Genomic DNA, 56,759 nt, shown 5'->3' with positions numbered 1-56,759 from the left:
GTGTGAGCGTTTTTGAGCGCGGCGAGAGCAAAGTTATCCCAAACAAAGAGGGTAAAAATACAACTCCATCAGTTGTTGCTTTCACAGACAAGGGTGAAATTCTAGTAGGTGACGTTGCAAAACGTCAAGCAGTTACAAACCCTGAAAAAACGATATATTCTATCAAACGTATCATGGGTTTGATGAGCAATGAAAAAAATGCTGAAGAGGCAAAAAGCCGCTTGCCATATCACGTCGTGGATAGAAACGGCGCTTGTGCGGTTGAGATCGCTGGTAAGGTTTACACTCCACAAGAAATTTCAGCAAAAATTCTTATCAAACTAAAAGAAGATGCTGAAGCATATCTTGGAGAGAAGGTAACAGATGCGGTTATTACTGTGCCAGCTTACTTTAATGATAGCCAAAGAAAAGCTACAAAAGAGGCTGGAACGATCGCAGGGCTAAACGTACTTCGTATCATCAACGAGCCAACAGCTGCAGCACTTGCTTATGGTCTTGATAAAAAAGAGGCTGAGAAAATTTTAGTTTACGACCTAGGTGGTGGTACATTTGACGTTACAGTGCTAGAGACTGGTGATAATATCGTTGAAGTTTTGGCAACTGGCGGTAACGCATTCTTGGGCGGCGATGACTTTGATAACAAGATAATCGACTGGCTAGTAAGCGAGTTTAAAAACGAAAATGGTATCGATCTAAAAGGCGATATTATGGCACTTCAACGCTTAAAAGAAGCTGCTGAAAATGCTAAAAAAGAGTTAAGCTCAGCTCAAGAGACTGAGATAAATTTACCATTTATCACAGCTGATGCAACTGGTCCAAAACACCTTGTCAAAAAGCTAACTCGTGCTAAATTTGAGGGCATGATCGACTCACTTGTGGGCGAGACTATCACTAAGATAAACGAGGTAACAAAAGACGCTGGTTTAAATAAAAGCGACATCAAAGAGGTCGTAATGGTCGGTGGTTCAACTCGTGTGCCACTAGTTCAAGAAGAGGTTAAAAAAGCATTTGGTAAAGAGCTAAATAAGAGCGTAAATCCAGATGAGGTCGTAGCTATCGGTGCTGCTATACAAGGTGCTGTTATAAAAGGTGACGTTAAGGATGTACTACTTCTTGACGTAACTCCACTTAGCCTTGGTATCGAAACACTTGGCGGTGTGATGACAAAGATAATTGAAAAAGGTACAACCATACCAACTAAGAAAAGCCAAGTCTTCTCGACTGCTGAAGATAACCAAAGTGCCGTTACTATCATGGTTTTACAAGGCGAACGTGAGTTTGCAAGGGATAATAAATCACTTGGAAATTTTAACCTTGAAGGCATCCCAGCAGCTCCAAGAGGTGTTCCTCAAATCGAAGTTGAGTTTGACATTGACGCAAACGGAATTTTAACTGTTTCAGCAAAAGATAAAGCAACTGGCAAAGCCCAAAACATCACCATCTCTGGATCAAGCGGCTTAAGCGAAGAAGAGATAAATAACATGGTAAAAGACGCCGAGCTTCACAAAGAAGAGGACAAAAAGCGTAAAGACGCAGTCGAAGCTAGAAACCAGGCTGACGCACTAGTTCATCAAACTGAAAAGAGCATGAGCGAGCTTGGCGAGAAAGTCCCAGCTGAAGATAGAAGTAACATCGAAGCTGTACTAAACGACCTAAAAGAGGTCTTAAAAGATGAAAATTCTTCAAAAGAGCAAATCGATGCAAAAGTAGAAGCTCTAAGCAAGGCCAGCCACAAACTAGCAGAAGCTATGTACAAAAAAGATGAAAACGCTGGTGCGAACGGTGGAAACAACAAAAAAGACGACGACGTTATAGACGCTGAAGTCGAGTAAAACTCCTAGAGCAGGGCGCTTGCCTTGCTCTTTTATAAATTTATCTTCATAAATTCTTAAAATTGATTCAAAATAAGCAGTTTAAATAGTTAAAATTTATATAATGCCAAACAAAAAAGGCAAAAAATGTATTTATTTTTTTTGATTACTCATTTAATTTGTGCCATTGTATTTATAGGATACGTATTTTTTGATGTTTGCATATATCCGTTTGCTAAAAAAACGGTTGATGCTAAAACCCTTGAAATAGTTAAAAAAGCCTATACAAAAGGAAGTGCAAAGGTATTTGGCACGGCATTTTTATTGCTTTTAATAAGTGGCGCTTATATGGCAAAAGACTATTTTGGAGGCGAGCTTGGCTGGTGGCAAAGCAACTTTCAAAAGCTACTACTTGTAAAAATTTTTGTTTTACTCATAATGTGCCTTGTAACTTTTATCTCTGTTTTTAATGTAGTTATTTTAAAAAAGCCTGATCCATTTGGTAAATTTTCACATTTAATAGCTCTAGTGCTTTGCCTAATAATGGTCATTTTAGCAAAAGTAATGTGGTGGGCTTAAAGTTTAGCTAGCAAATTTAAGTAAATCGCCAGCTAGAAGTTAAAAATTCTCTAATCGATACTCTTTAACTTGTCTTTATTTAGCCCTTCTTCTATGCGTTTTATCTCTTCACTTCCGTCTCTTACGACGTTTTTGTCAAATTCCAAGTAGTCATTTATCTTTTTTGGATATTCAACGTGACTTAGGATAAATTTAAAGACATTTAGCCTAGCTTCTTTTTTGTTATCGCTTGAGACGATGACCCATGGTGAAATGCTATTGTGAGAGGCAAGAAGCATAGAATATTTAGCGATAGAGTATTGATCCCAAAGTTCTTGCGCTTTTTGATCAACGGGTGAAATTTTAAACTGCTTTAGCGGATCATTTTGTCTCTCTTTGAAGCGTTTTTTCTGCTCATCTTTTGTGATTGATAGATAAATTTTAAAGAAAATTATACCGGAATTTATGATCATCTCTTCAAATTTTGGCACTTCACGTAAAAATTCCTTATGCTCTTCTTGCGTGCAAAAGCCCATTACTGGCTCAACGCCAGCTCTATTGTACCAACTTCTATCAAAGATCACGATCTCTCCGGCACTTGGCAGATGAGTCACATATCTTTGAAAATACCACTGCGTTTTTTCGACATCACTTGGCTTAGCAAGCGCTACTATACGGCAACCTCTTGGATTTAGATGCTCAGTTAGGCGTTTTATCGTTCCTCCTTTGCCGGCTGCGTCGCGCCCTTCCATTAGCATGAGTACTCTAAGGCCTTTTTCTTTTACGTAATTTTGAAATTTTAAAAGTTCAATTTGAAGTAGTCTAAGCTCTTCCTCGTAGCCAAGCTTCTCGCTTTTTTGGTGTTTTTTGTCTTTTGACATCTTTGCTCCTTTAAAATTTCACGTATTTTCACAATTTTACAATAAAATAGAATAAATTTAAGAATTTAGACTAAAATCATCTTTTTTAATTTAGCAAGGATTAGTATGTTTTTAAAATTTCTTTTTTCGCTTATTTTATTTGCAGGCTCGCTTTTTGCCGAGGTTTTAGATGTTAGTAAAGCCTTTGTTTTAACTCCAAGCGTTGATAGTCAAAATGTTGAAGTGAAGTTTAACTTTGGTGAAAATATCTATCTTTATAAAGAGAGTTTTGAGATTAAGCTAGCTGGCAAAAGGATAAATGAGCTATTAAATTTGCCAAGTAGTGAAAATACGGGAGAATATGAAATTTATCCAAAAGATTTTTCGATTTTTATCCCATTAAATTTAGTAAAAGAAAATCTTTCACATGGCAAAGCGATACTTGACATTAACTATCAAGGCTGTGCTAAAAACGGCATTTGTTACCGTCCACAAAGCAGAATTTATGAGATAACTGACCAAGCTGGAAAATTTAGCATCGCCACTTTTAAAAAAGAGCAAAAAAACGATGCCGACAGCTTTGCTGAAGAATTTTCTAGCGAGCAAGATATTGCAAATGGGCTTGGAGATAAAAATTTCTTTATCTCACTTCTTACTTTTTTTGGTTATGGTCTCTTGCTTTCACTAACACCTTGCGTCTTTCCGATGATACCGATACTTTCAAGCATAATCGTCTCAAAGGGTGCTAATTTAAATGCAAAAAAAGGCTTTTTATTATCATTCATTTATGTTGTCGCGATGAGCCTAGCTTATGCACTAGCTGGAGTTGCAGCTAGCCTACTTGGCTTTGGTATCGCAGGTGCTTTGCAAAATATCTATGTACTTGGCACTTTTGCGGCCATTTTTGTCATTTTAAGCTTTAGCATGTTTGGATTTTATGATATAAAATTGCCAGCAAAATTTGAAAATTTGATAAGTAAAAAATCGCAAAATAGCTCAGGCTATGTTGGAATTTTTATTATGGGCTTTGCCTCAGCTCTAATCGTATCACCTTGCGTTGCAGCACCATTAGCGGGCGCACTTCTTTATATTGCCCAAAGTGGAAATGCCTTTTATGGTGGCATTATGCTTTTTGTCATGGGGCTTGGCATGGGCGTGCCACTACTTATTATTGGGCTAAGCTCTGGGAGGCTTCTGCCAAAACCTGGTAGCTGGATGGATGAAGTGAAAAAAATCTTTGGTTTTTTAATGCTCATAATGGCGATTTGGATCCTTGCACGTGTGCTCGGAGAATTTTTTGAGCTATTAGGATATGGCATTATAGGCGTTTTTATGGCAGTTTATTTTGGCGCATTTGAAGTAGCAGAGCAAAGCTGGGCTAAGTTCAAAAAAGCGTTTTTTATCCTAGTTTTTATATATTCAGTTATGCTAATAGTTGGTTCATTTTTGGGCTCAAAGGAGGCTTTTTCTCCGCTTTCTGGACTAAATTTGGCAAAAAGTGATAGTGCGTTAAAATTTAATTCCGTTAAAAATTTAGATGAACTAAATAAGATAATAAAAAACTCAAAGAAGCCCGTTCTAGTAGATTTTTATGCTGATTGGTGTGCAAGCTGCAAAGAGATAGAAAAGATCACTTTTAAAGATAGTGATGTTATAGATGCTTTGGCAAATTTTGCACTTATTCGTATCGATGTAACAAATGGTGGATCACAAAATGATGAGATGCTAAGAAATTTTGGGCTTATTGATCCGCCTGCGCTTTTGTTATTTAATGGCGGCGATGAGCTAAAATTTCTTAGAACTATTGGTTTTATAGATGCTAAAAATTTTCTAGCAAAGCTTGAGAAAATTAAATAATCTTGTCCTTGCTGTTACAAAGATCATTTAAAATACACTCATGGCAAAGCGGTTTTTTGGCTTTACAGGTGTAACGTCCAAAGAGCACCATAGCTTGATGAAGCTTGCCAAGATCTGTTTTAAAGGCATGGCTAAGATCAGCTTCAGTAGCCTCTGGCGTCTTCGAACTGCTTAAGCCAAGTCTATGAGATACTCTAAAAACATGCGTATCAACAGCCATAACATTTGCATTTGTAGCTTCTAAAAGCACGACATGAGCGGTCTTTTGTCCAACTCCAGCAAGCGCTTTTAGCTTCTCTTCATCAAGCGGAATTTCTCCATTATAAAGCTCAACCACGCTATTTGCCATTTTGATTAAATTTACCGCTTTGTTATTAAAAAAGCTGCACGAGTTTATCATTAGTTTTAGACTCGCTAAATTTGCGCTAGCTAGCTCATATACATCTTTATATGCCTCAAATAGGGCAGGTGTGATCAAATTTACCCTTTTATCGGTGCACTGAGCTGAGAGCATGACGCAGACAAGAAGTTCATATAAATTTCTAAATTTAAGCTCGCTTTTGGCGTCTTTAAACTCTTCTAAAAGCCTCTTTTTTATCTCTAAAATATCTTTTTTTGTTCTCATTTGGCTATTTTACCTAAAATTGCAAGTTAAACGAAAAGTTACCGCATTATTTGATATAATTTTGCCCATAAAATCAATTTTTTAAAGGATTTATATGAAAAAATTTTTGTTTCCAGCAGTTTTAAGTTTAGCTGCAGCTGTCACTCTAAACGCAGCAGTAGTTGCAACAGTTGATGGCGATGCTATAAACGATAGCGATATCTCAGCACTTTTATCAGCGGCTATGCCAGGTTTTGACGCTAGCAAGCTTCAACCAAATGAGAAAAAACGTATAATCGACGATCTAATCAACAGAAAACTTCTTTTAAAAGACGCAAAAGCGACAGGCATTGAAAAAGATGTTGATTACATCAAGGCTGTAAAAGCTGCACAAGAAGGCATCGCAGTTGAGCTTTATATGAGAAAATTATTTGATGGTATAAAAGTAAGCGATAGCGATTTAAGAGATTTTTACAACAAAAACAAAGCTAGCATGAACCAACCAGCTCAAGCAAGAGCAAGACATATCTTAGTTGAAGATGAAAAAACAGCAAACGACATCATCGCTCAACTTAAAAATTTAAAAGGCGAGGCTCTAACTAAGAAATTTGCAGAGCTAGCAAGCCAAAAATCAATCGACAAAGGCTCAGCAGCACATGGTGGCGCGCTTGGCTGGTTTGGTCAAAGCCAAATGGTAAAACCTTTTGCAGACGCAGCATTTTCAATGGCTAATGGCACAGTTTCAACTAAGCCAGTTAAAACTCAGTTTGGTTACCATGTAATCTTAAAAGAAGATGGCAAAGCTGCTGGTACTGTAAGCTTTGAGCAAGCAAAAGCAGAGATCGAGCAAGCTGTTAAAATGGAGAAATTCCAAGCTGCTGTTAGACAAAAAAGTGAAGCTCTACGCCAAAAAGCAAAGATAGAATACAAATAAAATTTGGAGGATAAAATGGGCGTTTTAGATATCGTAAAACCTGGTGTTTTAAGCGGAGATGATGTAACAAAACTTTATGCTTATGCCAAAGAGCAAGGTTTTGCAATACCTGCTGTAAATGTCGTAGGTAGCGACTCAGTAAATGCTGTTTTAGAAGCGGCAAAGGTTGCTAACTCGCCTGTTATCGTTCAGTTTAGTAATGGCGGTGCAGGTTTTTACGCTGGTAAAGCCTGCGAAAATGCAGCTGTTCTTGGTGCGATCGCTGGAGCAAAGCATGTTCATTTGCTTGCCAAGGCTTACGGTGTACCAGTCATTTTACACACAGACCATGCCGCAAGAAAGCTTTTACCTTGGATAGATGAGCTAGTAAAAGCAAGTCATGAGTATAAAAAAACTCACGGCGTGCCACTTTTTAGCTCTCACATGCTTGATCTTAGCGAAGAGAATATCAACGAAAATTTAAGCACGTGCGAGAAGTATCTAAAAGAGCTTAGCGAGCTTGGCATCAGCCTTGAGATCGAGCTAGGTGTCACTGGTGGCGAAGAAGATGGTGTGGATAACACAAGTGTTGATAATGCGCTTCTTTACACTCAGCCAGAAGATGTTGCGCTTGCTTATGAAAGACTAAGCAAGATAAGTGATAAATTTAGCATCGCGGCTAGTTTTGGCAACGTTCACGGCGTCTATAAACCGGGCAATGTCGTACTAAGACCAGAAATTCTTAAAAACTCACAAGCCTATGTCGCTAAGAAATTTAATACAAAAAGCGACAAGCCAGTAAATTTTGTATTTCATGGAGGTAGTGGCAGCGAACTAAAAGATATCAAAAATGCTGTAAGCTACGGCGTTATCAAGATGAACATTGACACTGATACGCAGTGGGCATTTTGGGACGGTGTACGCGAATATGAGGCTAAAAATAGAGCATACTTGCAAGGGCAGATCGGCAACCCAGAGGGCGATGATAAACCAAATAAAAAATACTACGATCCAAGGAAATGGCTAAGAAGTGGCGAGGAGAGCATGGTTAAGCGCCTTCAGACTGCTTTTAGCGACTTAAACTGCCTAAATAGGAACTAATCCTATGCAAAATCAAAATGATTTTAGTGAGCTAAGCGTACCAAAAGAGCGCCAAGCTCACTCTTTCTTTGTCTTTTTTAAAGTTATCTTTATCCCTTTAGCTATCTACATCTTGGCGATACTAGCGTATCTTGGCGTTATAAATTTTCAGATGAAGCTTCACACCATCGTGATGATGGGCGTTATACTTTTTGTCGCTTTTATCTTTTCACGTCACAGCGCTTTGGTCGCTTACTCAAATTTCTTAGCAAATGCCAAAGATTACAAGATAAGGCTAAAAGAATTTATCATCGCTCATCTCTTTGAAATTTCAAGCGTCAAAAAGGCAAACGCTAAATTTGAAGATTTTTTCGAGAGCTACACAAGAAATTTTAGAAATGACAACCTAGCAAATATCGGCCAAGCAGTCTTTCCTATGCTTGGAATTTTAGGCACATTTATTAGTATCGCTATCTCCATGCCAAGCTTTAGCTCAAGCACCGCAAACGGACTTGAAAAAGAGATCGCCATACTGCTAAACGGCGTGGCCACAGCGTTTTATGTATCGATATATGGCATATTTTTAGCGCTTTGGTGGATGTTTTTTGAAAAGATCGGCATTAGTAAATTTGAGAGATTTTACAGCGAGCAAAAAGAGCTAAGCCGAGAGTTTTTCTGGCAGGAAAATGAGCTAAATGTAAATTTCATGAAAGCGAGTGTGGGCTACTTTAAAGATAGTCACGACGCCTTTAAAATGGTGCTTGATGATAAATTTGTAAAAGAGCTAAGCGAGCAGACAAATGAGAAATTTAATAGCCTAAAAGAGCTTTGCGAGGTTGAGAAAAATATTATAAATCAAAGCAAGGTTGAGCTTAGCGCAAGTCTAAAAATGCTAAATGAAGCTAGCCTAAAACAAGATGAATTTGTAAAAATCCACTCTGATATGCTAAAGGTAGTAAGTGCATTTTCTAATGCCTTTAAAGATATGGAGGTTAAAATTTTAACCGAGCATGCAAAGCTTGGCGAAATTTTTAGTAGAAATTTAAATGCTACAAAAGAGGGTCAGCTCAAATTTGAGCAGACTATCAAGAGCTTTGACAAGGTTTTAAGAGAGTTCTCTTACTCGCTCATGAAAGAGCAAAACGACGCACTAAAGGAATTTAGAGCCTCACTCGTGGAGAGTGCGACGATATTTAAGGCAGCTTACGAGCAAGAGGGCAGGAGCTTGGAGCGTGAAAAAGAGCGCGAGAGCCTCATTGCTGAGCTTAAGAAGAACATAGATGAGATCGACAAAGAAGCAAATTCTGTAATAGAAAAAATCGAAAATCTAGTGCAATGAAAATAAACAAAAATAACGAAGATCAATCAAGCTTTTGGGTTTCGTACGCGGACTTGATGGCAGGTCTGCTCTTTGTTTTTATGCTACTTATCGGTGCTGTCGTCGTAAAATACGTCCTAACTCAAAACACTCTTGAAAATAAAGAGCAAGCCATCATCGCAGCTTTAGCAAATTTAAAAGCCGCTCAGGGTAAAAATTTCACCCTTGAAGAGCTAAATGACGCCCTAAAAAGCGAGCTCTCAAAGATAAGTGACGAAAACATAAATTTAAAAAAATCAAATGAAATTTTTGTCATACAAATAGACGCCCTAAAAGAAAAGCTAGCTCAGCTAATAAATGAAAACAAGGATGCAAATACGAGCATAAAAGAGCTAAATGCTAGCATTTTTGATCTAAATCAAAAGATGATCGTGCTAAATGATGAAATTTCATCAAAAGATAGAGCACTTAGTGACGCAAACGAAAGCAGTGAGAAAAATTTAGCTAAGATCGCCTTTTTGCTCGAGCAAGTGAGCCAAAGAGAGGCTAGATATGACGAGCTTTTAAGGGATCTAAACGTCACTCGTGATAGAGTGAAAAATTTAACCGGCATCAGAGTAAAAGTGATCTCAGCCCTAAAGGATAGGCTGGGATCTAGCATCGAGATCGATCCAAACTCAGGCGCGCTAAAGCTTAGCTCCTCAGTACTTTTTGATAAAGGCAGTGCAGTCTTAAAAGAAGAGGTCAAAGAGGAGCTAAAGGCCACGCTTAGTAAATATTTCGACGTGCTTTTAAATGATAAGGATATCGCGTCAAACATTGATCAAATTATAATTGAGGGCTTTACGGACAGCGATGGAAGCTATATTTATAACCTAGAGCTTTCACAAAAAAGAGCTTACGCGGTGATGGAATTTATAAATTCATTTAGCGATGATGCGCGCCTTAGAAAGCTACTCGTGGCAAGCGGGCGAAGCTACAATGAGCTAGTTTTTAAAGACGGAGCCGAAGACAAAGACGCTTCAAGACGCATCGAGATCAAATTTTCACTCTCAAACAAAGAGGCTATCAACGAGATAGAGAAATTTTTGGAGTTTAAGGGTGATTGAGCGGGTTGTTCTTAGGGGGCGAGAGTTATGGCTTTTAAGAGATGATCTGCTAGGCGAGTTTAACGGTAACAAAGCAAGAAAACTAGAGTATTTTCTAAAGGCTGATCTACACGGCATCCAAGCCATCGTATCTCACGGCTCAAGCCAGTCAAATGCGATGTATAGCTTAAGCCTTTTTACTAAGATAAAGGGGCTTAGATTTTACTACGTTATCTCTCATCTAAGCTCAAATTTAGAGCAAGATCCGGTTGGAAATTTCAAATTTGCACTTGAAAATGGTATGGAAATTTTTGTGAAAGAGGAGCGTGAGAAATTTGCTAAAGAGCTTGCAAAGAGCAAAAATGCACTTTTTATAAATGAGGGCGTGGCGCAAAGTGAAGCCGAGCTTGGCTTTATCACGCAAGCAAATGAGATAAATGAGTGGAGCAAAAAAAGTGGCATAAGGCCTGACATTTTCTTGCCCTCAGGCACTGGCACAAGCGCATGCTACTTGGCAAAGCACACTGACCTTAGGGTTTTTACAGCCCCTTGCGTGGGGGATGGCGACTATCTAAAAAAGCAAATTTATGAGCTAGACAAAAATAGCAAGGTGCAAATTTTAAATCCGCCAAAGAAGTATCATTTTGGAAATTTATACAAAGAGCTTTATGAAATTTGGCTAGAGGTTTGCAAAAGCGGCGTGGAATTTGACCTAGTGTATGACCCTGTTGGCTTCATCACGCTTTTTGCAAATTTAAATAAGCTTGGGGATCAAATTTTATACATCCATCAGGGTGGAATTTTAGGTAACATTACACAAAGACAAAGATATGAGAGAAAATTAAAATTAAAGGAGCATAAATGAAATTTTTTCATAGTAGTGACGCTGATTTTGAGAGTAAATTTTTACAGCTGGTTAAACGAAGTGATAATGACATGAGTGCTGTAATGCCGGTGGTTGCTGGAATAATAGATGAGATAAGAAAAGATGGCGATAGTGCACTTTTTGCGCAGATAGCTAAATTTGATAAATTTAGCGTTACAAGTAAAAACGACATAATAATCGACGTTAAAGAGATGGAGGCCGCCTATAATTCGCTAGACAATGCTTTAAGAGTAGCTTTAAATTTAGCTCACGATAGGATAAAAAGCTATCATGAACGCACAAAGCCAAGCGACTGGACATATAAAGATGAGCATGATATCTTGCTTGGTGCAAAATACACAGCGGTTGACCGCGCAGGCCTTTATATCCCAGGTGGCAAAGCGGCTTATCCTAGCTCGCTTCTTATGAACGCGATCCCAGCGATCGTAGCCGGCGTAAAAGAGATTGTAGTGTGCACTCCAGCGCCAAATGGCAAGGTAAATACCTTGCTTCTTGCGGCAATGCACCTTTGTGGCATAAAGACAGCCTTTAAAATAGGCGGTGCAAGCGCGATCGCAGCGATGGCATATGGAACCGAAACGGTGCCAAAAGTTGATGTCATCACAGGACCTGGCAATATCTACGTAGCGACTGCTAAAAAGCTAGTTTATGGCGACGTAAATATCGATATGATCGCTGGTCCAAGTGAGATAGGCGTCATCGCTGATGATAGTGCCGATCCTCGCCACATAGCTATCGATATGCTCTCTCAAGCTGAGCATGACGAGATCGCAAGTGCCTTTTTGATAACGCCAGTAGAAGCTTTTGCAAGGGCAGTACAAAGACACATCGAAGATGAGCTAAAGACACTAAAACGTGAGCCAATCGCAAGTGCAAGCATAAGAAATAAAGCTGCAATAATAGTGGCAAAAGATTTAAAAGAGTGTTTTGCCCTCATGAATGAGCTTGCTGTTGAGCACCTAGAGATCGCTACAAACGATGCTTTAAGTTATATTGATGATGTGACTCATGCGGGCGCTATATTTTTTGGACACTTTACGCCTGAAGCGATGGGAGATTATATCGCTGGACCAAATCACACATTGCCAACTGGTGGAAGTGCGAGATTTTACTCACCACTTGGAGTTGAAAATTTTATGAAGCGAAGTTCGATCATTTCAGTGAGTAGAAAAGGTATCATGCATCTTGGTAAATCATGCATGCAGCTAGCTGAAGCTGAGGGGCTAACCGCTCATAAAAAATCAGTTGCAGTGAGGCTAGAAGAGTAAAGAAAAATGGATTTTATAGAGATTTTGCAACTTTTTATAGAATTTATAGTAGAATCCATAGCGAATTATTAAAAAGGAGTTGTTATGAAGTTAGGAACTTATACTGCAAACCAGGCTTCAGGAAACTATTATTTAGATCAAGCAAAAAATAGCGAGAAGAAAGCGCTAAATGCTATCTCTGCAAACAGCGAGATCAAAGCTTCAGGTGCAAATTTGCAAATCGCAGAGAGTTTGCTGTCACAAACAAATGTCTTGAACGAAGGTTTGGCAAATGCAAACGATATGATAGGTATGCTTCAAATCGCTGACTCAACGCTTTTAAATTTAAGTAAAAGTACAGATAGAATAGGCGAGCTTTCAAGTAAGCTTACAAATCCTACTCTCTCAGCAAATGAACAAAAAGGCATAAAGGGCGAAATCAACGCACTAAGAAATGCTATGAATGATAGCGTAAAAGAGGCTAAATTTAACGGTAAAAACGTATTTGATGCTGAGCTTGGATTTTTTACAGGCGAGAGTACAAAAAATATAAATTTGGGCACAAATGCTCTTTTAAATGTCAAAGATGACGGCTCAAATACAGGTGAAATTTTAAAAAATGTAAATTCACTTCGCTCAGAGATCGGATCAACACAAAATGCTGTATTTAGAGGTATAAATGCTCTAGCCGCAAGAAGTGTGGCGAATGCTAATAGTGTAGAAAATCTTGATAGCAGCGACATCGCAAAGAGCTTGGAAGAAAATTTACAAGCAAATTTAAAGCTACATGCTGCGAGCTTAGCTAAAGCTCATGATACTACGAGCTTGGCCACAAAACTAGATAAACTTCTAGCTGAATAAATTTTTACCGGTCTTGCACCGGTAAATTCTTTTTTAGTTTCTAATAAATTTTTTATAATGATCCTATCTTGTTTGGATGAAATATGTTTATAGTTTAGATTATAGGTATAGGCATATTGAGGAATTTTGATGCTAGATTTTCTCGAGTTCGGGCAAACCCAAACCATTTTTATGATAACAAGCAAAAATATCACGGCCTGTGTCTTTTAAATTTTTATAGCAACGCAAAAATAAATTTTAAGAGGTATAAATTTGTAAGACCAAACGGTCTTACAAAATTGATTATTTTTTAGTATGAGGGTTGTTTACTCTGCCACTATCGACAACTTGGAGTCCTACTGTGTCATATGCTGCGCCAAAGCCTTTTACATATCTACCTTTTGTTGGGGTGAGTTTTACTATATAGAAGTCTTTCATCTCTTTAATAAATGCAAGTGCTGATTCATTTGCAAAGGCACTCTCAAATTTTGATATAAATTCATCTCTTACACTGTCGCTTATAAATTCAGCTTTTGCTTCAAAGCTTACTCTTACACGAGCAAATAGACTTTTTGCATCTTTTTCATCCTGAATAAAAAGGAGTGAAATTTCATCCGGGTTTTGTTTTATTGAGTGGTAGTGATCTGCTACTGATGATATGCAGATATAAAACTCATCGTTTTCTTTTATGAAAGGTGAATACGACGAAACCGCTTGTCCGTCAAGAATGCTTGAGATCACAACAGTCTTAAAGCTATTTATAAATTTCATCATTCCGCCTTGCACACTAGAGTTGTTTGTGTCGCCCTTGATGCTCATATAAAGCTCGATGATCGACTCTCTAAAACCATCTCCACCTGCTTTGCTTAAAAATGGTACAAATGTTTTTGCCTGATCACATGTTATTTCCATACCATCTTCGTTTATATCAGTCATTTTGACATTTGTAGGCTCAGCTACGCCGCTAAATTTCTTACAAAACTCGATCACTATATCCAAATGATCCTTATTCATGTGGTTTAATGCTCTTTGTTTCAAAACTGTTCTCCTTATAAAAATAAAATTAAAAATCGCAAAATCATACTAAAGAAAACTTAAAATTGATTAAAATTATCATTAATATTTTTAAAGCGAGAATTAAGCTTATTTTTTTAAAATTACGAGTTAATAATAATATTTTAGAAAATTTATATCTTTTATTTAAAAATTATATTTTCTGCTTATTTTTATGCTTTTTTGTTGTTTTTAGCCATTTGTATTAAAAGGAAATTTATGCAGGGTAGTACCAAGCTTGCCGTTTTGCTGATTATGCTCATTGTTTTGCTCTCTTTTATCTCGCTTAGTATAGGCGGTTCTGACATAAGTATGAGTGAGATTTTAAATTTTATATTTAATAACAAAATAGACGAGATGAAAGAGACCATCTTGCTTGATATCAGGCTACCAAGACTTGTAATGGCTCTGCTTATAGGTATGCTTTTGGCAAGCTCAGGCGTTGTAACGCAAAGTGTCTTTTTAAATCCGCTTGCAGACCCATATATCATCGGTATAGCCGCATCTGCGACATTTGGAGCAGTAGTGGCATATCTTCTTGGCTTATCTGAAATTTATTATGGTATCTTTGCTTTTTTGTCTTCTAGTTTGCTTACCCTTGCTATTTTTGGAGTTTACAACCGTAGTCGCTCTATTGCTACACTTCTTATAATTGGTATCGCTTTTTCATCATTTCTAGGGGCATTTACGAGTTTTGCGACATATCTTATTGGCGAGGATAGTTTTAAGATAGTGGCATGGATGATGGGTTATTTAGGTTCTGCTTCATGGCAAAAGGTCGGTATCATCGCTGTTCCACTTATCTTTTGCATGATATATTTTTATCTAAAACGCTTTGAGTTAACGATACTTTTAAGCGGGGAAGACGAGGCAAAAAGCCTTGGTATAGATGTCGATGCACTTAAAAAGCGTCTGCTTGTCATAGCTTCGCTCACGGTTGCTTTTTCGGTCGCATTTACTGGCATGATAGGCTTTGTTGGACTTATCATTCCACATTCTTTTAGAATGCTTTTAAATACCTCAAACAACGCTATCTTGCTACCACTTTCTACTCTTGGAGGAGGAGCGTTTTTGCTAGCTTGTGACGTGGTGGGGAAGAGTGTTTTAAGCCCGGTTGAGGTGCCAGTTGGTGTCATTAGTGCATTTTTTGGAGCGCCATTTTTTCTATTTTTAGCACTTTATCTAAAAAGGAGTGTGCATTGAGCGTAGAAGTGTCAAACTTAAGCTTTTCATATGCGCAAACAAGTGTGCTAAAAAATATAAGCTTTACTGCTAAAAGTGGAAAATTTATAGGTCTTTTGGGATCTAATGGATGTGGCAAATCAACACTTTTAAAATGTGTCTTAAATTTGCTTCACCCAAGTGCTGGATCTGTCAAAATTTTCGAAAAAGATGTACAAAGCTACAGTACAAAGGAGCTTGCGAGAACGACTAGTTTTGTACCTCAAAAAAGCGCACTTACGATGCCATTAAGTGTTTTTGAGCTTGTTTTGATGGGTAGATATGCTCATCTAAAAAGCTCTTTTAGTGGTTATAGCTCTCATGATATTGCACTAGTTGATGAGGCTTTGCAGACTTTTGGGCTGGCTAAATTTAAAGACCGAGTGGCAAACTCACTAAGTGGTGGCGAATTTGCTAGAGCTTTGCTTGCTCGTGCAATAGTTAGCGAGCCTAAAGTTTTGCTGCTAGATGAGCCTACATCAGCTCTTGATCTAAGCCATGCTATAGAGGTGTTAAAGCTTTGCTCGCATCTTACTCGTGAGCTAAATTTAGTCACCATAGCGGTGCTTCATGATCTAAATTTAGCCTCACTGATATGTGATGAAATTTTAATGCTAAAAGGTGGTGTTATAGCTCACAAAGGGAGTGTTAGAGAGCTTTATAATCCAGAAATTTTAGATGAAATTTATGGCCTTAAGGCAGATATCATATATAAAAATGATATGCCATTTGTTTTACCAAAATGATAATTTTAAAGGAGATTTCATGAAAAAAATATTTTTAGTTTTTGCTTTTTTGCTTGGTTTTAGTGGTGTTAGCCTAAGTGCTAAAAATATCGTTGTGCTCGATCCTGCAGTGGTTGAGATGATGTATATGTTAGAGGCTGAAGATCAGATCGCAGCTATTTCTACTCTTGAGTTTGGTAAGATTTGGCCTGAGGATAAGACTGAAAAGCTAAAGAGCGTTGGCACTTATACAAAGCCAAATTTAGAGCGTATAGTCGAGCTAAAGCCCGATCTTGTAGTTACTAGCTTTCACTCTGATGGTGTAAATGCCGACCTTGCTAAATTTGGTATAAATACACTTACGATGCAGGCAAATAGTGTAGACGATATTTGCAAAAATATAGAAAAAATGGGCGATATCACAGGTAAAAAAGAGCGTGCTGACGAGCTTGTGGCTAAGATAAAGCAGGACTTTTTAAAATTTCAAAACTCAAATTTAAGCGGTAAGAAAATTTTAGGCGTTTATGCAGCTACCCCACTAGTTGCCTTTAACGATGCTAGCTTGCCTGGGGATATGTTTGCTAAATTTGGTATGAAAAATGTAGCAGGTGGCCTAGCTGGAGCGATGCCGATCGTTCAAAATGAATTTATCCTAGCGCAAAATCCAGACTTCATAATAGTTGTAGGCATGAAAGATGGTAGTGATTTTTTATCGCAAAATCCAGTACTAAAAGCAACTAGTGCAGCCAAGAACTCTAAAATTTTAAACGTCCCATCAAGTCTTGTCTTACGCGGTACACCTCGCATAAATGAGGCCGCAAATGAGCTATTTAACATGCTTAATAAGTGAGTATAAATGTTTAACAAACGTATAAAAGGACATAGCGTAGCTCCTTCAAAAAGACCTGATATGGTGAGTGAAGATGAGTTATGGGAATTTTTAGAGAGTGCGCCAGATGAAAATGAAGGAGTGATCTACATTCATGTGCCGTTTTGTGATAACATCTGCTCGTTTTGCTCGATGAATAGGACAAAGCTTGAAGATGAGCTTGATGAGTATACAAAATTTCTACTAAGCGAGATAGAAAAATACTCAGCCACGAACTACTTAAAAAGCAAGAAAATAGGTAGTGTCTATTTTGGTGGCGGTACCCCAACGATATTAAAAGAGAGACACTTAGAGCAAGTGATAAACGCACTTAAGGGTAGTTTCAACATCCTGCCTGAGTGTGAATTTAGCCTAGAAAGTACGCTTCATAATCTAAATATAAGCAAGCTTCGCCTTTTAAACGAGTTTGGCGTAAATCGATACAGTATCGGCGTGCAAACATTTAGTGAGGCTGGCAGAAAGCTGCTAAATCGCACACATAGTTCAGATGGGGCTATAAAACATTTACGTGATCTGCGTGAGAAATTTAGTGGAATGCTTTGTGTTGATATTATATATAACTATCCTAATGAAAGCATAGATGAGGTGGTAAGAGATGCTAAGCTAGTGCGTGAGCTTGGCATTGATAGTGCGAGTTTTTATTCACTTCAGTTTTTAGATGGCTCAGTGCTTAGCAAGACTATAAGTGAGGATTACTATGACGTAGAGGTTGATAAGAGCTTGCATCACGCATTTTTAGACGAAATTTTAAGTCAAGGCGACTATGAAATTTTAGAGTATACAAAGGTGGCCAAAAAGGGTAGGGATCAATATAAATATATAAGACTATCTCACGTAGGTGCTGATGTCTTGCCTCTTGGAAAAGGAGCTGGCGGCAGGCTAGGGGAGTTTGGTATCTATAACATGAGCCAAAAGATGAAAGTTATGGGTCGCATGACTGCTAGGCAGATGGAGTTTGATAAATTTGTAAATCTTTTTCAGTATCCGCAAATAAGCCTTGAATGTGTTTTTAAATTTGTGAGCCAGACGTGTGCTAATGAGCTTATGGATCTTTTTAAAAAATGTGAGGAAAGTGGATATCTAAAAATCAAAAACGACTCTTTAAATTTTACAAAAGATGGCGTATTTTGGGGAAATTCTATCGCAAATGCAGTGATGGAAATTTCTAAGAAGGAGTTTTTATGAAAAGTATTGTGATATATACATCAAAAAGTGGAAATACAAAAAAGATAGCAGAGGCTATTGCTGGTGAGCTTAGCTGTGAGGCGATAAATTTTGCCAATGCGGGCGAGATAAATTTGAGCGAGTTTAACTTTATCGCACTTGGATACTATATAGATCAGGGCTCACCGGAGAAGGAATTTAAAAAATTTATCTCTCAAAGTGTAAAAAATAAAAAAATAGGCTTTTTTATAACCCTTGGTGCTGATGTGCCAAGTGCGCATGCCACACAGGCTATAGACCAAGGCAAAGAGCTATTTATGCAAAATGGCAATGAAATTTTGCGCACGTTTATCTGTCAAGGTGCGATTGCTCCTGAGGTGATAGAGCAACTAAAAAAACTTGGTAAAGCTATGCCTAATGATCCGAGATTTGCCCTAACGCCTGAGCGACTAGAGCGATGGGAGAGAGCCAAAACGCATCCAGATGAGGCTGATGTAAAAGCCGCAAAGGAGGCATTTAGAGGAGTTAAAATTTAAACTCATTTCGTGCCTATTTTTGCTTTAAAATTTTAATAATCCTGCAAATTTTATTTTTATTGGTAAGTATGCTGTGATTATAAGATTATAACCAATCCTTGCTGGTAAATAGAAAGCTAAAATTTACTACAACAATATGCTTTAAAAGTCAACTAGCTTTATAGATTTTAGCTTTGTTGCTTTTGCAACTAAAATTTATGTGGGAGATACTTGCTTTAATGTGAGTATAAAATTTTGATTTTGGCTTCTAGCTCAAATTTGTGTGAAATTTGAGCTAGATTAAGGCTTTTAGCCTTCGATGTAGTTTTTGAGTTTCCTACCAACTTTTGGGTGTTTTAGTTTTTTGATGGCTGAGCTTTCTATCTGGCGGACGCGCTCACGAGTGACATTTAGGGCCTTGCCGATCTCTTCAAGTGTGCGGTCGCTCTCGTCTTCTAGTAGACCAAATCTCATTGAGATGACAGCTTTCTCGCGCTCATTTAGCTGTGAAAGCACATCGTCAATTTGCTCTCTAAGGTCACTTTTTAAAATTTGCTCTATCGGAGAAAGTGAGCTTTTATCCTCAACAAAATCTCCAAATTTTCCGTCTTCTTCGTTTGCGATCGGAGCTTCGAGGCTGATAGGCTCTTTTGTGATCTTGATGACTTGTTTTACCTTATCAACACTTAGCCCAACCTCTTTTGCGATAACGCTTACATCAGGCTCTTTTCCCTCTTCTTGGAGGTATTTGCGGTTTATTTTGTTGATACGATTTATCGTCTCTATCATATGGATAGGTATCCTAATCGTCCTTGCCTGATCAGCGATCGCACGCGAGATAGCCTGGCGGATCCACCATGTGGCGTAGGTTGAAAATTTATAACCTTTTCTATATTCAAATTTATCAACCGCCTTCATAAGGCCGATGTTGCCCTCTTGGATGAGATCTAAAAATGGTAAGCCCCTATTTGTATAGCGTTTCGCGATACTTACGACTAGACGGAGATTTGACTTAGCCATTCTAGCTTTTGCCTCGTCAGAAATTTTCTTTCCACGTTTGATCTGCTCTAAAATTTCTTTTAGCCTTGTTGGCTCAAGATCAAAGCCTTGCTTGCTCGCCTCTTTTGTAGTAAATAGCTTTTTAATCTCGACATAAGTTGAGACCATTGTAGCTTCTGGCACACGAGCTGCGATCTCTTCTTTACTAAGCTTGATGATATCTTTTAAGATACTTTTGTGATTTTTCTTAAGTTCGTCGCTAAACATCGGTAGGCGATACTCCAATCGTTTTAGCTCTCTATCAAATTCATCGTCGCTTTTTAGCGCTGTCTCCATTGATTTTACGATCTCGCTAATTAACTTGCTTGTTGGGCCAAGATCCATTAGCTTCTCTTTTAAAATTTTCTTTTTAAATGCAAGAGTCATCTTTGAAGCTGTGTCATCGCTCTCAACTTTATCTTGTTTGTTTGCAGTCTTTAGCCACTCTTTTTTTGCCTTTTCGAGGGCCTTGAAACTCTCTATAACTTTTTCAGCACGTTTATCGTTTTTAGCTGATTTTTTAGGAGCTTCGTTTTCTTCGTTCTCTTCATCTTCCTCGTCTATATCGTCTTCGCTATCTTCATTTTCTTCGTTTTCACTCTCGTCTTCAAAGCTCTTAAAAAGCTCTTTTACACGGCGTTCCCTATTGATGAGTGGCTCTTTATAGTCAAGTATAAAATCGATCAAAAATGGCACAGAACAAAATGCATCGATAATGATATCTTCGCCAAGCTCAATCCTTTTGCTGATCTCAACTTCTTCATCTTTTGTAAGAAGCGCGATCTGCCCCATCTCTCTTAGATACATCCTGACAGGACTATCAGATCTTGACCACTCTAAAAGGTCGCTCTCGCCAGAAAGATCGAGATCTTCGTCGATATCTTGATCACTTTTTTGAGCGTTTTCTTGGCGTTTTTTAGCATCGGCTAAATTTCTAAGCTTTGCAGCTTCAGCAGATGTGATGAGCTGGACTTTATTTGTTTTTGCTAGTTGTTCTATCTTTTTTACTATCGTAGCAGTTGGAGCTTTGTCTAATAATTTTACTAATTTTTCGTATGTCAAAAAGCCTTTTGCATTTTCAGCGAAAAGCTCTTCTATCTGAGAAAAAGAGTCTTTTGCGGCGCTCATAAATTTCCTTTCGAATCGTCTAATTGTGATTTAAGTATTGTTTAAAAGAAAGTGGATTATACCCAAATTTTGTAAAAAGTGCATCAAAACAGTGAAATTTTATCTATACAAAGCTACCGCAAAAGTCTAAAATTGCGGTAGCTATAAAATTATTAAAACGTCATTTCAAATGTTAGCTTGAAATTTCTACCAGGTGAGTAAAATCTAGCAAGGCCCCTGCCAGTTTCTTTATTTACCATATTATTTGTGCCAAAAGTCCTTATACTTCTTGCACTATCCCAGCTTGTGTATTTTTTATCTGTGATGTTATACACACCTGCCGTAAATGTGAAATTTTTCATCGGTCTGTAAAATGCTACAAAATCAAATAGACTGTATGTATTACTGACATATCTAACATACGTATTTTTTGCATCTGGATCGTCTTTGGCATAGATATTGTAAGTATCTTCTGGACGTTTTGCTTTTACGTGTGTCATATATAGATTTGCTCCAAATTTATTATTTTTGGTGTGATATCCGACGTTATAGACAAATTTTGCTGGCTGAATGGCATTCATTGGAGCGTCTAGCTTGCCACTTTCATCTACTGACATTCTACCTTTTTGGTATAGGTATTTATAGCCGACATTAAAGCCACTTAGCCCACTATAAACTTGCTCTAGGTCTAGATTTGCACTTAGCTCAACACCTCTTACGCGAGCCTTTGCCCTATTTACGTTCTGGTATTTTTCTACTGGCATTCTACTACCGGCGTTGCCGTATGTTAGTGTGCCACGACCGATGTACTTTAGATCGATGAAATTTTTATAGTCAGTTTGAAAGAGATTTATCGTAAAAAAACTAGGCGAGTTGTGAAGAGTTACAGCAAATTCTTTTGTTTTTGCGATCTCAGGCTGAAGGGCTAAATTTGGAAATATCGTAAAATCAGGATGCTGAAAAGTAAAATAAATTTCATCAGATGTTGGAGCTCTAAAACCATTTGCATATTTTGCCTGAAGTCTTATGTGTTCAAATGGGTCAAAATTTGTCGAAAGTGAATATGAATGATGCGTAAAATCCCTCTTTTGGCTTGCTAGATAACGTGCATTTTCTTCAGCATTTTTAGTTTTTATCCTTTTTACTTCTTCTGCACTAGAGCCAGGCGGTATGGTAAAAGGTATAAAAACACCAGCAAAAAGATCAGTTGGTAGCTTTGGTGTCTTACCTGGTATATAGCTTGGATTGTGTGTTATTTTGTCAAACCTATAGTTTAAATCAACACTTAAAATTTCAGTCAAAGATATATCATCACCCAGATAAAATGCCTTTGTCTTCGTTTCTACAGGTATCAAAAAGCTAAATTTATCATCCTCATGTCTACAAAGCGTACTGTAGTCATTTCCGCCGTGAGGCATACACTTGTCTGGTTGAAAATTTGGTAGCAAGCCTGTGCCTTTGTTCGCCATGCCAAAGAAATATTTTGCCCACCATGCCTTATTATACGCCTCATAGCCTTGCTTATTTACCATACTTTTATCTGTTTGGTTATAAAGCCCACCGTATTTTAAGGCGTGATCCATTTTAAATAGACTAAATTCCTTTGTCGCATCTAAATTTAGCTGTTTTGTGTCGGTATTTAGATCCCTATCTTTCCAGTTGTTTTCAAGATATCCTGGAGCTCTTGGCAAAAGTAGTTCCTCAAATCTATTTTTTGGAGTAAGCTCTGCATATTTTCCATTGCCATCTGGCATGTTTTGCGGAGTTAGATTGTAGGTTTCATATCGTTTGGTTGTCTTATTAAAAAGTGTTAAAGGTTTGGAACAATCATACTGGTTGCAATCAACAAGAAGTTTATCTACTCCACGATGTGTTCTTCCATAGAATGTTTCGTCTACTTCGTTTCCATGACTATCAAACACGATATCTTGAGGAAAAGTGAAGCCAGCTCCAGGCCAAGGCTCTTTTTCTACTTGTCTCATTTCTAAGTCACCACCATATTTATCCACCAGTTTACCTTCGTTATTTAACTTTAATCCTGATGGATTTAGTAGGCCCTGACAGTCGTTTTTATCGCAGTACTCATCAGTCCTTGCTTTTAGCTGGATCTTTTGTTTTGAGTAGGTTAGCTTCATGCTATCCCAAAGTGGATTTTCATCGTAGTTTTCATATGTATAAAAGATGTTTTCACGTTTGTTTTGGTCATTTACGTGCCTTGTATCGGTGCTATAGACTATGTCATTTATATTACCACTTTGAAAAAGAGCAAATTTATACGACCAGTCAGTTCCCATTGTCTCTTTTGTGCTTCTGTCGATACCCACACTAAAGCGGTTTGTCTCATTAAAATTTACGCCAAATTTAAACAGTCTACTATCTGTTTTTATGGAGTAAGGATCTGGCTTTTCTCTCTCTTTGCCTAGTACGCTATCATCGTATGTTTTGTATCCCCAGTTTTTCATCTCATGACCATCTCTTTTTGTAGTGATAAAGAGTATGTCAAACCACTTTGCACGTGCAGCCATGGTGTGAGAGAAAAGACTTTCATCGTTTGCTGAGGATTTTTGTGCTTTAAAGCCGTAAAACCAGTCTTTTTCTGTAAGATAATCTCTAGCGTCTTTTGTTTCGAACATCACGGAGCCACCAAGTGCACCTGAGCCAGTTTTTATACTATCTGCACCTTTTGTAATATTTACTTGTTGGATATTTTCTATCTCGACACCATTTCTTGTGTTATTAAAATTTCCATATCCTTCAAAAAGATCCTTAAAACCCTGTGATGAAAGTGTCTCAGCTTGATTAAGCCCGTCGATACTGATAGCTACGCGGTTTTCATCAACGCCTCTTATAGCATATCCGCTAGAACCAAAGCGACCAGTCTCAACTATGCTGACGCCAGTGTCATAGCGCACCATATCTCTAGTATCGCTTACTTGTTGTTTAGTAAGCTCACTTGCTGTCTTTTTTACTTCACTAATCTTTTTATTTTTTACATTTTCTTCTTCCGCCGTTACCTCTACTCCGCCAAGTTCAACTTCTTTTATATTCTCACTTTCTTGGGCCAACAAATTTAAGCCAGCACAAAGCAAAACAACCAGTGAAGTCTTTTTCATAATAATATGTATCCTTTTTTGTATTTTTATTGTTTTTAATAGTCATTATCTATATTGAAGTCGCGAATCTTAACATTAAATAAATAAATTATTTATTAAACTTTATGAAATATTTAATAATTAAAAAATTAAAATTTTGGAACAGCTATTGCTTTAAAAACCGTGACAATAATTAATTTTAGGAAAATGCATGCAAAATGGTTATTATCAAGCCACTGCTGGCATGGTAACGCAGTTTAACAGACTAAATGTGATCTCAAACAATCTTGCAAATGTAAATACGATTGGCTACAAGCGAAATGACGTAGTTATCGGTGACTTTGCGAGAATTTTTAAAGAGACGCAAGATGAGCTCCCACTTAAAAATCACACAAAAGATGGAGCTAAATTTTTAAATAGAACGCTTGATCGCGTACCACAAGTGAGCGAAGAATACACCGACTTTAGCGCCGGAGGCTTTAAATACAGCTCAAACACGCTTGATTTTGCGATAAAAAGAGATGACGCATTTTTCTTAGTCGATACTCCAAATGGCGTAAAACTTAGCAAAAATGGCTCTTTTAGTCTTGATGGCGACGGCTACATCGTCACAAAGGAGGGCTACAAGGTGCTACCAAGTGGTTACGAGGCACAAAATCCTGGTCAAAGAGGTATCCAAGTACCACAAGGAGAGGTGCTAACTGCCGATAAAAATGGAAATTTATACTCAAATAACAATCAATTTTCTAAATTTTTTATCGCTCAGCCAAGGGAGATAAGAGATCTAAAAAAGGTCGGAGACAATCTCTTTGAGAGTAGAAATTTTGACGATATCACAGAGCTTGACGAAGCTGATAGCGTGATGCAAGGATATGCTCAGATGTCAAACGTAAACCCAGTTTTAGAAATGGTTGGTCTAATAGAAACCCAACGCCTAGTTGATATGTATCAAAAGGTTATGACAAGCCACATGAACGATCTTAACCAAGATGCTGTTCAAAAACTAGCTCTAAAAGCTTAATAAAAGGATAAAACTATGATGAGATCACTTTACACTGCGGCCACTGGCATGATAGCTCAGCAGACGCAGATAGACGTAACCTCACACAACATCGCAAACGTAAATACCTATGGATACAAGAAAAATAGGGCTGAATTTGCTGATCTTATGTATCAAGTTATGGAGTACGCAGGTACGGCGACAAGCCAGACTACCACAAGCCCAACAGGCATTGAAGTGGGTCTTGGCGTGCGTCCAACGGCGATAAATAAAATTTTCTCCCAGGGCTATTTCAAAGAGACCAGCAACAACCTAGATATGGTAATAGCGGGCAATGGATTTTTTCAGATTCAGCTGCCTGATGGCACAACAGCCTATACTAGAAATGGTGCATTTAAGCTTGATGCAAACGGCACTATTGTAAATAGCGATGGCTATCAGCTCATCCCTCAGATCACAGTCCCTGCAAATGCGACGCAAATTTCTATCGGCACAGATGGCACCGTATCAGTGCTCCAAGCAGGTGAGAGAGAGATGGCTCAGATAGGTCAGATCGAGCTAGCAAATTTCATAAACCCAGCTGGCCTTCACTCAATGGGTGATAATAACTATCTAGAAACAAGCGCTAGTGGTAACGTGGTGGTAGGTGTAGCAGGACTTGACGGACTTGGTACGATCAGACAAGGATTTGTCGAGATGAGTAACGTCCAACTGGTCGAAGAGATGACTGATCTTATAACTGGTCAGCGCGCATACGAGGCAAACTCAAAGGCTATAACTACGAGTGATTCGATGCTTGAAATAGTAAATGGGCTTAAAAGGTAGGTAGTATGAACGCGACTCTAGCTATCGTTGGGCTTATACTACTTTCTTTTACGCTTGAGGTATTTTACTTTTTAAACAAAACGCCAAAAGGTAAGGACTCGATAAAACAGACGCATTAATTTGGGCGAAATTAAAAATTTTTGGCAGTACTATTGTTGCTTGATGAATTATAAATTTTTAAGGTATCTTTGTAACTGCCTGTAAAATTTTCTCTTATCCTGCTATCACTTTGATATATTTCGTCCAAAATTTCTGCTTTTAAGAGTAAGAATAAAAGCAGTTTTTAATTAATTAAAATTTTTAAGCTACTGCAAGCTTCATCCAAATCAAGCTCGCAGGCTTTTTTATAGTAGTTTTTTGCTCTATTTTTATCTTGCAATATACCAGCATCTCCAGTTTCATAGATGAGTGCAAGAGTATAGCAAACAAATGCATTTTTTAGTTCGCAAGCTTTATTATAAAGCTTAAGCCCTTCTTCTTTTTCCTGCGCTAGAGCATCTTTTTGTAGATATATATTTCCTAAAAATAGACAGCTATGTGGATTGCCTAGCTCACAGGCCTTGTTTGCCATAGCTGACATTTTATCGCGCTCATTTTTGTCAAGGTAGATATATATAAGATCGGTGCAGCTTTCTACGTTATTTAAAGCGCATTCACTTTCAAGCTTAGTGGCATCAAAATTTTTACCCCAAGAAAATAGAACACAAAATAAAATTAAAATTACTTTTTTCATCTTTTGGCTCCATAAATTTTTATTATTTTATAAAATTAGCTCCATTTTTACTCTAAATTTTTCAAATTTTGCTAACATTTCGGCTTTTTATGAAGGTAAAAATTTGACATTTAACTACGTTTTTAAACTATCTATTCCTATTTTTATGGGCTATTTCCCACTTGGCGTCGCTTTTGGGATACTGGCTAAAAGCATGGGTGTTAGCGCATTTATCGCTGTGGCACTTAGCACATTAGCTTATGGCGGGGCAGCGCAGTTTATGATGCTCTCGCTCTTTAGCGTTGGCACGAGCTACGTTGAGGTCTTTATCGTGAGCTATCTAGTAAATTTACGCCATACTTTTTACGGAATTTCACTTTTAAAAGAGTATAGCGGGATCAAATTTAAGCTTTTAAACATCGCTTTGCTAACAGATGAGACCTTTGCGATATTTAAAAATTTAGGATTAAAAGATGCGAGTGATCGAAGCTTTGTCTTTACTTGGCTAAATATCCTTTCTTGGTCTTACTGGGCGGCTGGGACGCTGCTTGGAGCGATACTTGGTGATTTTATCAAGGCTGATACAAAAGGGCTTGAGTTTAGCTTGACAGCACTTTTTATAGTTATTGTGATTGAAATGTTTAAAAATGATAAAAACTACCGCGTGCTCTTTGCGGCGACATTTTTTGGCGTGCTTGGAGTGAGCCTATTTCCAGCTAAATTTGTGCTTGTTGGCTCAATGGCGCTTTGTTTTATATTTTTGCTTTTGTTCAAGGATAAAATTTGATAAGTGTAAGCTCAAGCGAGATGGTACTTTTTGTGGCGGTACTTTTAAGTGCTATAGCTACTTTTATAACGAGAGCAACGCCGTTTTATGTACTGAAAAACTATAAACCAAACCCTTACTTAGATGCCATTGAGAAGCATATGGGTATGATGATAATGGTCGTTTTGGTCTGCTACGGCTTAAAAGATACGAAATTTAGCGAATTTCCTTACGGTTTAAGAGAGATAGTAGCGGTTTTTACAGCTATTTTGATGCATTTAAAATTTAAAAATACCCTTCTTAGCATAGTTATTTCAACCGGATTTTATATGTTTTTGATAAGAATTTTTTAAATAAATATAAAATTTGGAAGTTAATAATTTTTTTAAATAAATGGCATTATAATTACTTTGCAAATTTTAATGCAAAGGAGCTAAAATGCGTTTAATCTTTAAGGCGGTGTTACTCATGATTTTAGGTGCTACTTTAGCGGTTGCTAAGCCAACCATCTACATACTAGCTACTGGTGGAACGATAGCAGGAAGCGGCTCAGGATCGCTTGATTCGAGCTATACTTCCGGAACTGTTACGGTCGATAAACTAATCGCAGCCGTGCCAGATATAAACAAGATCGCTACCATAAAAGGCGAGCAAATTTCAAATATCGGCTCACAGGATATGAACAACGAAGTTTGGCTAAAGCTTGCAAATAGAATCAACGAGCTTCTAAATAGCGGCAAAGCTGATGGTATCGTCGTTACTCACGGAACGGATACTATGGAGGAGACGGCGTACTTTCTAAATTTGGTCGTTAAAAGCGACAAGCCAGTCGTGCTTGTAGGTGCGATGAGAAATAGCGGCTCACTAAGCGCAGACGGTCCACTAAATTTATTTAACGCTGTAAACGTAGCTATCAGCAAAGATAGCGTAGGTAAGGGCGTTGTGGTTACTATGAATGACGAAATTCACGCTGCTAGAGAGGTAACAAAAACCAACACCACAGGCGTTGATACATTTAAATCACCAAACAGCGGCAAAATCGGCACAGTCTTTTATGGCAGCGTAAAATACTATATGAATCCGATCAGAAAACACACGGCAAAATCAGCATTTGATCTAGAGGGAGTAAAAGAGCTTCCAAGAGTCGACATCATCTACTCTCACGCAAATGACAATCCTGACTTTGTAAACATAGCTGTTAAAAACGGCGCAAAAGGCATAGTTAGCGCTGGCCTTGGCAACGGCAACCCTTACTTTAGCGTGCTAGAGGCTCTTGGCGAGGCTTCAAAAGCTGGCGTGGTGGTAGTTCGTGACTCACGTGTGGGAAGCGGCGAGACGACCATGAACGGCGAAGTAGACGACGCAAAATACGGCTTTTTAACAAGCGATAATCTAAACGCGCAAAAAGCTAGAGTACTTTTAATACTTGCTCTTACAAAAACAAGCGATAAAGCCAAAATTCAAGAGTATTTCTTAACTCACTAAAAAAAGAGGCGGCTTAGTCCGCCTTTTAAATTTAAGCTATAAATTTGATCGCTGGATCTGATTTATAGCTTAAAATTTTATATTCGTTAGCTAAATTTCAAGGCTTTTTATGGACTTCTTACTCTTTTTCGCCACGCTTGCTCCTATCTCGCTAATGCCAGGCATCAATATGACCTATGCGATGAGTATCGGTATGAGTTTTGGTTATAAGCACTCGCTTATTATGATGATCGGACAGCTTCTTTCGCTTGCTTTCGTGGCGTTTTGCTGTATGCTTGGCGCGGGTGCGGTGCTTCATCATTTTGAGTACGCATTTAAGGCGCTAAACATCATCGCAGGGCTTTATATGCTCTATCTTGGCGCGATGCTTCTTTTTGGTAAGGGCGAGCTTAGTATCACGAACGTCTTAAATTTGCCAAGCAAAAAGCAGATGTTTATAAACGGCCTCATCGTTTGCGTCACAAATCCAAAGGCATGGATATTTTTCTCGGCTTTACTGCCTACATTTTTGGATAAAGACGATCCCTTTAGTCTCGCTCGTATGTGCTTGATCACGACAACGCTCGTTTTCATCGAGTTTTGCTCGCTAAATATCTATGCGCTTGGCGGAGCTATGCTAAAGAAATTTTTACAAACGCACCTAAGGCTACTTGAAATTTGCACCGCCATTATCGTCTGCACGATCGGAGTACTTTTACTTTTTAGATAAATTTAGCCTCTTTTTATATAGCTTGGCTAAAATTTGCTCGGTTTGCGCTACATTTTTGGCAAAAGGAGAAAAAGATGAAAAAATTTCTATTTATACTTACAAATCAACCATACAATGGTACCGACAATGCTTACAACGCATTAAGGCTAGCTAAAACGCTAAAAGAAAAAGGCGAAGAGGTTAGAATTTTTCTAATGAACGACGCGGTCGATCTTGCGCGAAATAGCACCAAAAAGCCGGAAAACTACGACGTAGATCTAGTGGCGATGTTAAAAGAGCTTTACACTAGCGGCGCTATGCTAAAGGTTTGCGGTAGCTGCCAAACGAGGTGCGGTTTGCATGCGGGAGAGCCTTATTTCGAGGCTGAGGTGAAAGGCAGCATGGATATCTTGTCCGAGTGGGTTAGGCAGTGCGATCAAGCGATGACGTTTTAGAGTAGGCGAAAGAGAATTTATGAGCGTAACATTTAAGGTAAAAAACAAAAAGAAGCTTTTTGGCGGATATGAAAAGGCGCTAAGCGAGCGTGAAATTTCAGATTTTATAGAGGGATTTTGCTTTTTTAATAGCCAAAACGACGAGCCGAGCGAGCTTTCGCTAAACGAAAACGTGATGATCGCAGGCGTATGGCAAAAGAGCGCTCGCGGCTTTGAACTAAGCTACGAAGACGGCAAATATATCGTGCGAGTCTGTACTCCAAGCGGCGTTGGAGACTGGCAGACGGCAATTTTGTTTCTTTCTAAAATTTCAGCCAAAACCGGCTCGAAAATAGAGCGCAACAATGAAGAAATTTACGATAGCGAGCAAATTTTAAAATTTGATTATGAAGCCGACATAATGTGGGGACTTGAGGCTCTAAAGGAGGCAAAAGAGAAAAATCAAACGCTTTATATCTCTGGCCTGGAGCGCGACGTGGCGTTTGACGCGGTTATGATAGATGAAATTTTTGCAAGCGCTAGCCCTACGGCTAAATTCGATGAGATGATGAGGCGGGTGCAGTATCTTGACGCTTATAGCGCAAGAGAGAATTTATACGAAGATAAAAACGGGAATGAAATTTTTGGCGCATATACGCTTAGCGAAAATTTACCGACTATCTTGCCTTACGCTCCCTCCCCGTCGTGGCAGGCGCAAGAAGTTCTAGGAGAGCGCAAGGTCTCGCGCTGGATACTTACGCTAGTAGTCGGCATAGACGATAGGGACGCGCACGTGCTTGGCGAATGCGAATATGGCGCTTTTATGGTAAATCTGCCAAAAGAAAAATATCGCTTCATAGACGCCGCAAATATACTGGTTGAGCCGCTTAGCGAAGAAGAGATGAGAGAAATTTTTAAAAAGGCAAATGAAGCTTAGGTTTAAGTTTATAAACCGCAAGGAAATGAAAATTGCCTCAGGCTTGCTTAAAAATTTAAGTCGGTTTCAAGCGCGGATTTAAACTCGTAAAAGATAGAATTTTACCGGTATTGCCGCTTTTTAGCCTAAACTAATCTAGGCTTTGCGTGATTTGAAAAAGGGTAAAAATGAAAATCTTAAAAGCTATTTTCGCGGCGGTATCGGCGGTTTGCTATCTAAGCTCGGCCGTTTTACCGCAAAGCGATTGGAGCAAAAGAGAGCTAAAAGGCGAGGTTAAGAGCATGACGGCTACGGAGTATGAATACTCAATGGATGGCTCCGGGACGCTAGAAAATACGCGCGTAAAGCGGACGGAGTTTAACGAAAACGGCTATATAGTGCAAGAAACCGAGCATATAAACGGCGCGCCGAACAACTCGGTTTTGTTTGAGTACGGCAAAGACGGGCTAGTGCGCAAAAAATATCAAGATAGCGCCGTTTATCTCTACGAATACGAATTTGACGGCGAAAATTTAGTCGCGACGGCCAAAGAGCAGCATGTGGAGGATAATTTTACCCGCGCACGGAGAAAACCACTTACGGCAAGGACGGCAAAATGATCGCTCGGGCGGCGTATTCGGGCAGGACGCTAGTGACGGACGATAGCTACGTCTATGATGAAAAGAGCGTTTTAACGCGGATAGAAAATAATATGGAGCCGCGGCACGGCATAGAGATAAGCTTTGAGCGCAAGCCAAACGGCGAATACGAAAAAATAACGCAAGCCCCGAACTCAAAATGGGTTTATTACTACGCCGCAAACGGCGACGAGATGGAGTATACGTCGGTAAATTACTTCGGCTCCGAGGCAAAAATCTGGCAAATCTTGCAGTTTAAAGACATAACAAGGGACGAGCGAGGAAATTTGACGCATAAAACCTCGGTCAAATTTAAGCCCGCGGACAAATACTACGAAAACGGCGACATAACGGAAATCGGCCTATATAAAAAGCTGGAAATCAGCTACGAATACTACTAAAGTAAATTTTTGAGTTAAGGCTATTTTTCCGAAAAAATTTCGCCGTTTATTATAGATTTAACCGTTAAAAACCCGACTATTAAAATCGAAGCGACTAGAGCCGCAAAAGCGCCGACGCCTAAAACTAAATAAAAATCGCTTTGCGTAATTTCGTAAGCTTTTAAAAACGCTATGGAGCTAGCGGCCGTCGGGAAGGTAAAAGCCCACCACGATAGAGCGAATTTGAGTTTAATAAATCTTTTATACGAAAAAAGTATAAGCGCGGCGAAAAATACGTTGATATTAAGCAGTATCGCCGCAAAAGCGTCGAATTGCTCGGTTAGTTTTACGTATCCTAAAAACGCCATAGCCGGGGGTGCTAGCGTAATGACTAGCGTCGGGACGAATTTGTCGGCTAACTGATCGCAAAAAACTAACCTATAAAATATAACGGCGAATAAAATAATCCAGAAAAATAACCCCAAACTAAAATAATACCAGATCGCTTGAGATTTTTCGGCTATTATCGGGATTAGCAAGTTGCCCACTACGGGGATAAACCATGCCGGATTTAGCGTCGCGATATCGAATTTTTCGTCGATCCAAAAAGAAATTACGTAAAGCGTAAAAATCGTTTGCAAGCCTAAAGCCGCGTAAAAAAGCGAGTAGTATAGTCGCGGCGCGTCTTTGTAGGCTAGAGCTAAAAGAAAAAGCGAGATGATAAACCCGCCGAAAAAATTTATCCTTATAGGGTGCGAAAATTCGGTCTTTACCTCTTCTTTAAATTTTAAAAGCTTAAAGAGGTAAAACGCCGAAAGTAGGCAAAATACCGTGCAGTCTAGCGCTCTAAGCGCCGAGAATATCTCGCCGGGTAAATCTAATATCTCGCTTAATTTCTTATAAGCCGCGCAAAGCCCTCCAAGCCCCATAGTACCGGCAAAAAGCATAATCGGCAGCGATTTTATTTTGCTTTGCGAGTCGTTTTGCTTAATATCGTGCATTGTTTTTCTTTTCGTATTAAATTTTTATGCAATATTACCTATAATAAGGTTAAATTTTTGTAACGAAGTCACGAAAGGGCAAAATGCTAAGCGAAGAGTTAAAAGAAATTTTGCGCGAGAGGTTTACGAATAATTTCGATCTAGCAAGCGAGGATCTAAATGCGATCTTTGCTAACGCGTACCTAAAAATCGTAAAAAAAGGCGATATATTTTACTCCGGAAACGATTGCTTCGGATTTATCCTTATACTAAAAGGCGTTTTAAGGGCGTTCGTATCGTCTAACGCAAAGGAAATAACGATATTTAGGCTAACTAAAGACGAGAGTTGCGTGCTGTGCGATACGTGTTCTATAAATTCGCTAGAAAATAAAGTAAGCGTCGAAATCGAGCAAGATAGCGAGATTATCGTTATTCCGGCGCGAATTTACAAACCTCTTAAAGAAAAATATCCGAGCGTTTTAAATTTTACTCTAAAAATCGTAGCCGATCGGTTTGCCAGAACCATAAACGTTATGGAGCAGGCTTTGTTTTCGCCGCTTTCGGCGCGGATTATGAATTTTTTATCCCAAAGCATCGAAAACCTAAACGAAAATTTTATAAAAATAACTCACGAAGAGCTGGCGAATCATCTAGGAAGCGCTAGAGAAGCGGTATCTAGGGTGCTAAAAGAGCTTGAGAGAAGCGGGCAAATAACGCAAAGCCGCGGCGAAATAAGGCTTGTTTCTTAAAATTCTCGTTTTAAGGTAACTTTGTTACGGAGAGAGCGGCCTTTTTTAGGTAGCATTTCATAAACTCGTTTAAAAGGAGAATTTATGAAAGGACTGCAAAGAAGAGACGCTTTAAAGCTAATGGGGGCCGCGGGACTAGTCGCGAGTATGAGCGGTTGCTCTGCAACGGGCGGCGAAAACGACGATATAAATTCTAAAATCGTCATAATGGGCGCGGGACTTAGCGGTATCGCGTTGGCGGCTAAACTTAGAAGAGATATGCCTAACGCCAAGGTAATTCTCGTGGATAAAGACGAGAAATTTTACTACCAGCCGGGCTTTACGCTAATCGCCGTCGGAATTTACGAAGCTAGCGACGTCGTTTATGAAAAAGCGGATTATATCCCGCAAGGAGCCGAGTGGATACGCAAAAACGTATCGGAGATAAAGCCCGAAGCCAATCTACTCGTCCTAGACGACGGGAGCGAGCTGGGGTATGATTATCTAATCGTAGCAAGCGGCGTGGAATACGATTTTGAAGCCGTTAAGGGGCTAAGCTTAGAGGATATTAACTATACGAGCGGCAATATATCCTCCGTCTACACTCTACAAGGCGCCGTAAAGAGCAACGAGCTGATGAAAAAATTTTCTCAAAACGGCGGCGCGGCTGTATTTTGCGATCAAAAAACCCCGATGAAATGCAGCGGCGCTAATAAAAAAGTAACATGCATGAGCGAAGATAGGCTGAGGTTGGCCGGCAACCGCGATAAAGGCAGCGTTAATCTTTACGTCGGAGGCGGCAAGCTTTTCGGCGATCCGACTTATGCCGCGGCGATGACCCAAATAATGATAAAAAGAAAGATAAAATTTAATCTTCGCCACCAAATCGTAGCCGTCGATAAAAGCTCAAATACCGCTACTTTCGAGTTTTGGACGGCGTATAGACAAAACGGCGAAGATAAAATCGCGTCTGAGCTAATCGACGTAAAATACGACTGGCTTCACCTGCCGCCTAAGCAAAAAGGAAGCGAAATTTTAGCTCGCGCCGGCCTAACTAAAGAGGGCGACAAGCTAAATTTTTTAGCTGTCGATAAATACAGCCTGCAAAGTACAAAATTTAAAAATATATTCGGTATCGGCGATATTTGCGGATTTGCGTCCGGCAAAACGGGGGCTAGCGTTAGGAAAATGTATCCGATCTTAGCTAAAAATTTAGCCGATACGATAAAAGGACGAGAACCTAGCGAGAAATTTACCGGATATACGGCTTGCCCTTTTATTACCAAATACGGCAAGGCCATAATGGTAGAGTTCGACTGGGAGGGAACGGCTCCGACGCTAGAGTGTTTCGGCGCTACTAGAGAGAGCTACATGAGTTGGCTGGTTAAAATTTACGGATTTAAACCTATGGTTATGAACGGAATGCTAAAAGCTTTGGCTTAAAGGAGATAAAATGAGCGTTTTAGATAAAACTATACGTTTGATTATAGCGGCGATTTGGTTTTTTATTTTCGGATTTATTTGCGACTGCTGGTTGTGGACGGTCGGGCTAATTCCGCTTTTAACGGGATATTACGGCTACTGCCCGCTTTATAAAATTTTCAAGAAAAGGTAAAAATATGGTAAGCGTGAAAAGTAGAATTATTAGGGTCGTTCTGGGGCTAGTTTTTATGGTGGCAGTTTGGTATTTTTATGAGAGCTACTGGGCGTTAATCGGCCTAATTCCAATTATTGTCGGCGTTACGGGTTTTTGCCCGGCGTGTAAATTCTTAGGCAGGTGTTCTTTAAATTTAAAAAAATAAAAGGGGCGTTTAGCGCCCTTTGTCTTGCCATTTAGCCGTTTAGGCCGCAAATTTTATTCGCCGTTTGATGAATTATTTAGCTACTTTTGGCTAAAATCTCGAAAATTTAAAAAAGGCGAAACGATGAATAAAGTTTGGAAATTCGGCGACAATATCGATACCGATATAATTATCGCCGCCAGATACTTAAATACTTCCGACGAAAATATCTTAGCAAAACATATAATGGAGGACGCCGATCCTAATTTTAGCTCCAAGATAGATAAGGGCGATATTATCGTAGCGGGCGAAAATTTCGGCTGCGGTAGCTCTCGTGAGCACGCTCCTATCGCACTTAAAGCTGCTGGCATTGGCGCCGTAATAGCTAAAAGCTATGCGAGAATTTTTTATAGAAATAGCTTTAATACGGGGCTTTTGATACTTGAGATCAAAGAAACGGACGAGATAAACGAGGGCGACGAACTAAAAATAGACGTAGATAACGGCGCGATCGTAAATCTAACCAGCGGCAAAGAGTATAAATTTAGCCCTATACCGCCTTTTATGCAAGAGCTTTTAAACGCCGGCGGACTTATAGAATACGCAAAAGTAAAGATGAACTAAGGAGCGGCGATGAAAAACTATAAAATTTGCGTTATAAAAGGCGATGGCATCGGCCCTGAGATCATAGATGAAGCTATAAAAATTTTAGATGTCGTTAGCGCTGAGTTTGGGATAAAATTTGAGTACGACTACAAGCTTATGGGTGGTGCAGCTTATGATGTATTTGGCGTGCCTTTGCCAGATGAGACGCTTAACTCTGCTCTAAACTCTGATGCTGTGCTTTTTGGAGCGATCGGCGGCGAGAAGTGGGATAGTTTGCCAAGACATCTAAGGCCAGAGAGCGGGCTTTTAAAGATCAGAAAAGAGCTTGAAGCTTATGCAAATTTACGCCCCGCCATTGTTTTTGATGAGCTGGTTGGTGCTAGCACGCTAAAGCCAGAGGTTTTAAGAGGCGTTGATTTTGTCGTGGTTCGTGAGCTAACTGGTGGGCTTTATTTTGGACAGCCACGTGAAAAAGGCGAAGATAGAGCGTTTAATACGATGGTTTATTCTAAATTTGAGATCGAGCGCATCGCAAAGATCGCCTTTGAAACAGCAATGCTCCGCAAGAAAAAGGTCTGCATGGTCGATAAGGCAAATGTGCTTGAGACAAGTCAGCTTTGGCGTGAGGTGACTAGCGAAGTGGCTAAAAAATACCCTGAAGTAGAGCTTAGCTTTATGTATGTGGATAATGCGGCGATGCAGCTAGTAAGAGCTCCAGCAAATTTTGACGTCATACTTACTGAAAATTTATTCGGCGATATTTTAAGTGACGAAGCGAGCATGGTTTGTGGCTCGATAGGACTTTTGCCAAGCGCTAGCATGGGCGGTAAAGTGGGAATTTATGAGCCAATACACGGCTCAGCTCCAGACATCGCAGGGCAGGGCATAGCAAATCCAATCGCAACAATTTTAAGTGCAGCGATGATGCTAAGATACGCATTTAGCGAGAGTGAAGCCGCAGATGCGATAGAAAATGCTGTTAAAGAGGCGCTTGCAAAAGGTTACAGAACAAAAGATATCGCTGCTTTTAACGCAGTTGAGGTTTGCTCAACTAGTGAGATAGGCGATGTTATCGCAGGATTTATCAAAAAATGAAAAACACAATCACTGAAGCACTGATCTACGAAGCTCAGGGGCTAAAAGATGATGCACTTGAAATTTATAAAAATATCTTAAAGCAAGATCCATCAAACAAAGATGCCCTTAGCGCGATAAACCGCCTGAGCGGACTTCGTAAAGAGCGAGCGATAAAAAACGAGCAGATGAAAGAGTTTTTTATAGCGATGAAAAGTGATGAAGAGATAAATGAATTTAAAAGGTGGTTGATAAGATTATGAAGCTTGATGATATCGCTAGAATGGCAATCAGTGAGGTTAGCGCTGAGCTTGAGAAAATAGAAGCATTGCAAAGTAAAAAGCAAGAAGAGCTCGAGCGTGAGAATCTAAAAAAAGAGCTTTTGGCCATAGAGAATAATGAAAATGCGCTAAATAACGAGCTAAAAGTTGAGGCAAATTTACAAAATGAGCAAGCATTTGAGATAAAAGAGGAGCCAGCAAGTCTAACAAAAAGTAGAGAGGTGAGCGAAGAGAAAATTTTCTTAGCAAACCTTGCTGAACGCATAGAAGTGCTTTTTGAAGGGCTTAAACAAACTAGTGAACAAAATCTTGCTTCAAGGCTTGAGCTAACGACAAAATTTTTAGAATTTACCCTTGCAAATATCGAAAATAGACTCCAAAATCTCTCAAAATAAGCCATTGGACGGCTCAAAAAATGAGATAAAAATCAAAAATGAAATTTATAAAAATAGCGAGCTAGACTTTTTTAGATCGCTATTTGCCCCATTTACTTTACGTGTTTATCTTGTGGGTGGTTGCGTGAGAGATGCGTTCTTGGGACGAGAAATTTACGATTATGACATAGAAGTTTATGACATAAAGCCCGCTAAATTTAATGAGCTAATGGCTAGCATAGGCGCTAGCGGTGTTGGTAAAAGCTACTTCATTTACAAATACAAAAACTACGACATTGGGCTTCCAAGAAGCGAGAGCAAGACTGGAAATTTGCACAAAGACTTTGCAGTAAGCTATATAAATGATCCAAGCAAGGCGAGCCTTAGGCGAGATTTTACGATAAATGCCATGATGATGAATATCTTTAATGGAGAAATTTTAGACTTTTACGGCGGGAAGCAAGATTTAGCAAACAAGACATTAAGGCACATTGATAGTGAAAAATTTAAAGAGGATCCACTAAGGGTGCTTAGAGGAGTGCAGTTTAGCGCGAGGCTTGATTTTAGCATAGTTAGTGAGACGCTAGCTCTCATGAAAAGCCTTAATTTGGAGCATCTAAGCAGAGATAGGATAAATACTGAGCTTATTAAATTTTTTCACGCAAAGTATCTAGAAAAAGGAGCTTACTATCTTTTTGAGCTTGGACTTTTTAAAGAAATTTTTGGTATGCAAATTTCTATGGACGATGGGTTTTTAAGTGATCTTAAGAGTGCTAGAGAATTTGTGGATGATGAGAGGCTATTTTTGTATCTTTTGTTTGGCAAATTTGAGCTTGACGCAAAGGAAATTTTAGAGAAAATGCGTCTACCAAAGAGCTACTTTTCTATCTTAAAACAGCCTTATTTTAAGGACATGCCAAGCGATAAAGAGCTAATGCAAATTGCCCTAAATATGCCTATAAAATCATGGCTTGGAGCTTATAATAAAGAGCAGATAGGGCGTGCCAAGAAGCTTGGAATTTATGAGATGAAATTTGACCCGAAAGTTGATGTGGCAGAAATTTTATCAGCTGGTTTTAAAAACAAAGAGATCGCAAAAGAGATAAAACGTAGGCAAGAGCTTGAAATTTCAAAATATCTAAGCGAGCGTAAGCCTAGAAAAGATTAGTCTTTAAAACTCTTAAAAGCCCATTTTGGCTAAAATAGGCTAGTTTATAACACTTTTTAAGGCAAAGAAAGCTTATGTTTAACATAGTCCTGGTTCATCCTCAGATACCGCAAAATACTGGAGCTATCGGTAGAATGTGCGTTAATGCAAATTTAAAGCTACATATCGTTAAGCCTACCGTGTTTGACCTGAGTGAAAAGGCTGTTAGGCGAGCAGGACTTGACTACTGGAAAATTTTAAATCCAAAAATTTGGGATAGTTTGGAAGAATTTTTAGAAGCAAATTTAAACCACAAGGATAGATTTTTCTTCGCTACTACAAAGACAAATAGGCTTTACTACGAGGCTAGATTTAAGCCAGGAGATTTTATATTTTTTGGTGGCGAGAGTACTGGACTGCCAAGAGAATTTATGGATATAAATTTTAAAAACGCCATAACCATACCAATGGGAAAAGAGGGCAGGAGCTTAAATTTAGCTATGAGCGCTGGCATTATCGCTTATGAGGCGATCAGGCAAAATATCACTGAATTTGACTTTAGGAGTGAGATTTGAGAGTAGTTTTTGCTTTGGTTTTTACTATTTTAGCGGCATTTGCGAGTGAAATTAGCATCGCAACTTATAATGTGCAAAATTTATTTGATTGCAAAGATGATGGTAGCGAGTATCTTGATTTTAAAGTAGGCGTATCAAAGTGGGACTGCGAGGCGGCTGATTCAAAACTACAAAGGACAAGACAAGTCATAAATGCACTAAATACAGACATTATTGCACTTCAAGAGATTGAAAATGAGCAAGTTCTAAAAGTTCTGGTAAGTGATAGCGAGTATAAATTTGTTAGTTTTACAAAGGAGAAAAACTCGCCTGTTGGGCTTGGGCTTATTTCAAAGTTGCAACCAAGTGGCAGTGAAATTTTTAAAGTTCCAAATGTAAAGACGAGAAATATTTTAAAGGTTATTTTTGAGAAGGAAGGCAAGAAATTTAGCATATTTGTAAATCACTTTCCAACTTATAAAAATGGCATAAATATGCAAAAAAAGGCTGAAAAAACGTTAAGAACGGCTCTAGGTAAAGAGAAAAATGCAATTATTTTGGGTGATTTTAACTCGCCCTTTGGACAAAAGTCCATCCTAAATGACATCATTGCAACAAGAAATTTTTATGATCTTTATAAAGAGCTTGAACCAAAAGATAGATATTCTCACGCAGTGCATGGCAAAAAAAGAGCGATCGATCATGTTTTGCTTTCACCTAGCTTTATGGAAAATGGCGATCTAAGCTATGTTGGTGGTAGTTTTGAAGTCTTTAAACCAAGCTTTGCAGTCGATGAAAAAGGCTTTGCAAAGAGTGACCTTTACTCGGATCACTTTGCATTAAAGTTTAAAATTTCAACTGATCCAAGTCCAGTGAAAAAAGGATTTGTAAGTAAAATTTTTAAAAAAGATGAAAACAATGCCAATAAAAAAACAAGCGAGCAAAACTATAAGACGGCCGATATAGATACGCTTTTTGATCACCCAGAGGCAGTGCCAGTCGTGATTGAAAAAGTGGTTGTTATCTTAAAAGATAAACATGGCTTTATTATCTCGAAAAATCACCGCGGAATTTATGTCTATGATCCTAAAAATAGCGTTATTGTAGGCGAAGAGCTAGATATTTTAGTAAGGCGAATGAAAATTTATAAAGATGCGCTTGAAGTCAGCTCTTATGAGATCATAAATGAGCATGGCACAAAAGATATTAGCGAAAATTTACTAGATGCATCGCAATTAAGTGAAGCTAGAAGTGGCGATGTCTTTGCTAAAATTTCGGGCAGACTAGAGAGGGGCTATCTGCATACACCATACGGTAAGATCAGGGTTTATAGCAAGAAAAAGCTAAAAGATGGCGAGTATAGTTTTGAAAACGCGAGAGTTAAAATTTATAAGAGAGAAAACCAAATCGTTGTGGAGTAGAGAGTGCAAATTTTAGATATTTTTATGATTACGGCGTTTGTTTTATTTCTTATTTTTATGATAAGAGGCGTCATTTTGCAGTCACAGGAGAAGGAGAGGGCAAGAAAAATGGTAAGAGAAAAAAGAGAAAATTTTAATAAAAAGAGTGAAATATGAAAGAGTTATTATTAGAAATTGGAGTTGAGGAGCTTCCAGCGATACCCTTTTTAAGGGAGCTGCCAAATATCAATGCTAAATGGCAGGCTGTGCTTGAAAAATATAATCTTGTAAGTTCTTTTAAGTTTTATTATACGCCGCGTCGTTTGGTCTTTTTTCATGAGAAATTCCCACTAGCTCAGCCTGACAGCGTAGCTAGCTTTATCGGTGCACCAAAACAAGTAGCACTAAAAGACGGAGCTTTCACAAAGGCAGCACTTAGCTTTGCGAATAAATGCGGCATAGATGAAAGTGAGCTTAAATTTAAAGAGATAGACGGCAAAGAGGTGCTTTATTACGAAAAAGAGGTAAAAGGCGAGCCAGTCGCTAAGATAATGGGCGACATAGTTGAGGAGTTTTTAAAGAGCCTAAATTTTGGCAAGTCTATGCGCTGGGGCAACGGCGAGTTTGAGTTTATCCGTCCGATAAGATCGTTTTTGTGTTTGCTTGGCGATGAGGTTATAAAATTTAATAAATTTGGCGTAGAGAGTGGTGATTCAACCTATCCGCACAGAAGCATCAGCTACGACATGATAAAAATTTCAAATATAAAAGAGTATTTTGAAGGCTCAAAGAGCCGTGGTGTCGTGCTTGAGGCGGATGAGAGAGAAAAAATAATCCTTGATGAGTTTGAAAAGATCAGCCAAAAAAGCGGGCTAAAGATCGAAATCGATAAAGACTTGTTAGCTGAAGTCGTGGCGATCACTGAGTATCCGACAGCACTTCTTGGCTCGTTTGAAGAGGAATTTTTGGAGGTGCCAAGCGAGGTCATCATCACTTCCATGAAAGAAAATCAGCGCTACTTCCCAGTCTTTAAAGATGGTAAGCTCGCAAATGGCTTTGTAGTCGTAAGTAACGCCATCACAAAAGATTACTCGCTCATCATCAAGGGCAACGAAAAAGTGCTAAGAGCAAGGCTAAGTGATGCGATGTTCTTTTGGCAAAGCGACCTAGCGCACGAATTTGGCCCAGAAAAACTAAAAAATATAACTTATCTAAAAGAGCTTGGAAGTATCTACGAAAAAGAGCTTAGAGAGCTACAAGTGGCTAAAAAGCTTGCTAGCAACTATGACGAGCTACTCAAAAAAGAAGCTGGCGAGTATAGGGCTAAGCTAGAGCGAGCTGTGATGCTAAGCAAGGCTGATCTTACAACGCAGATGGTTTATGAATTTACCGAGCTTCAAGGCATCATGGGCGCTTACTACGCAAAGGCTAAAAATGAGGACGAAAACGTCGTTCTAGCTATAAAAGAGCAGTATCTGCCAGATGGTGAAGAGGCGCAGTGCCCAAGCAAGGTATTTAGCTCGGTTGTAGCGCTTTCAAATAAGCTTGATACGCTAATGGGGCTCTTTAGCATTGGCAAAATCCCAAGTGGCACGAAAGATCCTTACGCTCTAAGACGTGCGGCAAACGGCGTGATAAAGATCGTTTTGGCACATAATTTGAAATTTAATGTAAAAGAAATTTTAGAAGATATCGCAAAAGATTATAAAAAATTTGATGTTGAAGTGCTTATAAATTTCATCCTTGATAGGCTTTACACTTTCTTTGACGCAAACGCTTCTATCGTAAAAGCATGCATAAAAAGCGGCGAAAAGGATATCTTGGAGCTAACCAAGATGATAGAGGCACTTGCTAAAATTTCTAGCGAGCCAAGCTTTAGAGAGAATTTCTCTACATTTAAGCGCCTTTCAAACATCATCAAAGACGATAAATTTAGCAAGGTTGATGAGAGTCTCTTTGAGATAGATGCTGAAAAAGCTCTGAATGACGCGTTTAAAGAGGTCGATAAGAGCCTAGCATATGAGCCAAGACTAAAAGCACTATTTGCTCTAAAACCGCAGATCGATGAGTTTTTTGACAAAGTTATGATAAATGTTGAAAATGAGAAAGTGCGAAATAATCGCATCGCGGTCATCGGTCAAATTTATAGTGAGATACTAAAAGTAGCTGATATAAAAGAGATCAGCTTTTAAATTTGCGCCAGCTTCAGGCTCTTGCCTAGGCTGGCTTTTTAAAATTTATATTCTAAAACTACCTAAAAATATCGAATTCTGGCTCATAGACCTTAGTTTTTATTCCAAAATATCCAAGAACTGAGCTAAATATAAAATCATGCGAAAGGCTTTCATCTCTCCTGGTTTTTAGCCTTTTTAAAAGTTCTCTATCGCTTGAAAAGACGATGGCAGGGATGTGTTTTTGCTCATCTGGAGCGATGGAATAAGGCAGACCATGTAAATATATGCCATTTTCGCCTAGGCTCTCTCCGTGATCTGAGAAAAAGAACATGGCAACTTCAAATTTATCTTTTCTTGCTTCAAGAGCGTTTATTAGCTCGCTTTGTAGATAGTCCTCATATAAAATGGTGTTGTCGTAGGTGTTTGCTATCTCTTCTGGCGCGCATTTATTTAGCTCGGCAGTGTCACATGTTGGGGTAAATTCTTTAAATTTGCTTGGGTAGCCTTTGTAGTAGATAGGGCCATACGAGCCTTGAAGATGTAGCACGATAAAGGCGGTGGAATTTGCATCTTTGATGACCTTTTTGGCCTCATCAAATATCACTTCGTCAAAACCTTCTGCTCGATGATCTGAAGTATGGTTTTGATCAAGATTGTCACAAACGCCCTTGCAACCGCCGCTATTGTTGCCAAAAAAGTATGTTTTTATGCCAAGTTTATTGATGATATCAACTAAATTTTCACGAGCTTTTGCTTCGCGGTTGCTAAAATCTTCTCGCTTTAAGTCTGAAAATAGGCAAGGCACACTAGTCTCTGTGGCTGTTCCACATGAGTAGAAATTTGTAAAACTTACCACATCTTTTTGCTTGGTGAATTTGTTTGTATCGTTTTTAGCGTAGCAATTTAGCGAGTAGTTTTTGCTCCTTTGCGTCTCGCCAACTATCAAAACTAAAATTTTCTTTTTATCATCAGCTAGTACCGCATCATCTGTTACATAAGTAAAAGGTAGTGGTTTTTGTGTGATCGATTTTACTAGTTTTACAGCTGAATAGATGGGATAGTATGGGAGCAATGCGGTTCTTAAATTCGAGTGTTCTCTAAAAATAAGATAAAAATAATTGCAAATATAAGAAAAAGAGTATAGAAAAAAGAGTGGATTATTTTATAAAAAGTCATAATAATAGGACTCAAGTGTAAATGACTAGAAAATTTAAATAAAAAATAAGATTATTTTTTCTTGCCTTTGGAGTTTTTTGCTTCAGATTTTTTGACTTTCGCATTCTCTTTTATGCTAAGTTTTGCCTTAACTTTTTGCATATCGTTAAAACCAATACCTTGGACTCTTTCAAGTTCATCGATGCTTTTAAATTTATGGGCTTTTCTGTATTTTATAATGTTTAACGCTTGGCCTTTGCTTAGCCCAAGCTCCATTAACTCATTTTTGCTGGCTGTATTTAGATTAGTGCCATATGCAATACTTGCAACTACCAAACAAAGTAAAATTTTAACCTTCATCTTATCTTCCTAAAATAATAATCCATCGTTTTCTTGATCTTGTATGATGTCATTTGCTGGCATATTTTGAGGTAGCGGTGAGTCGTTTGTGTAGTATTCGTCACTGCCACCATAATAGCCTTTATAAACACCATCTGGCTGCTCAAATGCACGTCTTAAAGTAGGATAAAGCTTAATGTAGCCTTCCATAAATTTCTTAAACACAGGTGCGGCTGTTCTACCACCGCCTTCAATCTTTTTCATAGGACTATTGTCGTCATTTCCGTACCAGATTATTGCTTCGATATCAGGTGAGTAACCACAAAACCAAGCATCGATGTTATTATTTGTTGTGCCGGTTTTGCCTGCTATTTGGATGCCGTTTATTTTAGCGTTGCGTCCAGTGCCGTTATTTACGACATTTTGAAGAAGTGTCGTCATCAAAAATGCTTGTTCTGGTTTTAGCACTTGCTTTCTTTGTGGTTCATAGTCCATCGAAGCCCCAAAGCTATTTTCTATATGCTTAATAAGTGTTGGCTCAACCATCTCGCCCTCATTTGGGAACATTGAGTAAAATTTTGCAAAATCAAGTGGTGAAATCCCAAAACTTCCAAGTGCGATAGATAAATTTTCTGGGATATCGTTAAAGCCCATATCAGTAAGCTGTTTACGAACCGAGCTAAGGCCAAGATCGTTTAGCAAATTTATGGTTGCGAGGTTACGAGACTGAGTTATGGCTGATTTTATAGTGATATAGCCTTGAAAACCGCCACTATAGTTCTTTGGTGTCCACTCTTTGCCATTTCCCATATCAAATGTCCTAGCGATATCAGCCACTTGAGAAACGACTGAGTAGCCGCTATCAAGTGCTATTTGATAGATAAATGGCTTAAAGCTAGATCCTGGCTGGCGCTTGCTTTGAGTGGCACGGTTATAGCTACTTTTTGCGTAGTCAATACCGCCAATTAGTGCTAAAATTTGACCACTTTGTGGATGAGTGACTACTATAGCTCCATTTAGAATTTCTGCATTTGCTTTTTTATCGCGCTTTAAAATTTCATTGTAGCCATAGACTAGAGCTTCTTGAGCGATCTTTTGGACATTTAGATCAACTGTGCTTTGTATTTTATAGCCACCAGTTTTTATATCGTCAAATTTCTTTGAAGCCTCTTTTATTATCTCATCGACTACGTAAGGGGCTTTATTTCTTGTCAGAGTATCGTCAAAGACTGCTGGCTCTTCAAGCACGCCTTTACGGTACTCGTCCTCGTTTATCCAGCCGATGCTATACATTCTCTCAAGCACTCTATTTGCACGGCTAAGCGACAAGTCAAGGTGCTTTGTAGGATCATAGGTACTTGGAGCCTTTGGCAGGCCAACTAGCATGGCGACCTCTTTTATGCTTAGCTCATTTAGCTCTTTTCTAAAATATCCCTCAGCTGCCGTTTTTATGCCGTAGTAGCCATGTCCAAAATAGACGTGATTTAGGTATCTTTCGATGATATCTTCTTTGCTAAGCTCGCTTTCAAGCTTCATGGCAAGCACGATTTCTTTTATCTTTCTTGTAAATTTCTTCTCACGGCTTAGAGCCAAATTTTTAATGAGCTGTTGTGTTAGTGTTGAAGCACCCTCGACCAGCTTTCTAGCTTTAATATCTTTTATGGCAGCCCTTGCCATGGCTTCTACGTTTATACCACCATGCTCAAAGTAGCTCGTATCCTCAATAGCCACGAGTGCTTCGATGACACGCGGCGGGATGTCGTTATATTTTACGTAAATTCTATTTTCTTCAAAGATATTCGCGATGAGTTCGTTGTTTCTATCAAAAATTTGTGTTGTAAGCTTTGGTTTATAATCAATAATAGCGTAAGCATCAAATCTAACTTGTGAATAAAAATATAAAAATGCTCCGCCAAGCGAAATGGCAACTATAAAGATAAATGCCAAGATATATTTCATAAAAATGCCTTTAATATTTTTAAATTTAGTCCCATGGCTGTGCTGGTTTCGCCGTGTTGGGAAATGATATATTTTTTATTAAAATTTTCTATCGTCATGGCTCCAGCCTTGCCTTGCCACTCATTATTTTTTATGTATTCATTAAGGTCATACTCGTCAAATTTTTTAAATTTATATGTAGTCTTACTTACGTTTATAAGCTCAAATTCGCCTAAAAATATCATCGCTGTATAGACGCTGCATTCGTTGCCACTTTGTAAATTTAGCATGGCAATCGCTTCTTTTTCGTCCTTTGCTTTACCTAAAATTTTATCCCCACACGCCACACAGCTATCTGCAAAGAGCAAATTTTTAAGACCTATATTTTCTTTTAAAAATTGCTCTTTTTTGGCTTTTACGACGTTTTGGACATAAATTTCAGGCTTTACGTTTTTTTCTATCTTGCTCTCGTCAAACTGGAAAGAAATTTGAGTGAAATTTATGCCAGCATCTTTTAATAAATTTGCCCTTGTTGGTGAGCTTGAAGCGAGTGTTATCATAAAAATACCTTATAGCTTATGCCAAGATAAATAGCTGCTAGGGAAGCTAATAAATTTAGCGGTGTGAAGTAATAAATTATAACGATCAAACTCTCATTTAGCTCGATCATTTCATGCGATCTTAGTGCTTTTAAGGCCTTTTTGTATCTATAAAATATATAACTTAAATTTAATAACAAAAATAGTTCTATTGCGCATTTTGTTGCTACCATCGCACTTGCCATAGGATTTGTCAAATTTGCATCATAAAATCCAAAAATTATAACCACACTTGTCGCTATCACGCAAAGGATTAGTATGAAAATCGCAATGCCAAAGCGTCTTATAATGTGAAGTAAGATGTGATAACGTTCCTTGTCTTCAAATTTATTTTTTATAAAGTAGCTTCCAACAAGTACAAGACCAGCTTGTAGCCCCACAAAAAGAGCTACAAAGCACACATGCAAAAATAGTACTACTTGGTCAAATTTTATAAAAGCTATATCGTAATGACTCATTTTTCTAAGGCTTGCCTTGCGTACTCAAGTGAGTCTTTTATCGCATCTTCTATCATCGATGCATCTTTGCCACCGGCTGTTGCAAAGTCATCTTTGCCACCGCCATTGCCACCTAGGATTTGCGCTGCAAATTTTACCCAAGCACCAGCTTTTAAAGGAGCATTTTTGACTCCAGCTGCAAGAGAAATTTTGCCACTCTCATCGGCTTGGATTAGCAAAATAGCAGCACTTTCATGCTCATTTTTAAACTCATCTATCAAGGTTTTTATATCTCCACCATCTACGCTTGTGACGCAAAGCTTGGTTTTATTTATATCTAAATAGACTAGCTCATGAGAATTTTTAGCATTTTTTAGTTTGTCTTTTAAAACTCTTAGTTCATTTTTTAGCTTTTTGACCGCATTTAGTGGCTCGGTGCTTTTTAGCTCATCTTTTAGCTCGTCAAGCTCGGCTCTAAATGATTTTGCTAAATTTAGCGCAGCTCTTGAGCAAACAGCCTCTATACGCCTAACGCCAGCACTTACGCCACTCTCTTTTGTGATGAAAAATGATCCGATCTCATCTATATTTTTTACGTGTGTGCCACCGCAAAGCTCTTTGCTAACATTGCCAAAGCTAACGACTCTTACATTATCAGCGTATTTTTCATTAAATAGTGCGATAGCTCCACTATTTTTAGCATCTTCAAGTTTCATAAGTTCTGTTTTTGAGTTAGCACCATTTAGTATCCACTCATTTACCAAATTTTCGACCTTTGAAATTTCTTCGCTAGTAAGTGCTTTTGGATGTGAGAAGTCGAACCTTAGCCTATCTGCTTCTACACTTGAGCCAGCTTGAGCGATATGCGTGCCAAGCACGTTTCTAAGGGCTGCGTGAAGTAAGTGTGTAGCACTGTGATGACGTGCGATCTGGGCTCTATCGCTGCCAACTTCAAGCTCTACTTCATCACCAACTTTTAGCGCCGCATTAGTTTTTACTAAAGATAAATTTAGTCCATGAAATTTTTGTGTATCAAGTACATTTGCTTTGCCCACTATCTTACCGCTATCACCGCACTGACCGCCACTTTGAGCGTAAAATGGAGTGACATCAAACATCACCCAGCCCTCTTTGCCAGCATCTAGGCTATCTACATTTTTAAACTCTTCATCAAGTAGGGCTAGAATTTTACTTTTGCTCTTAAGCTCTTCGTAACCTATAAATTTATTCTCGCCAAATTTTTCAAGTAGCTCTTTAAAGTCGCCCTTCGCGCTCTTGTCGCCACTGCCTTTCCAGGCAGCTTTTGCGCGTGCTTTTTGCTCACTCATAAGCTCATCAAACCTTGCCTCATCGACTTTTAGGCCCTTTTCTCTAAGCATATCAGCTGTTAGATCAAGCGGAAAGCCAAATGTGTCATAAAGCTTAAACGCAGCCTCTCCGCTAAAAATTTCTTTTGTATTTTTAAGCTCGCTCTCAAATAGCTCCAAACCGCTAGCAATAGTCGCTAGAAATCTCTCTTCTTCAAGCTTTATCTGCTCTTTTACAGCCGCTTTTTTCTCATTTAGATAGGTGTAGTGCTCGCCCATAAGCTCGCAAACTTTATCGACAAGCTTATACATAAATGGCTCTTTTATGCCTAGCAAGTATCCGTGACGGATCGCACGGCGTAAGATGCGGCGAAGCACGTAGCCACGGCCTTCTTTGTCAAATGTTGTACCTTGAGCTAGCAAAAATGTGACTGAGCGGATGTGATCGCTTATGACGCGGTAGCTAGCGCCACTTTCATAGACATATGGCTTGCCGCAAAGCTTTGCTACTTCGCTAATTAGTGGCATAAAAAGTGTGCTGTCGTAGTTGCTAAATTTACTTTGTAAGATAGCAGTAACGCGCTCAAGCCCCATGCCAGTATCGATGCTTGGTTTTGGTAGTGGGCTTAGTTTGCCATCCGCGCTTCTTTCATACTGCATGAAAACAAGGTTCCAGATCTCTAAAAACCTATCTCCATCGCCACCCATGTAGTCTTCAGGTGTGTTAAAGTGCTCAGCACCTTGATCGTAAAAAATTTCACTACAAGGACCACATGGTCCAGTATCTCCCATTTGCCAGAAGTTATCGTGATCGCCAAAGCGGTAAATTCTCTCTTTTGCGATGTGAGTGCTCCAAATTTCAAATGCTTCATCGTCGCTTTCGTGAACGGTTACATAAAGCTTATCTTTTGGCAGTTTTAACACCTCTGTTACAAATTCCCAAGCGTAAGCGATCGCCTCTTTTTTGAAGTATTCGCCAAAACTAAAATTTCCTAGCATCTCAAAAAATGTGTGGTGGCGCGCTGTATAGCCGACGTTATCAAGATCGTTGTGCTTTCCGCCAGCTCTTATGCAGGTCTGACAGCTAGTGCGAATAGGTGGTGTTGGGCGTGGCACTTCGCCTGTGAAAATGCTCTTAAATGGAACCATGCCAGCATTTGTGAAAAGTAGTGTTGCATCGTTTGGCACGAGTGGTGCTGAAGCTACTACTTCGTGACCTTTTGATTTAAAAAAATCAAGATATGCCTTTCTTATATCTAAATTTTGCATTTTTATCCTCGTTAGTTTTAAATTTTGCTCGATTTTAGCTAAAAATCGTTTGTAAATTTATAAAAAAATACAAAATTAATTTTTGCTTAATATATTTTATAAATTTATTTGTTTAAAAGCGATTTGCGATTAAAATAGCCTAAAAATTTATAACTAAAAGGTCTTTAGTGAAACTCAAAATTGGCATTGTTGGATACAATCTGGTTGGCAAGCGGCACTATATGGAGCTGAGGCGTTCTGACAAATTTGAAGTTTGTGGAGTTTTTGATAAAGAAAATAGAGATGATGCTTGCAGAGCTCCGTTTTTTGATGAGTTTAAAAAATTTATAGAAGTAGCCCAGCCGCAAGCTGTCGTACTTTGTCTGCCTCAACATGAGATAGTAGAGGCCTTTTGTCAGTGTGCAAAATATTGCCAAAATATCTTGATTTCAAGGCCGATATTTAAAAGTGTAAGCGAGCTAAAAGAGATAAAATATGCTTCAGTAGTAAATAAAGTAAGAGTTTGTACTGGCGTTGATGAGCGCTTTAATCCGACAATCGTTTCATTAAAAAAGGCACTTTTAAAAGAAGAAGAAATTTATAGCATTTCAATTGCGCATTTTAGACCACTTTGCGAAGGAAATATTATAAATGAGCTTTCACTTTGCGATATAGACCTTGCGAAAAATTTAGTAGATAGTGAAATTTGTAGCTTTTTTTATACTCAGGCAAATAAAACAAATACCAAAATATGCGACAATGTTGGAATAAACATTAAAATGAAAAATCAAATTTTGGTGAGTATTACTGATTCTTTTTGTGGCTCTTTGGAGCGTTTTAAGATAGAAGTAAACGCCAAAGAAGGTGTTTATTTTGGCGATCTTATCGATTATAAGCTTCATAGAGTCAATGAAAATGGGCAGATGAATTTAAAAACTGACCCCATAAATAATGAGATAAAAGCTCAATACGATGCCTTTTATGATCTTTGTCAAAGCGGCGAAAGTAGCGAGCTTTCAAGCATTGATGATGCGATAAAAATCAAAGAGCTATTTTGATGAAAAAGGCACTTTTGCTTTTGAATATGGGTGGGGCAAACAGCCTTGCTGATGTAGAAATTTTTCTAAAAAATATGTTTAACGACCCGTATATTTTGGGTATAAAGAATAAATTTTTAAGAAAATTTGTAGCTTTTATGATCACAAAAGGTAGGCTAAAAACAGCTAAGCATAACTACGAACAAATAGGTGGCAAATCGCCTATTTGCGAGCTTACAGCTAAGCTTTGCGATAAAATTTCAAGCTTGCAAAATGAGTTTGATGCAGTTGATTTTGCGATGAACTATACTTCACCATTTGTAAAAGATGTGCTTAAAAAGTATGAAAATTTTGACGAGATAGTGCTTTTGCCACTTTATCCTCATCATTCACAAACTACGATAACTTCAAGTTTAGATGACTTTAAAAAAGCAAAAGATGAGCTAGAGATAAAGGCTAAAATTTTTCTTTGTGGACCATTTTACGATGATGAAATTTACAACAAAATCATAATCTCGCACATAAATGAAGCTATAAATAATATAGATGTAAGCGATGTGGAGCTTATCTTTTCAGCTCATTCGTTGCCTCAAAAAATTATCGATAAAGGCGATGTCTACGAAAAACATATAAATGAGCATGTGCAAATTTTAAGCAAAATGATAAAAGATAGCGGATTAAACTTCAAAGAGATAAATTTAGCCTACCAGTCGCGCCTTGGCCCTGTAAAATGGCTAGAGCCCTCACTAAATGAAATTTTGGCAAAGTGCAAGAGTAAAAAGGCCCTTATCTATCCACTCTCTTTTTGTATAGATAACTCTGAGACTATTTTTGAGCTAGTTATTGAGTATGCAAAGATCGCAAAAGAGCTAAATTTTAGCTTCTACAAGGTTGTTTGGTGCCCAAATTTTAGTGATGAGTTTGCTAGTTTTATCTTACAAAAAGCAAAAACAGCCAAAGAGATTAACTTTTAGGAATAAATCTTGCTTATAAAATATATCTCAATACAGTAAAAAGGAGATATATGAAGGTACAAAATAACGACATAATCGATTATCTATTGCAATCAGGCTCAAGCAAAACTAAGGATAAAAAAAATAGTTTTGATGAAATTTTAAACCTTGCTATGGATAAAATCGCAAGCGATGCAAAAATTTCAGATAAGATTGAACAGTTTAAAAAAAGGCTTACTGAAATCGGCGCAGTTGGTTTTATAAGCGAGTTAAATTCTAACAAGATAGAAGAGAAAATAGCCCAAAAGAAAAAGGAGCTAACTGAACTTCTAGGCATAGATGATCCCGCAAAAACACAGGATCAAAAGAATGAGCTGCTTAAGATAATGGATAAAATTTTAAGTGATTACCGCAAAGAGCTAAATGTAGCACTTGCCAATCAAGCTCTGCTAGAGAAGCAAAAAAATCTTAATAGTAAGAATAGTAGCTCGGTTAATCTAAGTTCTGTTTTAAATGAGCTAGGACTTGCTTAAAATTTATATAAAAGATATTTAAGCCTATATAACTTTGCCAAAAATCTATCTTTTTACGGCAAAGTTATGCCAAATTTTATAGCAGCCCCGTATATTATTGCGCTAATTAATCCAGCAAAAAAACCAGCCACCATATCATCGCCCATTACGCCAAGGCCACCTTTTACATTGCGGTCGATCCTGCCTATTATCGAAGGCTTTTTAATATCAAGTACTCTAAAAAGTACAAGCGAGAGTATGAGCTGAGAAATCGTAGCTCCGCTAATGGCAATAGCAAGCCAAACGCCAGCAACTTCGTCGATCACGATAAAGCTCTCGTCGTGCGAATTTACCTTTTTTTCAAAATCATCAATAACGCTGATGCTTACCAAAAATAGCAAAATGCTAGCTAGAAAAAGCGTGGTTGATGATAAAAAATAAAGCACAAAATAAGCTACCACAGCACCAGCTATAGAACCCCAAGTACCAGGCGCTTTTGGCAAAAGTCCAAATCCAAAAAAAGTTAAAAATAGTTTTTGCATAAATTTCCTTAAGTAAGTGATGACGTTTGATAAAGCTTCATAAGCTCTTCGTAAAAGTCGCGGTCAGTTTTGTTTTCAAGTAGTCCTGAATTTACAAAAAGATCATCACAAAGCTTTTGCACGTCTTTGAAGCGATTTGTAAAGAGTTTGCTTAAAACTAGTGCAGAAATTTCTGGCCTCACAAGAATGGCTGGTGGCATAATGCCGTTAAATAGCAGCTCCTTGATAACATCTGGATGATATTTGATCTGATGATGTTGTCCGTGTGGGCAACTTTTGGTACTAACTAGTGTCTTGCATTTGTTGCAATAAACTAGTTCTGGTAGCACGATTACCTCTAAATTTAGGTCGTTTTTATAAATATCAAGAATCGTATGAGCTTCATTGTGATCAAAAAACATTCCAATTCCTGAGTGGTTTTGTCCGATGACTAGCTTATTTGCCCCAAATCTTGAAGCAGCGATACACTCAAGTGTTGGGTTTGCATGTGAGCTAAAAAGAGTCGTGTTTTTTAGAGCAAAGACAAAGACCTTTTTTATTGGTAAATAATTTTGTATAAAATAGTCTAACACTTGCTTTCTAATCTCGTAATCAACGTGCTTTTCTTCACGTGTTCGTATTAAAAAAATGATTACTAAATCAGCCTTGTCAATAGTCATTCTAACAAGGCGCTCGTGAGCTCTATTAAATGGATCAGCCGTTAAAAAGACAGCCGTTATCTTTTTAGCGCCATCTTCTTTTATTAGATCATTTAGTGCATTTTTGCTTATTTGCATACTTTCATCATAAAGCTCAAATTCACCACTAATGCCGTATTTGCCTAAATTTAGCTCTTTATCATTGCTGGCTTCATTTGCTAAAAATATATTTTTAGCCCTCATGTTCTCGTCAAATTTAAAGACCTTAGCAACATTGATGTGTCCAACGATCTTACCATCAAGATTTAGATTTACCTTTTGTCCAGGAGTAAGCTTGCTGGCAATATTTTGATTTAGCTCGCCAAATGGAGCAAATCCAAAAGAATACGGCATCGGCTCGCCATTAAAATAGCCCTTTTTGCTCACCTCTTTTATCTGCTCATCATCCATAAGTGAGTCGTAATCTGAGAGAATTTTATTTTTTATTAGCTCCAAAGCACCAAAAACTTCGGTATTTATAGAAATTTCACTATTTTTTCTTGCTGACGTCATATTTCTTTCTCTTTTCCCAAAGTGATTTTCTAGAAATTCCAAGCTTCTTGCTAAGTTCTGTATCAGGGAATTTATCTTGATAATTAACGATTACGTACTTTATATATTCATCGATCGTAACGATCTCATCGATATTGAAATTTTTATCGCGTCCTGAAAGTTCAAGCTCGTCAAATGGTGCTTTTTGTGCAAAGTCGCTAGTTGAGATTGCGACCTTTTTCTTTTTGCAAATTTCTAAAATTTTCTCTTTTTCTTCTTGTTTTAGCTCCTCTAAATTTGTCATATAGATTAGCTCGTCACCATTTTTGGCTAGTGCCTTTTCAAGCTCAGAGAAACAGGCTTTGCCTAAAAATAAAAATGGCAATTTGCAAGCTTTTACGTAGCTAAAAATAAATTTATCGCTGTATCCGCTTTTGCTTGATTTTAAAAGCAGTGGAAATTTTATCTTTTTTGCCTCAAAGCTAGAAATTTCGTACTCTTTTAAAGCGTAATTTACGTAGCTTTCATAGTTTTTGATCTCGTTTTTGAAATTTCTAAATTCCTCAAAATGCTTTATCTTTCTAACTAGCTCTTCTATCATAAACGGCTTTTGGATGTAATCAACCGCACCTGCCTGAATCGGCTTTAGCACAGTGTCGCTATTGATATAAGCGATTAATAAAATGATGATAGAGCTTTTAAATTTTTCAATAACAGGGTAAAAATCCTGCCCTGGAAGTGTGGTAGAAAGTAACACTACATCAAAATTTTCAAACTTCAATGCTTCTTTTACGCTTTTAGCGATCTCGCAATCGTAGCCAAAGTCAGCTAGTTTACTAGCCATCGAGCCAGCTAGGTAAATTTCATTTTCTACTATTAAAATTTTCATATTTGCTTCCAGTTGTAAAATTTAAGGCTTGCACTTGCCATTACGGCGATCCCTTCGCATCTGCCAACAAAGCCAAGCCCTTCAGTAGTCGTTGCCTTTACATTTATGCGGCTCTGGCTTAATTTTAGAGCTTTTGCTATGTTTGCCTCCATTTTTGACTTTAGCTTTGAAATTTTTGGTTTTTGTGCCATTATCGTGATATCAGCGTTTGTTAGCACAAAACCCACACTTTGCACCCTTTTGTAAGCTTCCTCAAGCAAGTAAATGGAGCTAATATCTTTAAATTTAGCGTCCGTATCAGGGAAAAGCTCGCCTATATCGCCAAGCCCAGCAGCTCCCAAGATAGCGTCAGTTAGTGCATGAAGCGCCACGTCGCCGTCGCTGTGAGCTTTTAGCCCAAACTCATAGTCGATCTTCTCGCCACAAAGCACAAGCGGACGCCCCTTTTCAAACTCATGCACGTCAAAGCCATTTCCCACAAAGACTTCATTTTCTGGCTCTTTTAAGGCAGAAATTTTAGCAAGATCCTCTTTGTAAGTGATCTTTCTTGCCATCTCATCACCTAAAATTTGCCATACGCTTGCGCCAATGGCTCTCATAGCTGAGCTATCATCTGTGTAAATTTCGTCGCTGCTAAGAGCCTTTTTAAGAAGTGCTGTACGAGAGAGTTGTGGTGTTTGGATAAGCTTTACCTTATCTCTATCAACCACATTTTCGCCAAGATAAGCAGTGTCTGCGATCTTTAGTGCTGGAACTACACAATCGGCCTGATTTGCTGCCTCTATAATCTTGTGAAAAAGCTCGCTTGAGATACAAGGGCGAGCGATGTCGCTAACTAAGACAAATTCGCTATTTACTAATTCAAGTGCGTTTTTTAGGCTATCTTGTCTGGTTTCACCGCCATCAACAAATTTATAATTTGGAGTAAATTTTGACATATATTTGCACTCTTTGCTAACGACAATGATCTCTTTAAATGTGTAAAAGTTACTCAAATTTTTAGTGGCAAATAGCCAAAGTGGATCGCTTCCTATTCGAAGCCATTGCTTCTTTACTGGTAGCTCAAAACGGCTAGAATTTCCTGCTCCAAGCATTATAAGTGATATATCAAGCAAGGTAGCTCCTTGTTAAAAATTGTTACAGAATTATACATCTCAAAACTTCAAAATTTCTTTTTAAAAAGTAAATTTTTAAAAGCTTATTTAGTTAGTTTAAATCAAAAAAGGACTAAAATGAGGTTTTTAAAAATCAAAAAAGGCCTTATATGAGAGATAAGACGCAGATGTATTATGCTAGGCGCGGCGAGATAACGCAAGAGATGAGCTATGTGGCAAGGATCGAAGGGCTTAGTGAAAATTTGGTGATGGATGGTGTTGCAAAAGGTAGCATCATCATCCCAGCAAATATAAATCATAAAAATTTAAAGCCAATGGGCATAGGCAGAAAGCTAAAGACAAAGGTCAATGCAAATATCGGCAACTCAAGCTTAAGCAGTGACATTTGTACTGAGCTTAGAAAGCTTGAAATTTGCCTGGAATTTGGCGCCGATACGGTTATGGATCTAAGCACCGATGGCGATCTAGATGCTATTAGAAGTGCGATTATCGAGCATTCAAGCGTACCAATTGGCACAGTGCCTATGTATGAAATTTTAAAAGAGGCAAAAGAGGTTACAAATATCACAAATGAGCTCATTTTAGAGATACTTGAAAAGCAAGCGAAGCAAGGGGTTAGTTACTTTACGATACACGCTGGCTTTTTGCGTGAGTTTTTGCCACTTGTTAAAAAGCGTAAAATGGGCATAGTAAGCCGTGGTGGCAGTTTA

58 protein-coding genes (1 of these 58 running past the window's edge) are annotated in these 56,759 nt (G+C 38.4%); 41 read left to right on the top strand and 17 right to left on the bottom strand.

Going from position 1 to position 56,759, the window contains the following annotated elements:
- On the top strand, window positions 1–1,832 hold the 3' portion of the coding sequence (dnaK, locus tag A3854_RS08340) for a molecular chaperone DnaK (RefSeq protein ID WP_084042086.1). Its footprint begins 43 nt before the window's first position; only the last 1,832 of its 1,875 coding nucleotides appear in the window; the start codon falls outside the window, past its left edge; it ends in the stop codon at window positions 1,830–1,832.
- Window positions 1,833–1,958: 126 nt separating this feature from the next.
- Window positions 1,959–2,390 carry a trehalose-6-phosphate synthase gene (locus A3854_RS08335; protein ID WP_084042085.1) on the top strand — a complete coding sequence of 144 codons (432 nt, stop codon included), beginning with the start codon at window positions 1,959–1,961 and terminating at the stop codon, window positions 2,388–2,390.
- A 50-nt stretch (window positions 2,391–2,440) separates the two neighbouring features.
- Here A3854_RS08335 and ppk2 read toward each other — a convergent pair whose 3' ends face one another.
- A complete protein-coding gene (gene ppk2, locus A3854_RS08330) occupies window positions 2,441–3,250 on the bottom strand; it encodes a polyphosphate kinase 2 (protein WP_021091543.1) in 810 nt (269 codons plus the stop codon).
- Between the two features lie 105 nt (window positions 3,251–3,355).
- On the opposite strand from ppk2, the gene dsbD reads away from it, so the two are divergent.
- Window positions 3,356–5,086, top strand: coding sequence for a protein-disulfide reductase DsbD (dsbD, locus tag A3854_RS08325; RefSeq protein ID WP_084042084.1), 1,731 nt, complete (start codon window positions 3,356–3,358; stop codon window positions 5,084–5,086).
- On the opposite strand, the gene nth is transcribed toward dsbD, so the two are convergent.
- Complete coding sequence (nth, locus tag A3854_RS08320) at window positions 5,079–5,711, bottom strand: endonuclease III (protein ID WP_084042083.1); 633 nt, start codon at window positions 5,709–5,711, stop codon at window positions 5,079–5,081. The two genes, dsbD and nth, sit on opposite strands and share 8 nt — an antisense overlap.
- Window positions 5,712–5,805: 94 nt before the next feature.
- On the opposite strand from nth, the gene A3854_RS08315 reads away from it, so the two are divergent.
- The 7 genes from A3854_RS08315 (at window position 5,806) to A3854_RS08285 (ending at window position 13,083) form a co-directional block, all read left to right on the top strand.
- On the top strand, window positions 5,806–6,624 hold the full coding sequence (locus tag A3854_RS08315; RefSeq protein ID WP_084042082.1) for a peptidylprolyl isomerase: 819 nt from the start codon (window positions 5,806–5,808) through the stop codon (window positions 6,622–6,624).
- A gap of 15 nt (window positions 6,625–6,639) precedes the next feature.
- Window positions 6,640–7,704, top strand: coding sequence for a class II fructose-bisphosphate aldolase (fbaA, locus tag A3854_RS08310; RefSeq protein WP_009294115.1), 1,065 nt, complete (start codon window positions 6,640–6,642; stop codon window positions 7,702–7,704).
- A gap of 4 nt (window positions 7,705–7,708) precedes the next feature.
- Window positions 7,709–9,022 (top strand): MotA/TolQ/ExbB proton channel family protein, encoded by a 1,314-nt coding sequence (locus A3854_RS08305; RefSeq protein ID WP_084042081.1) that lies wholly within the window; start codon window positions 7,709–7,711, stop codon window positions 9,020–9,022.
- The gene (locus A3854_RS08300) at window positions 9,019–10,110 is read left to right on the top strand and encodes an OmpA family protein (protein ID WP_084042080.1); all 1,092 of its coding nucleotides are present in this window, start codon (window positions 9,019–9,021) and stop codon (window positions 10,108–10,110) included. The genes A3854_RS08305 and A3854_RS08300 overlap by 4 nt, the downstream gene beginning before the upstream one ends.
- Window positions 10,103–10,954, top strand: a complete 852-nt coding sequence (locus A3854_RS08295) for a pyridoxal-phosphate dependent enzyme (protein WP_084042079.1) — start codon at window positions 10,103–10,105, stop codon at window positions 10,952–10,954. The genes A3854_RS08300 and A3854_RS08295 overlap by 8 nt, the downstream gene beginning before the upstream one ends.
- Entirely contained in the window at window positions 10,951–12,243 is a 1,293-nt protein-coding gene (gene hisD, locus A3854_RS08290; RefSeq protein ID WP_084042078.1) for a histidinol dehydrogenase, read from the top strand. Before A3854_RS08295 ends, hisD begins: the two co-directional genes overlap by 4 nt.
- An 84-nt stretch (window positions 12,244–12,327) precedes the next feature.
- Window positions 12,328–13,083 carry a flagellin gene (locus A3854_RS08285; protein WP_180378676.1) on the top strand — a complete coding sequence of 252 codons (756 nt, stop codon included), beginning with the start codon at window positions 12,328–12,330 and terminating at the stop codon, window positions 13,081–13,083.
- Window positions 13,084–13,365: 282 nt separating this feature from the next.
- Here the strand turns inward: A3854_RS08285 and A3854_RS08280 are convergent, their stop codons facing one another.
- Complete coding sequence (locus tag A3854_RS08280; RefSeq protein WP_180378675.1) at window positions 13,366–14,100, bottom strand: HugZ family heme oxygenase; 735 nt, start codon at window positions 14,098–14,100, stop codon at window positions 13,366–13,368.
- Between the two features lie 234 nt (window positions 14,101–14,334).
- Between A3854_RS08280 and A3854_RS08275 the strand changes: the two genes are divergently transcribed.
- From A3854_RS08275 to A3854_RS08255, 5 genes are read left to right on the top strand one after another with little or no spacing between them, the layout of a single operon-like run.
- Window positions 14,335–15,318, top strand: a complete 984-nt coding sequence (locus A3854_RS08275) for a FecCD family ABC transporter permease (RefSeq protein ID WP_084042076.1) — start codon at window positions 14,335–14,337, stop codon at window positions 15,316–15,318.
- The gene (locus A3854_RS08270; protein WP_084042075.1) at window positions 15,315–16,082 is read left to right on the top strand and encodes an ABC transporter ATP-binding protein; all 768 of its coding nucleotides are present in this window, start codon (window positions 15,315–15,317) and stop codon (window positions 16,080–16,082) included. Before A3854_RS08275 ends, A3854_RS08270 begins: the two co-directional genes overlap by 4 nt.
- A 19-nt stretch (window positions 16,083–16,101) precedes the next feature.
- Window positions 16,102–16,911, top strand: a complete 810-nt coding sequence (locus A3854_RS08265; protein WP_084042074.1) for an ABC transporter substrate-binding protein — start codon at window positions 16,102–16,104, stop codon at window positions 16,909–16,911.
- Between the two features lie 6 nt (window positions 16,912–16,917).
- Entirely contained in the window at window positions 16,918–18,135 is a 1,218-nt protein-coding gene (locus A3854_RS08260) for a radical SAM protein (RefSeq protein WP_084042073.1), read from the top strand.
- Complete coding sequence (locus A3854_RS08255; RefSeq protein WP_084042072.1) at window positions 18,132–18,650, top strand: flavodoxin family protein; 519 nt, start codon at window positions 18,132–18,134, stop codon at window positions 18,648–18,650. Before A3854_RS08260 ends, A3854_RS08255 begins: the two co-directional genes overlap by 4 nt.
- 288 nt (window positions 18,651–18,938) lie before the next feature.
- Here A3854_RS08255 and rpoD read toward each other — a convergent pair whose 3' ends face one another.
- Window positions 18,939–20,795, bottom strand: coding sequence for an RNA polymerase sigma factor RpoD (gene rpoD, locus A3854_RS08250; protein WP_021091519.1), 1,857 nt, complete (start codon window positions 20,793–20,795; stop codon window positions 18,939–18,941).
- A 152-nt stretch (window positions 20,796–20,947) separates the two neighbouring features.
- Complete coding sequence (locus tag A3854_RS08245; RefSeq protein WP_084042071.1) at window positions 20,948–23,887, bottom strand: TonB-dependent receptor domain-containing protein; 2,940 nt, start codon at window positions 23,885–23,887, stop codon at window positions 20,948–20,950.
- 190 nt (window positions 23,888–24,077) lie between these two features.
- On the opposite strand from A3854_RS08245, the gene A3854_RS08240 reads away from it, so the two are divergent.
- Window positions 24,078–24,887, top strand: a complete 810-nt coding sequence (locus A3854_RS08240; RefSeq protein ID WP_072594622.1) for a flagellar hook-basal body protein — start codon at window positions 24,078–24,080, stop codon at window positions 24,885–24,887.
- A 15-nt stretch (window positions 24,888–24,902) separates the two neighbouring features.
- Window positions 24,903–25,691 (top strand): flagellar basal-body rod protein FlgG, encoded by a 789-nt coding sequence (gene flgG / locus A3854_RS08235; RefSeq protein ID WP_021091447.1) that lies wholly within the window; start codon window positions 24,903–24,905, stop codon window positions 25,689–25,691.
- Between the two features lie 283 nt (window positions 25,692–25,974).
- Here the strand turns inward: flgG and A3854_RS08225 are convergent, their stop codons facing one another.
- Window positions 25,975–26,424, bottom strand: a complete 450-nt coding sequence (locus A3854_RS08225) for a tetratricopeptide repeat protein (protein ID WP_084042069.1) — start codon at window positions 26,422–26,424, stop codon at window positions 25,975–25,977.
- Between the two features lie 103 nt (window positions 26,425–26,527).
- Here A3854_RS08225 and A3854_RS08220 point away from each other — a divergent pair, with 103 nt between their 5' ends.
- The 8 genes from A3854_RS08220 (at window position 26,528) to A3854_RS09885 (ending at window position 31,731) form a co-directional block, all read left to right on the top strand.
- The gene (locus tag A3854_RS08220) at window positions 26,528–27,190 is read left to right on the top strand and encodes an AzlC family ABC transporter permease (protein ID WP_084042137.1); all 663 of its coding nucleotides are present in this window, start codon (window positions 26,528–26,530) and stop codon (window positions 27,188–27,190) included.
- Window positions 27,187–27,522 carry a branched-chain amino acid transporter permease gene (locus tag A3854_RS08215; RefSeq protein WP_084042068.1) on the top strand — a complete coding sequence of 112 codons (336 nt, stop codon included), beginning with the start codon at window positions 27,187–27,189 and terminating at the stop codon, window positions 27,520–27,522. The genes A3854_RS08220 and A3854_RS08215 overlap by 4 nt, the downstream gene beginning before the upstream one ends.
- Before the next feature lie 85 nt (window positions 27,523–27,607).
- The gene (locus tag A3854_RS08210; protein ID WP_084042067.1) at window positions 27,608–28,654 is read left to right on the top strand and encodes a type II asparaginase; all 1,047 of its coding nucleotides are present in this window, start codon (window positions 27,608–27,610) and stop codon (window positions 28,652–28,654) included.
- Window positions 28,655–28,763: 109 nt separating this feature from the next.
- The gene (locus tag A3854_RS08205; RefSeq protein WP_084042066.1) at window positions 28,764–29,363 is read left to right on the top strand and encodes a LysE family translocator; all 600 of its coding nucleotides are present in this window, start codon (window positions 28,764–28,766) and stop codon (window positions 29,361–29,363) included.
- Between the two features lie 74 nt (window positions 29,364–29,437).
- Entirely contained in the window at window positions 29,438–29,797 is a 360-nt protein-coding gene (locus tag A3854_RS08200; protein ID WP_084042065.1) for a DsrE/DsrF/TusD sulfur relay family protein, read from the top strand.
- A gap of 19 nt (window positions 29,798–29,816) precedes the next feature.
- Entirely contained in the window at window positions 29,817–30,713 is an 897-nt protein-coding gene (locus A3854_RS08195) for a DUF4299 family protein (RefSeq protein WP_084042064.1), read from the top strand.
- A 167-nt stretch (window positions 30,714–30,880) separates the two neighbouring features.
- Complete coding sequence (locus tag A3854_RS09890; protein WP_257639905.1) at window positions 30,881–31,312, top strand: hypothetical protein; 432 nt, start codon at window positions 30,881–30,883, stop codon at window positions 31,310–31,312.
- Window positions 31,309–31,731: a hypothetical protein gene (locus A3854_RS09885; RefSeq protein WP_257639904.1), complete on the top strand. Its 423-nt coding sequence runs from the start codon at window positions 31,309–31,311 to the stop codon at window positions 31,729–31,731. The genes A3854_RS09890 and A3854_RS09885 overlap by 4 nt, the downstream gene beginning before the upstream one ends.
- A gap of 20 nt (window positions 31,732–31,751) precedes the next feature.
- Here A3854_RS09885 and A3854_RS08185 read toward each other — a convergent pair whose 3' ends face one another.
- Window positions 31,752–32,711, bottom strand: coding sequence for an SLAC1 anion channel family protein (locus A3854_RS08185; RefSeq protein WP_141081844.1), 960 nt, complete (start codon window positions 32,709–32,711; stop codon window positions 31,752–31,754).
- Window positions 32,712–32,794: 83 nt separating this feature from the next.
- Between A3854_RS08185 and A3854_RS08180 the strand changes: the two genes are divergently transcribed.
- From A3854_RS08180 to glyS, 12 genes are all read left to right on the top strand, one after another.
- Window positions 32,795–33,439 carry a Crp/Fnr family transcriptional regulator gene (locus tag A3854_RS08180; protein WP_084042063.1) on the top strand — a complete coding sequence of 215 codons (645 nt, stop codon included), beginning with the start codon at window positions 32,795–32,797 and terminating at the stop codon, window positions 33,437–33,439.
- An 84-nt stretch (window positions 33,440–33,523) separates the two neighbouring features.
- Window positions 33,524–34,861, top strand: coding sequence for an NAD(P)/FAD-dependent oxidoreductase (locus A3854_RS08175; protein ID WP_084042062.1), 1,338 nt, complete (start codon window positions 33,524–33,526; stop codon window positions 34,859–34,861).
- Window positions 34,862–34,871: 10 nt separating this feature from the next.
- Window positions 34,872–35,033 carry a YgaP family membrane protein gene (locus A3854_RS08170; RefSeq protein ID WP_021091464.1) on the top strand — a complete coding sequence of 54 codons (162 nt, stop codon included), beginning with the start codon at window positions 34,872–34,874 and terminating at the stop codon, window positions 35,031–35,033.
- Between the two features lie 4 nt (window positions 35,034–35,037).
- Window positions 35,038–35,220, top strand: coding sequence for a YgaP family membrane protein (locus A3854_RS08165; RefSeq protein ID WP_084042061.1), 183 nt, complete (start codon window positions 35,038–35,040; stop codon window positions 35,218–35,220).
- 123 nt (window positions 35,221–35,343) lie between these two features.
- Window positions 35,344–35,823 carry a 3-isopropylmalate dehydratase small subunit gene (locus A3854_RS08160; protein WP_084042135.1) on the top strand — a complete coding sequence of 160 codons (480 nt, stop codon included), beginning with the start codon at window positions 35,344–35,346 and terminating at the stop codon, window positions 35,821–35,823.
- A gap of 9 nt (window positions 35,824–35,832) precedes the next feature.
- Window positions 35,833–36,900, top strand: coding sequence for a 3-isopropylmalate dehydrogenase (gene leuB, locus A3854_RS08155; RefSeq protein WP_084042060.1), 1,068 nt, complete (start codon window positions 35,833–35,835; stop codon window positions 36,898–36,900).
- Window positions 36,897–37,142, top strand: coding sequence for a hypothetical protein (locus tag A3854_RS08150; protein ID WP_021091490.1), 246 nt, complete (start codon window positions 36,897–36,899; stop codon window positions 37,140–37,142). The genes leuB and A3854_RS08150 overlap by 4 nt, the downstream gene beginning before the upstream one ends.
- Window positions 37,139–37,555, top strand: a complete 417-nt coding sequence (locus A3854_RS08145) for a CiaD-like domain-containing protein (protein ID WP_084042059.1) — start codon at window positions 37,139–37,141, stop codon at window positions 37,553–37,555. The genes A3854_RS08150 and A3854_RS08145 overlap by 4 nt, the downstream gene beginning before the upstream one ends.
- Window positions 37,515–38,702: a CCA tRNA nucleotidyltransferase gene (locus A3854_RS08140; protein ID WP_084042058.1), complete on the top strand. Its 1,188-nt coding sequence runs from the start codon at window positions 37,515–37,517 to the stop codon at window positions 38,700–38,702. Before A3854_RS08145 ends, A3854_RS08140 begins: the two co-directional genes overlap by 41 nt.
- Window positions 38,703–38,776: 74 nt before the next feature.
- The gene (locus A3854_RS08135; RefSeq protein WP_084042057.1) at window positions 38,777–39,256 is read left to right on the top strand and encodes a tRNA (cytidine(34)-2'-O)-methyltransferase; all 480 of its coding nucleotides are present in this window, start codon (window positions 38,777–38,779) and stop codon (window positions 39,254–39,256) included.
- Window positions 39,253–40,656, top strand: coding sequence for an endonuclease/exonuclease/phosphatase family protein (locus tag A3854_RS08130; protein WP_084042056.1), 1,404 nt, complete (start codon window positions 39,253–39,255; stop codon window positions 40,654–40,656). The genes A3854_RS08135 and A3854_RS08130 overlap by 4 nt, the downstream gene beginning before the upstream one ends.
- Window positions 40,657–40,808: 152 nt before the next feature.
- Window positions 40,809–42,827, top strand: coding sequence for a glycine--tRNA ligase subunit beta (glyS, locus tag A3854_RS08125; RefSeq protein WP_084042055.1), 2,019 nt, complete (start codon window positions 40,809–40,811; stop codon window positions 42,825–42,827).
- A gap of 58 nt (window positions 42,828–42,885) precedes the next feature.
- Here the strand turns inward: glyS and A3854_RS08120 are convergent, their stop codons facing one another.
- The 6 genes from A3854_RS08120 to alaS form a co-directional block, all read right to left on the bottom strand.
- On the bottom strand, window positions 42,886–43,881 hold the full coding sequence (locus A3854_RS08120; RefSeq protein WP_257639903.1) for a phosphoethanolamine transferase: 996 nt from the start codon (window positions 43,879–43,881) through the stop codon (window positions 42,886–42,888).
- A 155-nt stretch (window positions 43,882–44,036) separates the two neighbouring features.
- A complete protein-coding gene (locus A3854_RS08115) occupies window positions 44,037–44,324 on the bottom strand; it encodes a ComEA family DNA-binding protein (RefSeq protein ID WP_084042054.1) in 288 nt (95 codons plus the stop codon).
- 9 nt (window positions 44,325–44,333) lie between these two features.
- Window positions 44,334–46,262, bottom strand: coding sequence for a transglycosylase domain-containing protein (locus A3854_RS08110; RefSeq protein WP_084042053.1), 1,929 nt, complete (start codon window positions 46,260–46,262; stop codon window positions 44,334–44,336).
- Window positions 46,259–46,801, bottom strand: a complete 543-nt coding sequence (gene maf / locus A3854_RS08105) for a septum formation inhibitor Maf (RefSeq protein ID WP_084042052.1) — start codon at window positions 46,799–46,801, stop codon at window positions 46,259–46,261. Before maf ends, A3854_RS08110 begins: the two co-directional genes overlap by 4 nt.
- Entirely contained in the window at window positions 46,798–47,298 is a 501-nt protein-coding gene (locus A3854_RS08100) for a 3-isopropylmalate dehydratase (protein ID WP_084042051.1), read from the bottom strand. Before A3854_RS08100 ends, maf begins: the two co-directional genes overlap by 4 nt.
- Window positions 47,295–49,853 (bottom strand): alanine--tRNA ligase, encoded by a 2,559-nt coding sequence (gene alaS / locus A3854_RS08095; protein ID WP_084042050.1) that lies wholly within the window; start codon window positions 49,851–49,853, stop codon window positions 47,295–47,297. Before alaS ends, A3854_RS08100 begins: the two co-directional genes overlap by 4 nt.
- A gap of 167 nt (window positions 49,854–50,020) precedes the next feature.
- On the opposite strand from alaS, the gene A3854_RS08090 reads away from it, so the two are divergent.
- From A3854_RS08090 to A3854_RS08080, 3 genes are read left to right on the top strand one after another with little or no spacing between them, the layout of a single operon-like run.
- Window positions 50,021–50,890, top strand: coding sequence for a Gfo/Idh/MocA family protein (locus A3854_RS08090; protein WP_084042049.1), 870 nt, complete (start codon window positions 50,021–50,023; stop codon window positions 50,888–50,890).
- Window positions 50,890–51,843, top strand: a complete 954-nt coding sequence (hemH, locus tag A3854_RS08085) for a ferrochelatase (RefSeq protein ID WP_084042048.1) — start codon at window positions 50,890–50,892, stop codon at window positions 51,841–51,843. The genes A3854_RS08090 and hemH overlap by 1 nt, the downstream gene beginning before the upstream one ends.
- Before the next feature lie 50 nt (window positions 51,844–51,893).
- Complete coding sequence (locus A3854_RS08080; RefSeq protein ID WP_084042047.1) at window positions 51,894–52,355, top strand: response regulator; 462 nt, start codon at window positions 51,894–51,896, stop codon at window positions 52,353–52,355.
- 53 nt (window positions 52,356–52,408) lie between these two features.
- On the opposite strand, the gene A3854_RS08075 is transcribed toward A3854_RS08080, so the two are convergent.
- Genes A3854_RS08075 through A3854_RS08060 form a run of 4 tightly spaced genes read right to left on the bottom strand, consistent with a single transcriptional unit; the run spans window position 52,409 to window position 56,049 of the window.
- Window positions 52,409–52,876, bottom strand: a complete 468-nt coding sequence (locus A3854_RS08075; protein ID WP_084042046.1) for a phosphatidylglycerophosphatase A family protein — start codon at window positions 52,874–52,876, stop codon at window positions 52,409–52,411.
- 8 nt (window positions 52,877–52,884) lie between these two features.
- On the bottom strand, window positions 52,885–54,066 hold the full coding sequence (locus A3854_RS08070) for a sulfate adenylyltransferase (protein ID WP_084042045.1): 1,182 nt from the start codon (window positions 54,064–54,066) through the stop codon (window positions 52,885–52,887).
- Window positions 54,044–54,934 (bottom strand): response regulator, encoded by an 891-nt coding sequence (locus A3854_RS08065; protein ID WP_084042044.1) that lies wholly within the window; start codon window positions 54,932–54,934, stop codon window positions 54,044–54,046. Before A3854_RS08065 ends, A3854_RS08070 begins: the two co-directional genes overlap by 23 nt.
- Window positions 54,931–56,049, bottom strand: a complete 1,119-nt coding sequence (locus A3854_RS08060) for a bifunctional 2-C-methyl-D-erythritol 4-phosphate cytidylyltransferase/2-C-methyl-D-erythritol 2,4-cyclodiphosphate synthase (protein WP_084042043.1) — start codon at window positions 56,047–56,049, stop codon at window positions 54,931–54,933. Before A3854_RS08060 ends, A3854_RS08065 begins: the two co-directional genes overlap by 4 nt.
- Before the next feature lie 149 nt (window positions 56,050–56,198).
- On the opposite strand from A3854_RS08060, the gene A3854_RS08055 reads away from it, so the two are divergent.
- The coding region (locus A3854_RS08055; RefSeq protein ID WP_180378674.1) for a phosphomethylpyrimidine synthase ThiC at window positions 56,199–56,759 on the top strand (561 nt) is incomplete at its 3' end.

Source organism: Campylobacter concisus (assembly GCF_002092845.1).
In the GTDB taxonomy this organism is placed as follows: domain Bacteria; phylum Campylobacterota; class Campylobacteria; order Campylobacterales; family Campylobacteraceae; genus Campylobacter_A; species Campylobacter_A concisus_AQ.
This window is presented reverse-complemented; position numbering and strand designations above follow the sequence as displayed.

Excerpts from the sequence above, each read along its gene's own strand:
- A3854_RS08165 (WP_084042061.1), top strand. The coding sequence starts at position 35,038 with ATGGTAAGCGTGAAAAGTAGAATTATTAGGGTCGTTCTGGGGCTAGTT.
- A3854_RS08315 (WP_084042082.1), top strand. The coding sequence starts at position 5,806 with ATGAAAAAATTTTTGTTTCCAGCAGTTTTAAGTTTAGCTGCAGCTGTC.
- A3854_RS08160 (WP_084042135.1), top strand. The coding sequence starts at position 35,344 with ATGAATAAAGTTTGGAAATTCGGCGACAATATCGATACCGATATAATT.
- A3854_RS08100 (WP_084042051.1), bottom strand. The coding sequence starts at position 47,298 with ATGAGTCATTACGATATAGCTTTTATAAAATTTGACCAAGTAGTACTA.
- A3854_RS08135 (WP_084042057.1), top strand. The coding sequence starts at position 38,777 with ATGTTTAACATAGTCCTGGTTCATCCTCAGATACCGCAAAATACTGGA.
- maf (WP_084042052.1), bottom strand. The coding sequence starts at position 46,801 with ATGATAACACTCGCTTCAAGCTCACCAACAAGGGCAAATTTATTAAAA.
- A3854_RS08305 (WP_084042081.1), top strand. The coding sequence starts at position 7,709 with ATGCAAAATCAAAATGATTTTAGTGAGCTAAGCGTACCAAAAGAGCGC.
- alaS (WP_084042050.1), bottom strand. The coding sequence starts at position 49,853 with ATGCAAAATTTAGATATAAGAAAGGCATATCTTGATTTTTTTAAATCA.
- hisD (WP_084042078.1), top strand. The coding sequence starts at position 10,951 with ATGAAATTTTTTCATAGTAGTGACGCTGATTTTGAGAGTAAATTTTTA.
- ppk2 (WP_021091543.1), bottom strand. The coding sequence starts at position 3,250 with ATGTCAAAAGACAAAAAACACCAAAAAAGCGAGAAGCTTGGCTACGAG.
- A3854_RS09885 (WP_257639904.1), top strand. The coding sequence starts at position 31,309 with ATGATCGCTCGGGCGGCGTATTCGGGCAGGACGCTAGTGACGGACGAT.
- dsbD (WP_084042084.1), top strand. The coding sequence starts at position 3,356 with ATGTTTTTAAAATTTCTTTTTTCGCTTATTTTATTTGCAGGCTCGCTT.
- A3854_RS08200 (WP_084042065.1), top strand. The coding sequence starts at position 29,438 with ATGAAAAAATTTCTATTTATACTTACAAATCAACCATACAATGGTACC.
- rpoD (WP_021091519.1), bottom strand. The coding sequence starts at position 20,795 with ATGAGCGCCGCAAAAGACTCTTTTTCTCAGATAGAAGAGCTTTTCGCT.
- A3854_RS08170 (WP_021091464.1), top strand. The coding sequence starts at position 34,872 with ATGAGCGTTTTAGATAAAACTATACGTTTGATTATAGCGGCGATTTGG.
- fbaA (WP_009294115.1), top strand. The coding sequence starts at position 6,640 with ATGGGCGTTTTAGATATCGTAAAACCTGGTGTTTTAAGCGGAGATGAT.
- A3854_RS08205 (WP_084042066.1), top strand. The coding sequence starts at position 28,764 with ATGGACTTCTTACTCTTTTTCGCCACGCTTGCTCCTATCTCGCTAATG.
- nth (WP_084042083.1), bottom strand. The coding sequence starts at position 5,711 with ATGAGAACAAAAAAAGATATTTTAGAGATAAAAAAGAGGCTTTTAGAA.
- A3854_RS08070 (WP_084042045.1), bottom strand. The coding sequence starts at position 54,066 with ATGACGTCAGCAAGAAAAAATAGTGAAATTTCTATAAATACCGAAGTT.
- A3854_RS08150 (WP_021091490.1), top strand. The coding sequence starts at position 36,897 with ATGAAAAACACAATCACTGAAGCACTGATCTACGAAGCTCAGGGGCTA.
- A3854_RS08240 (WP_072594622.1), top strand. The coding sequence starts at position 24,078 with ATGCAAAATGGTTATTATCAAGCCACTGCTGGCATGGTAACGCAGTTT.
- A3854_RS08080 (WP_084042047.1), top strand. The coding sequence starts at position 51,894 with ATGAAGGTACAAAATAACGACATAATCGATTATCTATTGCAATCAGGC.
- hemH (WP_084042048.1), top strand. The coding sequence starts at position 50,890 with ATGAAAAAGGCACTTTTGCTTTTGAATATGGGTGGGGCAAACAGCCTT.
- glyS (WP_084042055.1), top strand. The coding sequence starts at position 40,809 with ATGAAAGAGTTATTATTAGAAATTGGAGTTGAGGAGCTTCCAGCGATA.
- A3854_RS08180 (WP_084042063.1), top strand. The coding sequence starts at position 32,795 with ATGCTAAGCGAAGAGTTAAAAGAAATTTTGCGCGAGAGGTTTACGAAT.
- A3854_RS08115 (WP_084042054.1), bottom strand. The coding sequence starts at position 44,324 with ATGAAGGTTAAAATTTTACTTTGTTTGGTAGTTGCAAGTATTGCATAT.
- A3854_RS08195 (WP_084042064.1), top strand. The coding sequence starts at position 29,817 with ATGAGCGTAACATTTAAGGTAAAAAACAAAAAGAAGCTTTTTGGCGGA.
- A3854_RS08285 (WP_180378676.1), top strand. The coding sequence starts at position 12,328 with ATGAAGTTAGGAACTTATACTGCAAACCAGGCTTCAGGAAACTATTAT.
- A3854_RS08265 (WP_084042074.1), top strand. The coding sequence starts at position 16,102 with ATGAAAAAAATATTTTTAGTTTTTGCTTTTTTGCTTGGTTTTAGTGGT.
- A3854_RS08260 (WP_084042073.1), top strand. The coding sequence starts at position 16,918 with ATGTTTAACAAACGTATAAAAGGACATAGCGTAGCTCCTTCAAAAAGA.
- A3854_RS08255 (WP_084042072.1), top strand. The coding sequence starts at position 18,132 with ATGAAAAGTATTGTGATATATACATCAAAAAGTGGAAATACAAAAAAG.
- A3854_RS08245 (WP_084042071.1), bottom strand. The coding sequence starts at position 23,887 with ATGAAAAAGACTTCACTGGTTGTTTTGCTTTGTGCTGGCTTAAATTTG.
- A3854_RS08185 (WP_141081844.1), bottom strand. The coding sequence starts at position 32,711 with ATGCACGATATTAAGCAAAACGACTCGCAAAGCAAAATAAAATCGCTG.
- A3854_RS08275 (WP_084042076.1), top strand. The coding sequence starts at position 14,335 with ATGCAGGGTAGTACCAAGCTTGCCGTTTTGCTGATTATGCTCATTGTT.
- A3854_RS08145 (WP_084042059.1), top strand. The coding sequence starts at position 37,139 with ATGAAGCTTGATGATATCGCTAGAATGGCAATCAGTGAGGTTAGCGCT.
- A3854_RS08075 (WP_084042046.1), bottom strand. The coding sequence starts at position 52,876 with ATGCAAAAACTATTTTTAACTTTTTTTGGATTTGGACTTTTGCCAAAA.
- A3854_RS08210 (WP_084042067.1), top strand. The coding sequence starts at position 27,608 with ATGCGTTTAATCTTTAAGGCGGTGTTACTCATGATTTTAGGTGCTACT.
- A3854_RS08335 (WP_084042085.1), top strand. The coding sequence starts at position 1,959 with ATGTATTTATTTTTTTTGATTACTCATTTAATTTGTGCCATTGTATTT.
- A3854_RS08065 (WP_084042044.1), bottom strand. The coding sequence starts at position 54,934 with ATGAAAATTTTAATAGTAGAAAATGAAATTTACCTAGCTGGCTCGATG.
- flgG (WP_021091447.1), top strand. The coding sequence starts at position 24,903 with ATGATGAGATCACTTTACACTGCGGCCACTGGCATGATAGCTCAGCAG.
- A3854_RS08175 (WP_084042062.1), top strand. The coding sequence starts at position 33,524 with ATGAAAGGACTGCAAAGAAGAGACGCTTTAAAGCTAATGGGGGCCGCG.
- A3854_RS08225 (WP_084042069.1), bottom strand. The coding sequence starts at position 26,424 with ATGAAAAAAGTAATTTTAATTTTATTTTGTGTTCTATTTTCTTGGGGT.
- A3854_RS09890 (WP_257639905.1), top strand. The coding sequence starts at position 30,881 with ATGAAAATCTTAAAAGCTATTTTCGCGGCGGTATCGGCGGTTTGCTAT.
- A3854_RS08300 (WP_084042080.1), top strand. The coding sequence starts at position 9,019 with ATGAAAATAAACAAAAATAACGAAGATCAATCAAGCTTTTGGGTTTCG.
- leuB (WP_084042060.1), top strand. The coding sequence starts at position 35,833 with ATGAAAAACTATAAAATTTGCGTTATAAAAGGCGATGGCATCGGCCCT.
- A3854_RS08110 (WP_084042053.1), bottom strand. The coding sequence starts at position 46,262 with ATGAAATATATCTTGGCATTTATCTTTATAGTTGCCATTTCGCTTGGC.